Genomic DNA, 55,085 nt, shown 5'->3' on the forward strand with positions numbered 1-55,085 from the left:
CTGCTCGTCGACGGCGAGACACCGTCGAGCGCGGTGATGGACCGCGGCACGGACCGCACCGTCCTGCACGACGGAGTGGTCGTGGCCGACCAACTGGAGCTGGTACGGGGCTGATCCGAGACCCGCGGGCCCGCGGCCGGGCCCGAGCATCAGCCGTCCCCGCATACGGGGGTGTCCGGGCATACGGGGGTGTCCGGCCGGGACACGCCCGTCACCCTGCGGGTGCAACTGGCCGGACGAGCTGCGGTCAGCGCCGCTTGTCGGCGATGGCGCGGCGGCTGCTCTCCAGGTGCTGGACGACGAGTTCCTCGACGAGTGCTACATCGCGCTCCGCGACAGCGGCGTAGAGGGCCTCGTGTTCCAGAGCCATCGCCATGAGGTTGTCGTGTCGGCTGAGCAGCCAGCGCATCCTGCTGCGCAACGTGCCTTCGAGCTCGCTCAGCAACGCGTTGGCCGCCATCGACGTCACGGTCTCGTGGAAGTCGGCCGCCGCGCGCCGGGCGCGAACGGCGTCGCCTGCGCGCGCGGCCGTCAGCTCCTCGTCCACGTTCGCGCGCAGCTGCCCGAGGCCGGCGCGGTCACGTCGTTGAGCGGCGAGACGGAAGGTCATCACCTCGAGCGCCTCACGGACCTCGTTGAGATCCGCGATGTCCGTAGGCGTGAACTCCCTGACGACCGCCCATGTCCGCGGGCGCGGAGTGACAAGACCCTCGGCGACGAGCACGCGCAGAGCGTCGCGAACCGGCACGCGGCTCACCCCTATCTGCGCCGCCAGGTCGCGCTCGACGAGCTTGCTGCCGGGCTTGCGCACACCGTCGAGAATGTCGTCCCGGAGCTGCCGCGTAACCCGCTCCGACTCCGGCTCGAACTCCCCAGAACCTGCCATACCCCGAGTCTCGCACGGCTGCCGAAGCATGTGGTGTGACGCCGGGGCGAGGTGGCTCACGCCTCTGCCCCGCTCACGACCGGCGCCGCGCATGGGCGGCGATGGCGCCCAGTACCTCCGGCATGTCCTGCTCCGGTGCTCCTATGAGTACCTCTGAGCCGCGGCCCGGGCCGTCGAGGACCTCGCAGACGGCGACGAGGGGGTGGGTCGGTTGCATCTGCTGGGAGCGGGAGTTGTACCAGTGGGTATTCGCAGCTCTTCGCGCGCGTGTTTCTTCGTCGAGGTAGGGCTGGATCGAGTACCGGCGTACGGCGCGCGGGTCGCTGCGGTACGGCGGCCGTACGGTGATCACCCGCAGCGGGCCCGGCAGCGGCTTCAACGCCACCTTCGCCCCCGGGTCCGGTGTCGTGCCGATGACGTCGGGTCCTACGTACAGCGGGCCCCTGATGGCGAGCTTCCACGGCCCGGTGCCGCAGACGGCGCCGTCCACCGCGTGCACCTCGACCGGTTCCACGGGCTCCACGTCGCACTTGCGCGGCAGCCTGGTCCGCGTCCACCGACGCAGCCAGAGCAGAGCGGGTACGAGCAGGCCCACGGCCGCCACCGCGAAGCTCAGAACCACCGCTCGGGGCCGGGGTTCGACCAATGCCGCCAACGCCCCGATGCCGCCCGCGGTGGCGAGGGCGAGTACGGGGGCCAACCACTGCCACGCCATGGTCAGGGGGTTGCGCCGCCCGCGCAGCAGTAGCCACATCCCCGCCCACAGCGGCCCGAGCCCGAGCCCCCACAGGGCTGACGCCAGGGCCGCGGGCGCGGTGAAGAGCCGTCCCGGGTAGTGGCTGGTTCGCACGACGGACCTGTCGTCGCCGACGTCCTTCCCGGCCTGGATCATGCGTACCGATCCGCGCCACCAGAGCAGGGTCACCGGCTCGCCGGCCCGCGCCCGCCCGTACACCGAGTCCCGCTCCTCGTGGGAGCGGTACTCGCTGTAGGAAACTTCCAACGTGCGGTGGCCGGACCGGGTCAGCTCCAGGGTGTACTTGGTGCGGGAGCGTTTGATCGAGTAGTTGGCATCCCGCAGGGTGACGCGTTCCCGCTGCACGCAGTTCGGCTTGCGGTACACATCTCCGCACACCTTCAACTGGCCCGTGCGATGACCGTTCTCGACGATGGCCACCTTCGAGAAGTCGACGTCGTCCTGACGTGCCTGTTGCGCGAACTGCCACAGCGGCCAGGACGCCCCGAGCAGTATCACGGCCAGCAGCAGGCACACTCCCGCGCGGACGAAGTCCCCGATTCCGGATCTCATGTGCCCCTCACTGCCCGAATCCCCGCCCTGTGCCTCACCCTTCGGAGCGAGGTGCGGGGAATCCTACTCAGCCGGATCACTGAGCCGGCAGGTGGATGGCGCCGCCCTGCACGGGATCCTGCGGTTGCGTGAGTAGGAGGTGTCCGCTGTACTTTCGGCGGCATGGCTGATGAGAGCTTTGAGCATCCACGGCTCGCCGCCGTGTATGACGCGCTCGATCCTGATCGCAGCGATCTCGACGCGTATGTGGGTATGGCGGAGGAGTTCGGAGCACGTCGGGTGCTGGACATCGGATGCGGGACGGGAGTGTTCGCCCTGCTGCTGGCCGACCGCGGGATCGAGGTCGTAGGGGTCGACCCCGCGCGGGCGTCCGTCGATGTGGCACGGACCAAGCCCGGCAGCGAGCGGGTGCGCTGGATCTGCGGTGATGCGACAGGGCTCCCGCCCCTGCGGACAGATCTGGCGACCATGACGGCGAACGTCGCGCAAGCCGTCGTCGATCCGATCCTCTGGCAGGAGACACTGCGAGGGGCGTACGAGGCACTGCGGCCCGGGGGCCGTCTCGTGTTCGAGACCCGGGACCCGGCCAGGCGTGCCTGGGAGGAGTGGAACCGCGAGGAGTCGTACTCGGCGACGCGGATCCCGGGAGTCGGTGTGGTCGAGAGTTCGGTCGAGGTCACCGACGTCAGTGGGCCGTTGGTGACGTTCCGCTGGACCTACGTATTCGCTGAGGACGGTGAGGTGTTGACGTCCGATTCGACCTTGCGTTTCCGAGAACGGCCGGAGATCGAGGAGCAGTTGATCGCGCGGGGCTTCGTGGTCGACGAGGTTCGTGACGCTGCCGACCGACCCGGCCGGGAGTTCGTCTTCGTCGCACGGCGTCCCGAGGGCCGCGGCTGAACGCGTTGCCTCACGACCCCACGGCTCAGCCGCGCCTGACGCGGCCCCGAACCGGCACCGGCGCCGGGTTCACACCGAGTCGAGCCACTCCGCGGCGGCGTCGAGCAGATGCGTGACCCCGTTGCGCAACGCAGGCTCCGCCACCGGTGCGAAGAACGGCGAATGGTTGCCGTGCACGGTGGACGGCTGCTCGCCGGCCGGGTCGGATCCTTCCCAGCTGCTGGGCTCCGTACCGCCGAAGAACCAGAAGACGGACGGACATCCGGCCGCTGCGGCCAGCAGACCGAAATCCTCGCTGCCCGACAGCGGGGAGCGCAGGGTGTGCACCTGGGCGCCACCCGCTCCGAGCGCCTGCATGACGCGCTCCGTCGCCCCGTCCGAATTGACGGTCAAGGGAAAGGAGTTGAGCTCGCTGAACTCCGGGGGACGAGGCGCGCCGGAGGTCGCCGCCTCCCCTTCGACCGTACGGCGCACCGCGGCGAGCACCCGCTCACGCACGGCGGCGTCGAACGTCCTGATATTGATCTTGAGTTCGGCCTCGTCGGGGATGATGTTCTCCTTGGTGCCGGCCCGCAGCGAGCCAACCGTGACCACCGCCGACTCCGTCGGCGAGACCTCGCGGGCCACGATGCCCTGCAAGCGCATGACGGTCGCCGCCGCCATGACCACGGGGTCGACCGTGGTGTGCGGAGCCGAACCGTGCCCGCCGCGCCCGAGCAGACGCGCCCTGAGACTGTCCGCCGCGGCCATCACCACGCCGGGGCGCGTGGCCACCGACCCCAGGGGGAGCGGCCCCACATGCTGTCCGAGCACCACGTCGGGCCGCGGGAAGCGCTCCAGGAGACCGTCGGCCAGCATGGCCCTGGCCCCGGCGGCCGTTTCCTCCCCCGGCTGGAAGACCGCCAGCAGCGTGCCGCGCCAGAGTTCCCGGTGCGCCGCCAGCTGGCCGGTGACGCCGAGCAGGGCCGCCGTGTGCAGATCGTGGCCGCAGGCGTGCATGAGCGGCACCCGATCGCCGTCCGGCGACAGCGCCGTATCCGTGGACGCGTAGTCGAGCCCGGTCGCCTCGCGTACGGGGAGACCGTCCATGTCGGCCCGGAGCGCGACCACGGGCCCTTCGCCGTTGCGCAGCAGCCCTACCACCCCCGTCCCGCCGACGCCCTCCGTGACCTCCCAGCCCTGCCCGCGCAGCGCCGCGGCGACGATCCCTGCCGTGCGGTGCTCCTGCATGGACAGCTCGGGATGGGAGTGCAGATCGCGGTAGATCAGGCCGAGGCCGGGCAGCCGGGCGTCGAGGCCGTCCCGCAGGGCAACGCCCTCGCGCGGCGCGGCAGCGGTCAGGGATCCGTCGGTCTCCATGTCAGTCCTCCCAGGTCTCCGGCGAGGTCCGGGGGTCGGGGGTCGACACCGGGGCCGAAGTGTGTCCAGGATGGGGATCGTTGATCACTCAACCGTGGCAACGCAGGAATTCGACGGAGAAGTGTGTGTCATGCCCGATAGCAGCATTGATGCCCCGCCACTCCGCCGGGATACGGCGGCCGGTTCGCTTCAGGAGTCGGACCTGGCGTTGATCGAAGCCCTCCAGCACAGCCCGCGTGCCCCTTGGTCACAGATCGGGCCGGCACTCGGCGTGGATGCCACGTCCGCTGCCCGGCGCTGGCACCGACTGGCCGGCCAGGGGCTGGCCTGGCTGACGGTCTACCCGTCCGCGAGCACGACGAGCTTCGCCTACGTCGACGTGCGCTGCCGACCGAACACCGTCGACGAAGTGACGCGCCACCTGTGCGAGCTGCCGCAAGTCCTCAGCGTCGAGGAGGTGACGGGCGACTTCGATCTCTTCCTCACTGTGGCCGCCCCGACGCCGGCCGCCCTCGCGGCCCTCGTCCGCCGGGATCTGCCCACCGCGCCCGGCGTGGAGGCCACGGCCGTCCACCTCGGCCTGCGCCTCTTCCAGGAGGGGAGCGGCTGGCGCATGCGCGCCCTGGACCGGCAGCAGCGCTCACTCCTGGTGCCCCAGCAGCAACCTTCGCGTCGTTCCCGGACCGCGGCCACCGCCGACGCGGCACTCATCGCCGCGCTCGGCCAGGACGGGCGGCGAAGCCACCAGGATCTGGCCCGAGATCTCGACGTCAGCGAGGCGACGGTGCGCCGGGGACTCCAGCGGCTGATGGAGACGCGGTCCGTCCACTTCCGCTGCGACTTCGCCCAGAGCGCCGCCGGCTGGCCGCTCACCGCCACCTACCGCATCGACCTCCCCGCCCACCGACTGGCCGCGGCAGCACGCGCCCTCGGCCTCATGCCCGAGGTCCGGCTGTGCAGCGCCGTGAGCGGAAGCGCCAGCCTCCTGGTCATCGCCTGGCTGCGCACGACGGAGGATGTCACGGGGTTCGAGGCCCACATGTGTGAGCAGCTACCGGATCTGCGCGTGCTCGACCGCACGGTCACGCTGATCACCGCCAAGCGCATGGGCCGACTCCTCGACCCGCACGGCCGGGCGGTGGGCCATGTCCCGTGGGACGGCCCGCGCACCACTCTGTGAGGGGAGGCCGCGGTGTGCTTCCTGCATCAGCGGTCTTGCATCAGCCGTCCTGCATGAGCCGTCCTGCATCAGCCGTGGGCCGCGATCGTGACCGATCCAGCTACGGCAATGCCGGCCGCCGACCACACCACCATGTCCCCCATTTCGCGCCACAGGGCGTTGCCGCGCGTCGCGCCGCGCGCGGCCCCGAAATCCGTATCGTGAAACGCCGTCCCGTTCGTGCGGTGGCCGGTCGCCGCTCGGCGCAGAAAGGCGCCCCATGGAATTGAAGTTGCAGGGCAGAACCGCGGTGGTGACCGGTGCGAGCAAGGGCATCGGACTGGCGATCACCAAGGCCCTCGTGGCCGAGGGCGTCCGGGTGACGGCCGGGGCGCGCCACGTGGGCGGTGAGCTGGCGGACCTCGCCCAGGCAGGGTCCGTCCGGGCCGTCGAGGTGGACCTGGCGACTCCGGACGGGCCTGCCACGCTCGTCGAGGCGGCGGCCTCCGCCTTCGGACCACCCGACATCCTGGTCAACAACGTCGGAGCGGTCCGGCCACGCACCGGAGGGTTCTCGTCCGTCACCGACCAGGACTGGACGACCACCCTGAACATCAATTTCCTCGCCTCCGTACGCGCCACCCGCGAGGTCCTGCCACTGATGCTCCAGCACACCGCCGGGTCGATCATCACGGTCGCGTCCATCAACGCCCGCCTGCCCGACCCGCTCGTGATCGACTACTCCGCGGCGAAGGCGGCCCTGCTGAGCTTCAGCAAGTCGCTGTCCAAGGAGCTGGGACCGCGCGGTATCCGCGTCAACACGGTCAGTCCGGGTCCTGTCGCCACGGATATGTGGCTGGCGAAGGACGGCGTGGCGGCAACTGTCGGTCAGGCCGGTGGACTTGAGGCGGACGCGGTCGTCGAACATGTCGCGAGCGGCACCGCGACGGGCCGATTCACCCGCCCCGAGGAGGTCGCCGAACTCGTACTGCTCCTGGCCTCCGACCGTACCGCCAACGTCACCGGCTCCGACTTCGTCATCGACGGCGGCATGATCACCACGGTGTGATCACACCGGGAACGGGACGGGACCAGGCCCCGGTTGCGTCGACATCGGGACGAGTCCGACGTTGGCGATCTCAGGCGATCTCAGGCGATCTCAGGCGGTCTTGGACAGTCTCATGGGGCGATTCCCACGCCGTCGATCCGGCTCCAGGTCTTCTCCTGGGCGACGGTCATGGCGGGCCAACGCAGGCCGCCCGGCCGCGGGTTGACCCGTGACGCGTAGGAACGGGGAGTGAAGGCCGGATCGTAGAAGCAACCGGTGCCGTACCTGTGGTCGAACGCGGCGCACGAGGCCGCGATCGCACGTGGTGCCGGCTTCTTCCCGGTCCGCACCCAGGCGTCCAGCGCGGAGATCGAGTTGGCGTACTCGGAGTTGCTCAGCTCACTGTGTTCGCTCTCCCGCGTGAACGTCTGCACCAAGTGCCGTTCCCGGTGGGCGCCTTGGAGGCCGGCCCGGTAGGCCGCCTCGTGCTCGACGAACGCGGTGGGATCGTCGATCGCGTGCATGGTGAGAACGGGGATGGTCACCTTGCCGGTGAGGTCGCTGTCGTAGGACAGGTCGCGTACGGCGCTCGGGTCGGCCGAGAAACGCTCGACCCCGGCGTTGAGCGCCCGGTCGTCGTGGGAACCGGAATACCGTACGCCCTGATTGCTGAACGGATTGCGCCCGCCCAGGCGGTTGTGCACGATGTCGCGGAACGTGAACGTCGCGAACCGCAGGTGTGACTCGAGGGTGCGCTCGGGGATCTTCGTGACCGCGAGGATGTCATCGAGGTTGCGCTGCTGAGCCGCCGTCCGCTCCTTGGGGTCCGAGGCGTACCCGGTGCACTCCTGAAGGCGCGCCCGCAGCCCCGCCGCCGTCATGGCCGAGTCGACCCGCAGTCCTTCCCACAGCGGGTACTGAGGCTCGCTGGGCCGAGGATGGTTGCGGCAGTAATACTGGTAGACCACGCGCAGGTCGACCCGGTAGTCGTACCCGCGTGAGCCGCCCCCGAGAACGCCGCTGGTGAGCAGGGCTCCGTCGTACGGGCCGTGCTTGGCCGCGCCGTAGGTCTCGACGACCTTGGCGGCGACGTTGCCGCCCCAGGACTGGCCGTGAACGTAGGTGCGCCTCGGCTTTCCGAATTCGGTCACGAACAGACGACGCAGATTCTCGGTGTCGGCGGCGGCCATCCGCGTCCCGTAGCCACCGCGCCGATACGACGAACCGGCCCAGGCGTAGCCTTCGTCCACCATCACCGCCCAGCGGCTCAGGTCGTCGACGCTGCGGTCCGGATCGGAGCCCGCGCCGAGGTCGGGGCCGCCGTGGGCGTGCACCATGAGCGAGCCGTTCCACGCTTTGGGGACGGCGATCGCGTAGTAGGCGCCGTTCGAGTCCTGGCCGGTGTAACAGGTGGCCTTCCCGGCCAGATTCGCGGGGCAGGCTGCGGACGCAGGTCCGCTCGCAGCGGTGGCCGGTGAAGCGGAAGCCGAACCTGAAGCCGGTACGGGGAGTGCGCAGGCGACCAGACCCGCGATACCCGCAACCATCGCCGCGTGTCGGCTGCGCCGAAGGCCCCGACTCCCGGACCTCCTGCGGAAATTTGATGCGATGCGTGTGGCCATACCCATGTGGCTACTCCTCGTCCTGCGGTGCGCACCGTTGCGCGGCGGGGGAGATGCTAGGGACGGCGGAGCCGGAATCACATGACGTGATCAGTAGCGTTCATATTGTTCGCCGAGTAAGGCTGAACGACGCCCGCGTGGGCGGCAGAATTGTCCCATGACCGCATCGGACCCCAAAGCTGATCTTCACTTCTACCTCCAGTCCGCCCGCGATGCCCTGCTGTGGAAGCTCGAAGGGCTCTCCGAGTACGACATCCGCCGACCACTGACGCCCACCGGTACGAACCTGCTCGGCCTGCTGAAGCACGCGGCCTGTGTGGAACTCGGCTACCTCGGTGACACCTTCGGACGGCCGTCCGGTGAGCCGCTGCCCTGGGTCGAAGAGGGCGCCGAGCCCAACGCGGACATGTGGGTCACCGCGGACGAGTCGCGCGAGTTCATCGTGAAGCTCTACCGGCGGGCGTGGGCGCATGCCGACGCGACGATCGACGCGCTGCCGCTGGACACGATCGGCAAGGTGCCGTGGTGGCCCAGCGGCAAGGACGAGGTGACGTTGAACCATGCCGTCGTACGCGTCATTGCCGATACGCACCGCCACGCCGGGCACGCCGACATCATTCGCGAACTCGTCGACGGCGCCGTGGGGATGAACAAGGGCAACGACAACATGCCCTCGGACGACCCGGCGTGGTGGGAGGACCATCGCGACCGACTGGAGCGTGCGGCCCGGGCAGCCGACCGTGATGCGTAGGGGTGTTCAGCAGGCGTGATGTGTAAGGGAGTTGAGCCCTTCACGAGCCGCTGGGCCGCGCTGGGCGCCTAGTGAACCGAGAATCCGCCGTCGACGAAGATTGCCTGGCCGGTGACGTAGGCGGATGCAGGGCTTGCCAGGAACACTGCGGCTCCGGCGAAGTCCTCGGCCAGGCCGTTGCGACCGACCATCGTGCGGGCGGCCAGCGCGGCCACCTTTTCCGGATCCGACGACAAGCGTGCGTTGAGCGGGGTCATGACGAAGCCCGGCACGAGCGTGTTGCAGGTGACGCCGTGCGGCGACCAGGCCTCGGCCTGCGAGCGGGCCAGCGCCTCCAGGGCGCCCTTGGACACCCCGTACGCGCCGCTCTGGACGAACGCCCGGTGCGCCTGCTGAGACGTGATGTGGATGATCCGCCCGAAGCCGCGCTCGACCATGCCGGGGCCGAACCGTTGGCCGAGCAGGTGGGGCGCCTCCAGGTTCAGCGCCATCGTGGTGTCCCACACCTCGTCGCCGAGTTCGCTCATCGGGGGCCGCAGATTGATCCCGGCGCTGTTGACCAGGATGTCGGGTTCGCCGAACACCCCGGCCGCCTGCTCCGCCGCTGCCCGCACCCCGTCGCGGGTGCTCAGGTCCGCGCTCACCCAGGCCACCCGGCAACCCTGCGCCGTCAACTCGTCAGCGGTGGCGACGAGTTCGGCCTCCTTGCGTGCCAGGATCACCACACTCGCCCCGGCGCGGGCGAGCGCCCCGGCGATGGCCTTGCCGATGCCGGAACTGCCGCCGGTCACCACAGCGGTCCGGCCGTCGAGGGAGAACAGTTCGGAGAGGTAGTTCTGCGAGGTCATGACCGCACCCTAAACGGCGCCTGCATGGTGACCGCGTCCGGGCCGTCTCGCAGAGGTCACTTGACCTGGGCCGCGATGGTCCGCGCGCACTGCAAGGACTCGGTGTGCGTGGTGTCCACCTCCAGGTCGTAGACGACACCCCGGTGGACCGTCTCCGCCTGCGATGCGGCCATCCCCTGGGCCCGGTCCCCGCGGAGGATCTCGCGGCCCGCGGCGACCTCGCTGTCGCACCTGACTCCCACCCACAGCACGCTCAGTCCACCCAGAGCCTTCTGCCACCGCTGTTGGGACTCCGCCCCGCCGAGGAAGACGTCATCGATGACGATCCGGGCGCCTGCTCCGGCTGTCGCGGCGACCCCCTGCATCCACGCTGCTTCCAGCTCCCGGAACGCCGCCCCGACGGTCACCCCGCCGGCCGAGGCGATTTCGATTCCTTCGCCCGACGCCTGCATGGACGGGGGCATTGCCTCGATCAGCGAGTCGATCCCGAAGGCGAGCCACGGATCCGGGAGTACCGCCTGCAGACATCGGGCGATCCCGGACTTTCCCGAGCTGGACCCACCGTTCAACACGATCACCTGAGTCGTCACCGAGTCAGGTTAGCGGCACCCGCCAGGGGTGTTCCCGAGTGTTCTCGCCCCCGGCACAGAATGTGCCCGTTGACCTTCACCCTGGGGGAGGCCACAGCATCGGTGAGGCCGGGCGACGTGCTCGGCATGAAGAGGAGGGTGAGCATGGGGCTCCTGACCATCGGTGCGTTCGCGAAGGCGTCGCGGCTGTCGCCGAAGGCGCTCCGTCTCTACGACGAGCTCGGCCTGCTGAACCCGGCCCGCGTCGACCCGGTGACCGGCTACCGCCTCTATGCGCCGGAACAGCTCGACCAGGCCCGACTCGTCGCCTGGCTCCGGCGCCTGGGAATGCCCCTGGCCCGTATCCAGCACGTCAGCGCGCTGGACGCGGCCGAGGCGGCGCAGGAGATACGCGCGTTCTGGGCCGGGGTCGAAGCCGACACCGCCGCACGGCGAAACCTCGCCACCTTCCTCATCGATCACCTCTCCTGGAAGGACCCCGCCGTGTCCCCGACCGCAAAGCCCCTGGGAATCCGTTACGCCGCGCTGTCCGACACCGGACTCGTCCGCGAGAGCAACCAGGACACCGCGTATGCCGGGTCCCGACTGCTCGCTGTCGCTGATGGCTACGGCAGCGGAGGAGCCGACGCGAGCGCCGCTGCCGTCGACGTACTCAAGCGCCTCGAAACCGACACCATCTCCGCGGGCGATCTCCTCAACGTCCTTGAAGACGCCGTCGAACAGGCGAGGCAGGCCGTGCACGGCGTCCCGGCGGCCCGCTCCACACCTCACGACGCCGGCACGACACTCACCGCGATGCTCTGGACGGGCGCCCAGCTGGCCCTCGTCCACATCGGCGACACCCGCGTCCATCTCCTCCGTGCTGGAGAGCTGTTCCAGATCACGCACGATCACACCCTCGTACAGTCGATGGTCGACGAAGGGCGCATCAGCGCGGAAGAGGCTCTCTCGCACCCCCAGCGGTCGCTGCTGACGCGGGCCCTGGGGCAAGGAGCCGACGAGACCCCGGACATGCGGTTGCACGACGCGCAGCAGGGGGACCGGTATCTGCTCTGCTCCGATGGACTGTCGACCGTCGTGCCGAGCGAAGACATCCGGCGGGTGCTGGCCGAGACCGGGGAGCCGGATGACACGGTCCGCGCTCTCGTGGCCCTTGCCAACGGCGTCGGCGGTCCCGACAACATCGGGTGCGTGGTCGCCGACGTGATCGAGCTCGAGCAGTAGGGCCTCGCCGATCAGCCTCGTCGTCCCCCCCGGCAAGTGACCAGCGGGTGCGAGGGACCCGTCACGTCAACGCACATCCCCGCACCCGCCCACCGCCACAAGCCGGCTGCTGCCGAACGCGGCGGAGCCCCGGTCGGTCGTCAGCCCGGCCGGGGCCCCGCCTTCATGCGTTCTCCAGTCAGGTGGCGGCTTCGATGGTCACCTTGACGTGCTTCATGATCGGCTGGTCGCTCTGCGTGCTGTAGTCGACGAGGGCGCACAGCACGTTCATCTCGGGCATGTACCCGGCCGCGCAGCCGCGCGGGATGTCGTACGGGATGGCGAGGTAGCCGTTGAGATAGCGGTGGCTGCCGTCCCTGGCGGTGCTGGTGATGTCGACGGGTTCGAACTCGGAGATGCCGCGCTCGCGCATGTCGGCATTGTTCATGAAGACGAGTTCGCGCAGGTTCTTGATGCCGCGGTAGCGGTCGTTGTCCGAGTAGATCGTGGTGTTCCACTGGTCGTGGGAGCGCATGGTGCCCAGGGCCAGGGTGCCGGGCGCCGGGACGACGTCGGGCAGGGCGGCGTCGGAGAACTCCGCGCCGCCGGACGGCGTGAGGAAGACCAGTTCGCGGGCGGGCTGCTTCAGGCGGAAGCCCAGTGGCAGGCGCACGCGACGGTTGAAGTCCTCGAAGCCGTCGAGCGCATGCGACATGGTGTCGCGGATGCGGTCGTAGTCCTCGATGTACCACTCCCACGGGGTGGAGCTGGCGGGGAGGGCCGCGCGGGCCATGCCCGCGACGATCGCGGGCTCGGACAGCAGGTGCGGCGACGCGGGGCGCTTCATGCCGACGGACATGTGCACCATGCTCATCGAGTCCTCGACGGACGTGCTCTGGATGCCCTTGCGCTGGTGGTCCTTCTCGGTGCGGCCGAGGCACGGCAGGATGAGCGCCTTGCGGCCGTGGACGAGGTGGCTGCGGTTGAGCTTGGTGCTCACCTGGACCGTGAGGTCGCAGTTGCGCAGGGCCTCGTACGTGATCGGCGAGTCAGGCGCGGCGAGGGCGAAGTTGCCGCCCATGCCGATGAACACCTTCACGTCGCCCCGGCGCATGGCCTGGATGGTGCCGATGGTGTCCAGGCCGTGCTCACGCGGCGGGTCGATCTTGCAGCTCTCGGCGAGGCGGTCCAGGAACGCGTCGTCGGGGCGGTGATCGATGCCGCAGGTGCGGTTCCCCTGGACGTTGCTGTGACCGCGCACGGGGGAGGGGCCGGCTCCTTCACGGCCCAGATTGCCGCGCAGGAGGAGGAGGTTGATGATCTCGCGGACGGTGTCGACGCCGTGCTCGTGCTGGGTAAGGCCCAGGCACCAGCTGATGATGCTGCGGTCGGCGTCGCAGTACACACGCGCCGCTTTGAGGATGTCGTCGCGGCTGATACCGGACTGCCTCTCCAGCTCCTCCCAGGACGTGTTCTCGCACAGCTCCCGGTACGCGTCGAAGCCGGTGGTGTGGCGGTCGATGAACTCCTGGTCCAGTGCCTTGGGGTCCAGCTCGGATTCCTCAATGACCGCCTTGGCCATGCCGCGCAGGAGCGCCAGGTCGCCGCCGATCCGCACTTGGAGGTTCAGGGTGCTGGTCTTCGTCGTCTTGAACAGCGCCATGTCCATGAAGTCGTGCGGGACGATGGTGCGGGTGGCAGCCGCTTCGACGAGCGGGTTGATGTGCACGATCTGCGCGCCGCGGTGGTACGCCTCGGCGAGTGCGGTGAGCATCCTGGGCGCGTTGGAGGCGGCGTTGACCCCCATGATGAACAGCGCGTCCGCGCTCTCCCAGTCCTTCAGGTCGACGGTTCCCTTGCCTGTCCCCAGGGACGCCGTCATGGCGCGGCCGCTGGCCTCATGGCACATGTTCGAGCAGTCGGGCAGGTTGTTCGTGCCCAGCTCACGGGCCATCAACTGGTAGAGGAACGTGGCCTCGTTGCCGAGCCGGCCGGACGTGTAGAAGGAGGCCTGGTTCGGGTTCTCAAGGCCGCGCAGCGTGCTGCCGACGAGCTCGAACGCGTCCTTCCAGCTGATCGGGACGTAGTGGTCCGTATCGGGGTCGTAGACCATCGGCTCGGTCAGCCGGCCCTGGTCCTCCAGCTGGAAGTCGCTCCACTCGAAGAGCTCGGTCACCGAGTGGGCGGCGAAGAAGTCACGCTCGACGCGCTTGCGCGTCATCTCCCACGTGACGTGCTTGATGCCGTTCTCGCAGATGTCGAGCTTCAGGCCTTTGGTGTCGTCCGGCCACGCGCAGCCGGGACAGTCGAAGCCCGTGTTCTCGTGGTTCATCTTCATGATCGCCCGCGGGCCGTCGACCAGTTCGCGCTCCCGTACGAGGAACTGGGTCACGCTCTTCGCGGCACCCCACCCGGCGGCCGGGTGGTGGTAAGGGTGGTACTCCGGATCCTCCTTGGGGATCGGCCCGACCCTGGGTTCCAGTTCTTCCGGCGCCTCACTGTCGATGCTCAAGACACTCAACCCTTCGACCATGCAGTTAGGGGCATAAGCCGACAAAACTCCAGTTCCAGTCAGGCTATGCCGGTCGATCAATGGGCGCCACCTGCCCGGGATCACCGTCGCCCGCGGCAACCAGATCGTCCGCCTGCTGCCCACGTCGCCACAGGGCACGGAGCCGTCCGTCCTGCCGATCGGTCAAGGGTTCCGGCGAGAAATAAGCAGGTGGCGCGGGCGTACGCCGGCAGCCCGGGATCGACAGGCCGCCTGATCAGTGACCCGTCGGGATGTGCTGGACGCCGATCCGCCGGCGGAATACCCAGTACGTCCAGCTCTGGTAGATCAGCACGAGCGGCGTGAACACCGCCGCGACGATCGTCATGACCTTCAGCGTGTACGACGACGAAGCGGCGCTGGCGACCGTCAGGGACCAGTCGGGGTTGAGCGTCGACGGCATGACGTCCGGATACAGGGCGAGGAAGAGCATCGCGAACGCCGCCACGACGGTCAGCCCCGACAGCATGAACGCCCAGCCGTCACGCCCGAGCCGGGTGACGACGAGCGCCCCGGCCAGCGCCGCGAACGCCACGATCATCGCGCCGAGACTCCAGCCGTTGCCCGAGTCCACCTGCGTCCAGATCAGGAACGCCATCGCCAACATCCCTGCCAGCGCCCCGAGTTGAGTCACCCGCGTCCTGGCCCGGTCACGGATCTCGCCGAGCGTCTTCAGTGCAGTGAAGACCGCGCCGTGGGTGACGAACAGCACCAGTGTCATGAAGCCGCCGAGGATCGCGTATCCGTTGAACAGGTCCCCGAGGCCGCCCACGTACGACTTGTCCGCGTCGATGGCGAGGCCGCGGACCACGTTGGCGAAGATCAGGCCCCAGAGGAACGGGGGCACCAGCGAGGTCCAGAAGGTGGCCTCCTCCCAGTTGCGCTGCCAGCGCGCACCGGACTGCTTGGCCCGGTACTCGAAGGCCACGCCCCGCACGATCAGGCAGAACAGAATGATCAGCAGCGGGATGTAGAAGCCGCTGAACATCGTGGCGTACCAGTCCGGGAAGGCCGCGAAGGTCGCACCGGCGGCCGTGATCAGCCAGACCTCGTTGCCGTCCCACACGGGGCCGATGGTGTTGATCAGGACCCGGCGCTCGGTGCTGTCGCGGGCCAGCAGCTTGGTGAGGACACCGACGCCGAAGTCGAAGCCCTCGAGGAAGAAGTAGCCGATCCACAGGACGGCGATCAGGATGAACCAGAGATCGTGGAGGTGCATGACGATCCGTCCTCAGTACGCGTGGGCAAGGGGCTGGTCGGCATCCTGTGCGGAGGGCCCGCGCAGGGTCGGGTCCTTGGTCGGCGGCTGCTCGCCGGAGTCCGGGCCGGCCATGGCGTACTTGGCCATGAGCTTCACCCAGATCACCGCAAGTACCGCGTAGAGCACGGTGAACGCGATCATCGAGCCGATCACCGTGCCGGTCGTCACGTGGGGGGAGTCGGCTTCGGAGGTGCGCATCAGGTGGTAGACCACCCATGGCTGGCGGCCCATCTCGGTGAAGATCCAGCCGAAGCTGTTGGCGACCAGCGGGAACGCCATGGTGAGGATGCCGACCCGCCAGCTCCACTTGGTGAAGAAGGCGTTCATCTCGACCTTGTCGGTGAGCATCAGCATCGGCGGCTCGTCCTCGTCGGTCTTGCGCACCTGCGTCAGCCAGAACTTCCGCCGCGTGGTCCACAGACCGATCAGGCCGACCACGAAGCTGGTCATCCCGAAGAAGATCATCAGGCGGAAGCCCCAATACGTCATGAAGATGTTCGGGATGTAGTCCGCCGGCTCACCGCCGAACTCGGCCGCCTGGTCACGGGCCCTGTCGTTGATGCCAGGGACGGGGGAGTGGAAGTTGTCCTTGGCGAGAAAGGACAGGAGGCCCGGGATCTCCAGCGCGACGGTGTTGTGGCCCTCGGAGACGTTGCCGATCGAGAAGATCGAGAAGGGGGCCGGCCCCTGCGTGTCCCAGAGCGCCTCGGCGGCAGCCATCTTCATCGGCTGCTGCTCGAACATGACCTTGCCCAGACGGTCACCGCTGATCGCGGTGCCGAGCCCCGCCACCACTGCGATGATCAGGCCGACCCGCAGCGAGGTACGCATGGGCGCGATGTTCCGGCGGTTGGTCTCCTTGCCGCGCTTGGCACGCAGCAGGTGGTACGAGGAGATGCCGATCACCAGAGCCGAGCCGGTGAGGAACGCCGCGGTCAGGGTGTGGAACATCTGCACCTGCGTGGTGTTCTGGAACAACACCCGGCCGATATCGGTGAGTTGGGCCCGCCCCGACTCCTTGTCGATTCGGTAGCCCACCGGGTGCTGCATAAAGGAGTTGGCCGCGAGAATGAAGTATGCGGAGAGCATGGTGCCGATGGCGACCAGCCAGATGCACGCGCAGTGCAGTTTCCTGGGAAGCCTGTCCCAGCCGAAGATCCATAGACCGATGAACGTGGACTCGAAGAAGAAGGCGATCAGTGCCTCCATCGCCAGCGGCGCACCGAAAACATCCCCGACGAAGCGCGAGTAGTCGGACCAGTTCATGCCGAACTGGAACTCCTGGACGATGCCGGTGACGACCCCCATCGCGATGTTGATGAGAAAGAGCTTGCCCCAGAACTTCGTGGCGTGGAAATACTTCGGTTTGGCCGTCCGCACCCAGGCCGTCTCGAAGCCGGCCACGATGGAAGCCAGACTGATCGTCAGCGGGACGAAGAGGAAGTGGTAGACGATGGTGATGCCGAACTGCCATCGCGCCATGGTCTCTTGAGCGACTGCTAGTACCACTGCACCTTCTCTCGGCCGGATTTCCCCGCATTCGGGCAAAAGCTATCTTTAGCACAAAGCGGCATCGGGCTGGATGGAGCTGGGGCCGGGTGCGGGTGGGCAATTTCCGCTCCGCTTGCGGATCGACAACCAGCGGGATTGAGTGGAGAGGGTGCCCCCATCAGAGGCGTCGGAAGCTGTCAGCATTTGAGGCTGATCACATGGAAGCCAAGAAGGGCGATTATCTGACCCTGCACGGCCCCAGGGGCGACAGGACCGTGAGAGTCAACGAGATCATTCCTGGCGGGAGCCGGGTTCTCTATCAAGTGACCTTCGCGGACGGCCATACCGCTGTGGTCGCGCCGGGCCCGAGCGTGGAAAAGACACGTGGCAAGCGCCAGACACACGTGGTTGATGTATCCGGTTCGCCGTATCTCTAGTGATCGCGATCTCCGGATTGCGCTGAGACAGACGCGGCTGAGACAGACACGAGAGTCGGGAGCCCTTGATTATCAAGGGCTCCCGACTCTCGCGCCTCCCGCTCGTCGCTCGGGAATCAGTACCGCAGAAGCGCCGCCACGCCGCCGGCCTCCGGGAGTGTCCCGTCGGGCACGAACAGGACTCGGGCGTCGGCCGCGATCGCGTTGTCCACGAGCTGTTCGACGATGTCGGTGGCCACACCCCGTGCGTGCGCCGACGGCTCCATGTCCTTCTTCGGCTCCGGCAGCGTCACGGGCTTCGGCACGTCCACGAGCTCCAGGGCGCGGTCGTCCTCGGTAATGCGGCCCGCCAGCCTCAGCCCCTCTTCCACCACCAGCCGGCGCACCCGCTTGTCGGCGACCGCGGTCCACACATCCGGTGCGCCGCCCACGTACTTTTCCTGCCCGCGTGCCTCGCTCAGCTCGGAGACGGCTTCGCTGACCTGCTTCGCGTAGAAGTCGGCGAGTACCGGCTGAAGCCGCTTCTCCAGATCCTGGGCCGAGTCCTTGTCCATGCCCGTCAGCGGCAGCGTGCCGGCGATCAGATTCCCGTAGCGAGTGATGCTCTTGAACGTCGAGAGAATCTTGTCGCCGCCGATGACGAACAGCGGCAGTCCGTTGTGCTCCTCGAAGGACTGCCCCAGCCGCTTGTCCACGGTTCGCAGATACTGCTCGACCCGCTCCTCATGTCCCTCGTACGGCGCGGAGTGGGGGATGGACCCGGGAATTGCGTCTTCCGGCGACGGGATCCGCGGCTTGTCCGGCCACCCGTTCTCCTCCACTTCCCGCAGGCGTCGCACAGATCCGTGGTACAGCCTGCAGATCTCCTGGTCGAGGACCAGAACCAGGTAGGGGCGCGACCGCTGCTCGGCGGCCACCAGGTACCGCGTCAGGAATGCCGTGGCGAATTCGACGCGAGGTTCCACCGGCGCGAGCGACGTCATCCGCCATACCTGAACCGGCTCGTTCACGGCCAGATAGATGACCATGGCGTCGTCGGGGCGGAAGGGATCGGCCTCGCGCTCGATCGCCGCGGTATCCAGCACATTGTCCCGCAGTTCCAGCCTCGTCTCGCGCTCCACGTCCGGGTCGTCCGCCAGCCGCCTCTTGGCCTCGGTGACGAGGTCGCGGAGCAGGATCCGGTCCTTGTCGCTGAAGGGGAAATCCGGATCGGTCGGCATGACCAAAGTGATCGCGGGATACGGCCGCGGCTTGCTCAGAGCGGCACGGATTTCGGGAGTGAGTTCGGAGGTATGCACCGTTTCAGCGTGGCATTGATCTCCGGGACACGCAGGTGGAGACCGCCAACCGGAGAGTAACGTCGCCCGGCCCTGTGAGCGGGCACATCATGTGCGGGAGATCAGAGGGGAGATCAGCGGCGAGGTCAGCGGGGGTCCGCTCGACCCGCCGTAATCCTCAGGGGCGGCGTACCGTGAAATCTACGGAATGCGCGAGCGGGGTTTTCCGGGCGCGCGGAGCCGACGCGAGATGGCGAGGTGCCGAGACATGAGCAAGAACTCACCGGCGAAGGGGCACCACGGGATAGGTGCACGAGGGCAGGGCAAGCTGCTGTACTTCCACTCGCAGATCCCGCAGGCGGCCGTCAAGCAGTCGAAGGATCAGCTGCCCAACAAGTCTCAGCAGCCCCACGATCACCGCAAGGCCAACGGCCGCTGGGCCCCGTGACGAGGCTCCGGGAAACGACCTGGAGGAAACGATCTGGAGGGCCTCACACGGGCGTGTGGCCCTCCAAGTAGTCGCGCACTGCTCCGGGCGGCGTGGTGTCCACGGCCGCCGCGACCGGAACCCAGTGGATCTGTTCCGGCGCGAGCCGCGCTCCGTCCGACGGGTCCTCGGTCAGCAACTGGCACAGGACGGCCGCTCCCGACTCCGACCCGGTCCCTTCCTGAGCCGCCTCCGGTTCGAGCGTCGATGAACCGTCGACGAGATAGCCGGTGAGCTCGTACACGAGGCGCGCGGCGGTGGCCTGCGCCGATTCGGCGGGTTCGGGAACGCCGGACGGCAGCTCACTGCCGTCCGGCCGTTCCACCAGGAGCAGGCGTCCGTTGTGGATGACGACCGCCTTCACCACGCCTTGGGCCGCCTGCTCCAGCGTCATGATCCGACCGCCCTCTCCCTGTTCCGCGTGATCCGACCGTCCGGTGTGCGGGCCATGCCTTCCTACCCCATGAAGGTCAATTCACTCTGGCGGCACCGGATCAGGGGTCAGGGGCGGACCGGAGTCAGACGCGGTCGGCGGCGATCATCAGGTACTGGAAACTGCCGTTCTTGTACGCGGTGAGGAACGTGTCCTCGATGCCGGTGACCAGATGGTCGGCCTGCTTGCGCAGTTCCCAGTAGGGCAGCGCGGCCTCGGTGAGGTCCTCGACGTGCACGGGGACCAGGCGGTTGCGGGCCATGGCGCGGAAATACTCCGACCGCGGGTGGATGTCGCAGATGTAGTGGGCGTTGATCAGGGACACCTCGCGCGAGGCCTGACCGTAACTGTCGTTGTAGCAGCCGGTGATGACCACGTAGCGACCGCCGCGGCGCAGCAGCCGGGCGTGTTCGGCGAAGAGCAGTTCCAGCTCGACGTACATGGTCGACTCGTTGTTCCACGACGCGGCGAACTCGCCGGTCGGCAGGCCGGTGTCGAGCATGTTGCGGTGGTGGTAGCGGACCTGGTCGTCGATGCCGCGCTTGGCGGCCTGGACGTTGGCGAAGTCCGCCTGCTTGGCCGAGATGGTGACGCCGTCGGTCCGGCAGCCGTACCGCAGATGCGCCACGACACTGCCCCCGCCGCGTCCGCAGCCCGCGTCGAAGACCCGGTCGGTGGGGGCGAGCGGTCCGAGGCGGTCGGCGAGGATGTTGGCCTGGGCGTGTTCGAGCCGGTGCAGTTCGGCCGTGATCCGGTCGTTGCGCCGCGCGGGGTCGGGCTCGTCGAGCACCGAGTTGTCCGCGGGCCCGATCCCGTAGTGGTGGTGGTACAGATCGTCGATCTTGCCGAGTTCGAGGTTGACCGGGTTTTCCTCGGCGTTCCAGTATTCGGCGACACGGGACTGGTACGTGGACTGGGTCGGCACCGGTACGGCCGAGGTGAAGTGGGGAGCGGTGGTCAACAGGGACTCCTCGCAGTACATCTGACGGTTGATCAATTGGGCTGGTGGATCGGAGTGGTGTGCCGGCAGCTGGGCTACCAGTAGTTCGGCAGGTGGTAGCGGCGGCTGTTCGTGGCGTGCCACTCGTGGTTGCCGGCCACCCAGGTGCTGAGCCCCTGGACGTACCGCTCGACGAGGGGTGACATGGCGGACAGGAGCGCGGCCTCCTCCTCGAAGGCCGTCTGGATCTCGTTGTGGATGTCGACGGACTTGAGGTAGGCGGCCTTGAGGCCGCATCGTTCGTTGGCCGCGACGACCTGCGGCAGGTTGAGGTGGGTGGGGTCGTTGGCCAGCTCCTTGGTGAAGGAGTACAGGTCGTTGACGAGTGTCGTCGCGTTGCAGGCCAGCGCCGTGACCCGCTGGATCTCGGGACGGGCGTACACGGCCTCGGGCAGTTCGTAGCCGTCCACCGCGTCCACCAGGGACAGACAAGGGCGGAAGTTGTTGAACTGCCGCATGACCAGGTACTCCCACACGCGCGGCATGTTCCGCGTCTCCGCCCAGGCGGCCTCGGCGAGATAGCCGAGGTGCAGCCGCGCGATGTCGTGGACGAACCGGGTGGTCTGGCTGGGCGTGGCGAAGGCGGCGTAGTCCTGGAAGGCCGCGTGGTACGAGCGCAGCGGGCCGTCGGCCTGCATGCCGTGGCGCCACTGCACCTCCGCCTCGGGGGTCCCGTGGTACGGGTCGATCGCCGACTGGGCCATGATCAGCCGGCCGCCGAGCCCGCGCGGCGAACCGCCCTTGTCCTCGCAGTAGCAGTCGTCGACCATGTTCTCGGCGAGCAGCAGCTTGCCCGCGGCGGTGAGGCGGTCCAGATCGGCCGCCCCCGAATGCTGGAGCACCACGGCCCGCCCGACCTGGAAGCTCGCGAAGTCCTCGAACCACGCCTCGGGGAACAGTTCGAGCCCGCGCGCCCAGAGCTCCAGCCTGCGGTCGACCTCCTCGGCCTTCGCGGGATCGGCGGGCACCGCCGGCTGGTGACGCAGCCCGGGGACCGCCTCGCCGCGCCGTGTCTGCAGGGCGTGGGCCAGGTTGGGCGGCCCCGGTGGCGAGAACGGGGCGATGGTCTCCGGCGGGGCGCTCATCGCGTACCCCGTCCGTCGGCGTGGGTCATTCGGCGGTCCGTCCGATCTGGACGTTCTCGAGGATCCCTGCCGCGTCGGGGACGAGAATCGCCAGCGAGTAGTAGGCGGTGACGAGGTAGTTGATGATCGCGGTGGTGTTGATGCCCATGAACCTGACGTTCAGGCCGGGCTGGTACTCCTCGGGGATGCCGGTCTGGTAGAGGCCGACGGCACCTTGGTCGGACTCGCCGGTGCGCAGCGCGAGGATGCTGGTCGTGTGCTGCGGGGTGATCGGGATCTTGCCGCAGGGGAACAGCGGGACGCCTCGCCAGGCGGGCACTTCGAGTCCGTCGACGTTCGCGGTGCCCGGCACCAGGCCGCGCCGGTTGCACTGCCGGAAGAACGCGGCGATCGCCTTCGGGTGGGCGAGGAAGAGCCGTGTCTTACGGCGCATGGAGAGCAGTTCGTCGAGATCGTCGGGGGTCGGCGGGCCGGAGAAGGTGCTGATGCGCTGGCCGTAGTCGATGTTGTGCAGCAGCCCGAACTCGCGGTTGTTGAGGAGTTCCCACTCCTGGCGCTCGCGGATCTCCTCGATGGTGAGGCGCAGTTGCTCCTCGGTCTGGTCCATCGGGTCGTTGTAGAGGTCGGCGACGCGGGTGTGGACGCGCAGGACGGTCTGGGTGAGGGACAACTCGTATTCGCGCGGCGTGAGTTCGTAGTCGACGAAGCCGCCGGACAGTGTCGGCTCACCCGTGTGCCCCGACTGTACGGGGACGTCCGCCTCTCCCTTGCGGTTCCTCGGCAGGCGCTGCCGTTCGGCATACTCGCGCAGGTGCGCGGAGAGGCTCGGGGTCCGTTCGGCGAACTCCTCGACGACGTCCCAGGGCAGTACGAGAACCGTGCCCGCGGTCTCGGCCCGGACCGAACTCAGCCACAGTGGGTCCGGCTGGCCCACGGCCTCGTCGCCCATCTGGTCGCCGTCCGTGACGACGCCGATGACCTCCTCCTCGCCGTACTTGCCTTCGGTGAAGCGGGTGAACCGCCCGTGGGCGACCAGGTACGCCTCGGTCACCGGCTGCCCGGCCTCGAAGAGGACCTGCCCCGCCCGCACCTCCCGGGCCCGGAACCGGGTGGCGATTTCCTTGAGTACGTCGATGTCGTCGTACCCGCGCAGGACGGGGAGTTCGGTCAGGGTCTCGGGAATGACCTTGACGTCGTTCCCGCCGTTCTGGTCGAACTGCACCCTGCCGCGGCCGACGCTGAGCTGGAGACGCCGGTTGACCCGGTACGTACCGCCCTTGACGTCCACCCATGGTAAGGATTTGAGCAGCCATCGTGAGGTGATGGCCTGCATCTGCGGGGCGGACTTGGTGGTCGTGGCCAGCCGGCGTGCCGCATGGGTACCGAGACTGGTCAGCTGCTGGTCGGTGGGGACTTCGGGTGGGGATTCTTCGTCGCTCGCGGGACCGGTAGCGCTGTCCGATACGGACACATTCCCTCCCAGGACGTGAACGAGGGTGAGCGAAGCGACCGGTGGTGCGAAAGCTCCTCGTTGCACCCACAAGGCAAGCAGCCGGGAGGCGTGGCCAGTACGGCGCGAAGGGGGCGATTTCGCGTCCTGGAATTGCAAACCTGCCGAATGAGGCAGACGGGACAGCGGAACATGATCGCGCGCCGTCCCGCGCTACGGGAACGTGTGCGCGGGACGCGTACGAACGGTGGGGCGTGCAGTGAGGTGGCTACCGGGTTCGCTCTTCCGGGGCGCGCGGTGAGGTGGTTACCGGGTTCGCCATTCCGGAGCGAGGATCGCCCAGACCTGCGTGCCGTGGCGGGTGCCGTCGTAGGGCCAGGACTCGCGCTGTACGCCCTCCAGCGTCATCCCGAGCCGCTTGGCCACCGCGGCGCTGCGTTCGTTGTCGGCCCGGCAGTACCACTCGGCGCGGTGCAGACCCCGTGCGGTGAACGCCCAGTCCAGCAGGGTGCCGCACGCCGGTGTGATCAGACCGTGGCCCTCGGCGCCGGGCTCCAGCCAGCAGCCGATCTCGCAGGAACCGGAGGCGGCGTCGAAGGCCACGAACATCACGCCGCCGACGAGCGTGCCGTCGAGCCAGATGCCGTAGAGGCGGCCACCGTCCGCGGCCTGGCGCTCGGCGTACCGGCGCAGTGTGGCCCGCGCCCCGTCGACATCGGCAGTGACGAACGCCGCCCCGACCCACGGCCGGATGTGCTCGCGAGCCCGGTCCATGTGGGCGGCGAACTCCTCGGCGTGCCATATCTCAAGAGGCGCGAGACGGGCGTCGTCCCGCAGCGGGAGAGAGAACATGAGGACCTCATTCACACAACAAGCGTTTTGGCTATGTACCGTAGCAGCATGCCACGTACCAAGGGGGACCATGAGGCCCGTCGCCGTGACGTCTCCGAAGCGGTGTGGCGGGTGCTGGTCGCGCACGGATTCGGCGGCCTGACCATGCGCGCAGTCGCCGCCGAGCTCGACGCGTCCACGGGCCTGCTCACCCACTACTTCCCGGCCAAGCGCGACCTGGTCGCCTACGCCCTCGACCTGCTCGAACACCGGACGGTCTCGCGCCCCAGGCCTGCCGCGGGGGAGGGGCTGGCCGCGTTGAAGGCCGCCCTGCTGAGCATCCTGCCGCTGACGGCCGAGGCCACCGACAGCAACAGGATCTGGGTGTCCTCCTGGGACACCGCGCTCGCCGATCCCGGGCTGAGCGACGACTACGCCGGCAAGTACGCGCGCGGCCGTGACAGGCTGCGCGACCTCGTCGAGGCCGCGCAGGGGGCGGGTGAGCTGCCCGCAGGAGACCCGGCGCGCATGGCGGCCGGCGCACAGGCCTTCGTGCTCGGCCTGGTGGTGCAGGCCCTGTTCGACCCCGAGGCGTTCGCGCCCCATCGGCAGGCCGAGCTCCTTGACGACTACCTGGACGCGCTGACCCGCACTGGGTGAAGGGCCGTCGGGGCTACCGATGCGCGGACGACGCGGGTGGAGCCGTCGACGCGCGCAGGACCGGCCGGGACGGCAGGCGGGAGGTGACCGTGACGTGGTGGCCTGCGAGCAGGTCGATGAGGCGCGTGACGGCGAGTGCGCCCACTTCCTCCACCGGTACGTCGAGCGCGGTCACGGGAGGTGTCGTGTACCTGAGGCTGCTCAGGTCGTCGGCCGCGGCCAGGCTGACGTCCTCGGGCACCCGGCGATGCGCCGCGGCCAGTCCGTGCAGCAGGCCGAGGGTCAGATAACTGTTGTAGGCGAGAACGGCCGTGGCGCTGCGGGGGAGGGAGCGAGCGGCCTCGATCCCCGCGTCGAACGTGGGTGGCAGGGGTCCGAGGACGTGCAGTCGGGCCTTTGCGCTTTCCGCACGCTCCTTCAGGACGGCGGACCGCTGCCCGTCGGCCCAGGAACCCGCGGGACCGGAGACGTAGGCGATGTCCCGATGCCCCTGGTCGAGGAGGTGATCCATGAGCTGGGCCAGGCCCGTCACCGTGTCGGCCACGACTGCGGGCAGCCGGCCCACCTGGCGGTCGACCAGGATGAGGGGCAGGCGTCGCGCGTGCTCCCGCAGTACGGCGTCGGCGCCCACCGGCGTGACCATGATCAGTCCGTCGGCCTGTTCCGCGAGGCGGTCGGCGAGCTCCGCCTCACGCGCGGGGTCGTACTCCGAGACGGCGATCAGAAGGTGATGGCCGGTCTTCTCGGCGGCCTGCTGCGCGCCCATCACCAGTGGTGCGAAGAACGGGTTGGAGAGTGTCGGCACCACCAGGCCCACCAGTCCCGTCCGCCCGGTGGTCAGTGCGCGGGCGGCGGCGTTGGGGTGGAAGCCGAGGCGCTGGGCGGCTTCCAGCACGCGCAGGCGAGTGGGCTCGGCGACCAGCTCGGGGCGCTGCAGGGCCCTTGAGGCCGTGGCTTTGGACACCCCCGCCGCGCGCGCCACATCCATCAGCGTCGCCATCGCCGCCCCCTGCCTGACATGCCCGCCGAGCGTGCTCGGGCCCTTGTGTTCACTTTCGCTCCACGGCGTGCCATCATACCTGCAACCGGTCTCTGCAACCGGTTGCAGAGACCGGTTGCAGAGACCGGGCCAAGCCGGGTGCCCCCAACTCCCGCGAAGCCCTCCCGCGCCGACGCCGCCGCAGGCAGCCCTGCCCGACCCCTCATCCCCGCCGAGGTTTCGTATGCCACCCACCGCTCCGACCACCGGCGAGCAGACCGCCGTCACGACCGAGCCACCCGCCTCGCCGCCAGCCGCCTCGCCCGTCGAACGGCTCTTCGGCGTTCGCGGCCGCGGCAGCACCCACCGCACCGAACTCGTGGCAGGCGCCTCGATGTTCATGGCCGCCGCCTACGCCGTGGTCGTCGTGCCAGGTCAACTGGCCGCGGCCGGTGTGCCGCACGGCGCCGCCACCACGGCCGTCATCATCGCGATAGCCCTGGCGACCCTGGCGATGGGCCTGATAGCCAACCTGCCGTTCGTCGTCGCCCCCGGCCTCGGCGGAGTGGCGCTTGTCGCGTTCACCATCGTCGGCCAGGACCACGTCCCGTGGGACACGGCGCTCGGCATGGTGTTCTGGTCCGGCGTGGCCTTCCTGCTGCTGACGCTCCTCGGCATCCGCGACCTCGTCACGCGCTTGATGCCGATGCACCTCAAGTACGCCATCAGCGGCGGCCTCGGCCTCTACATCGCCCTGATCGGGTTCCGGGACGCGGACCTCGTGGTCGGCAACGCCGACAAGGCGGCGCTGGCCGTCGGCGACCTGTCCAGGCCCGCCGGACTGCTGGCCCTCGCCGGGCTGCTGCTGCTCACCGCGCTGGCGTCGCGCAAGGTGCCCGGCGCGTTCCTCATCACCATCGCGGCGGTGACGATCGCCGGCATCCCACTGGGCGTGACCGAGATCCCCGACAGCCTCTTCTCGGCCCCGGACTCGCCCGGCCCGCTCCTCTTCCACATCGACATACTCGGTGCCCTCAAGCCCGAGTATTTCCCGTACATCTTCGCGTTCTTCGTCTCGGAGTTCTTCTCCATGACGGGGACGCTGCTGGCCGTCGCCGGGCGGGCGGGGCTGCTCGACAAGGACGGCAACATCCCCGGCTCCCGCCGCCCGTTCCTCGTCGACTCCGTCTCCGTGATGGGCGGGGCCGCGGTCGGCGCGCCGTCGATGACGGCCTACCTGGAGTCGTCGGCCGGTCCCGACTCGGGAGGCAGGACCGGCCTCGCGAGCGTGTGGGCGGCCTGCGGCTTCGGCCTCCTGCTGCTGGTCACTCCGTTCGCGACACTGATCCCGTCCGCGGCGACCGCGCCCGTCCTCATGTACATCGGGCTGAACATGCTCGGCGCGCTCAAGAACGTCGACTTCAAGGACCCGACGCACGCCGTCCCCGCGGCACTGACCGTCGCGACCACCTTGTTCTTCGGCAACTTCGGCACCGGCATCGCGACGGGCCTGGCCGCACACGTCCTGGTCAAGACCGTCAGCGGGCGGATCCGCGAGGTGGCCTGGCCGCTGTGGATCGTGATGATCCCGCTCGGCTACTACTTCTACACCCTCGTCCCGTGACGACACCGTCCACGAAGGAGCACGACGACATGAGTGAACAGCACGACCTCCGGATCTTCGGCGGCAGCGTGGTGTCCACCTTCACCGGCGAGGAGTTCCCCGCGGACGTACTGGTCCGGGGCACCGAGATCAGCGCCGTACTGCCTCCGGGCACGCCCGCCGAGGCGCGTGAGGAGATCGACGCCACCGGCATGCGGATCGTCCCCGGTTTCGTGGACGCCCACATGCACATCGAGAGTGCCTTCCTGACGCCGCAGCAGTTCGCCGCGGTGACGCTGGCCCGCGGCACCACCACGGTCCTCGCCGACCCGCACGAGATCGTCAACGTGGCGGGCCGGGACGCCATGCGCTGGATGATCGCCGCCGGTGACGGGACGCCGCAGACGCAGCTGTGGGGCGTGCCGTCGTGCGTGCCCGCGCTGGAAGGTCTTGAGCACGCCGGTGCGGCGCTGTCCGCCGACGACATCGCGGAGATGCTGCGCTGGCCGGGCGTCGTGGCGCTGGGCGAGGTCATGGACTACCGGGCGGTCGTGGCCGGCGACCCGCGGATGGCAGCGGTCACCGCCGCCGCCCGGGAACAGGGCACGATCCTGGACGGACACTGCCCGAACCTCAGCGGCGCGGAACTCAGCGCCTACCTGGCCACCGGTGTGGACTCCGACCACACCAAGAACCGCACCGAAGTGGTCCTGGAGAAGGCCCGCCTGGGCATGACGATGATGCTCCAGGAGAAGTGCCTCGACGAGGACGTCGCCAAGGCGCTCCTCGGGCTGCCCCAGCTGCCGCCGCTGTGCCTCGTGACCGACGACCTGGCGGCCGACCACATCGTCACCAAGGGACACCTGGACCACATCGCCCGGGTGGCGGTGGCCGCAGGCTTCCCGCCGCACGTCGTCCTGCGCGCGCTGACCTGGACACCGGCACAGCGGCTGCGGCTGTACGACCGTGGCGTCGTCTCACCGGGCAAGCGAGCCGACCTGGTCCTCCTGCGCGGCGAACTCGCCGCGTTCGACCCCGCTGTCGTGCTGGCCGGCGGTCAGGTCGTGGGCAGGGACGGCGCGGCCGTCTATGAGACGCGGTCCGGGGAGGCCGGTGCACTGGAGAGCCGGGTCGACGTGGAGGCGCAGGACGCGGACGGGTTCCGCTGGCGCGTGGACCTGCCCGACGGGACGCACCGGTTCCGGGCCATGCGCGTGAACCCGCGCGACACGTACACCGAGGCCGCCGAGGTCGAACTCCCCGTGTCCGGCGGCGAAGTGGCGTGGGAGGGCAGGACCGTACTGGTCCGCGTCCGCAATCGCCACGGGCGCGACGGCGTCGTGTTCGCGCCGCTGCTCGGCCGGGACCTGGCCGAGGGCGCGGTGGCCACCACGTACGCCCACGACAGCCACAATCTGCTGACGATCGGTACGTCCCGTGCGGCGATGGCCGCCGCGTCGGCGACGGTGGTTGCCGACGGGGGCGGCGTGGCCGTCGTCCGCGGCAGCGCCGGAGAGAGCGTGGCGGCGCGGATGCCGCTGCCCGTGGGCGGCGTGCTGTCCGCCCGGCCGGCCGCGCGGGTCGCCGAGGAGGCGGGCGCCGTGCGAGCGGCGCTGGAGGCGTGGGGATGGGAGCACCTCAACCCGTTCATGAGCGTGTCCACCCTCACGCTCGCGGTGTCCCCCGCTCTGAAGATCACTGACCGGTCGCTGGTGGACGTCGTACGGCGCGCGCCGGTGGGGGCGACGGTCGGTTCCTGACCGGGGCCGGGGAGTGGCGGCGCTGTCGCCACTCCTCCGCCCCGCCGCCCCCGTCGAGAAGGTGGGGTAAGACCGAATGACCTGCGACGCGGTGCGAGAATAGTGGTCATGACAGGGGATGACACTTTTGAACCCGAGTCGGAGCGGGTCACGCGCACGCTGCGCGATCAGATTCTCGACGGGGTGCGGGCGCCGGGCAGCAAGCTCGTGGAGCGGGAACTGGCGGCGGAGCTGGGGGTGAGCCGCCTGCCCGTCCGGGACGCCCTCAAGGACCTGGTGAACGAGGGTCTTGTCACTCCGCGCCCGCGGAGCTGGGCGGTGGTCCGTGAGTTCACCTCGTCCGACGTCGAGGACCTCGACGAGGTCAAGGCGGCCCTGGAGATGCTGGCGTTCCGTCTCGCCGCCCAGCGGCGCACCCGCGCGGGGCTCGCGCGGCTGAGGGCGGACCTGGACGCCGAGCTGCGGGCGGCGGCCAAGGGGGATGCCGTACCGGCGCGGCGGGCCGCGGCCGACTTCCACGAGACCGTGACGGCCCTGGCGGACAACGAGTTGCTCAACGAGCTCGGCCGCACCCTGAGCAGCCGGATGCGCTGGCTGCTCGGCCAGCACGACGACATCACCGGCGTCGCCAAGGAGCACGAGGAGCTGTACGAGGCGATCGAGGCCCGGGACGTGCCCCGCGTAGAGGAACTGGCGCTCAAGCACCTGGCGACCGGCCGCAGCGAGGCCGCCGCGCACCGCAAGCGCACTCCGGAGCAGTAGACGCACACCCACGTCCGCCCTCACGCACCCCGGCTTCGTACCGTCATCCGCTCCAGCGCGACATACGCGATCAGAGCGACGATTAGGCCGGTGACCGCGTCGGAGAACTGGGGCGCGTACCAGTGCACGAGCCCTCCGGCGGCCGCTCCGGCAGCCCACGCGGCGAACGCCGTGAGACGTACCGCCGCCTCGGCGCGCCCGTCGAGGCGGCGGCGCAGGAGCACCTGGTCGGCGATCAGTACGCCGCCGAGCGGTGGGACGAACACGCTGAGGACGACCAGCCAGTCGAGGAAGTGGTCCCACACGCCGGCCAGGGCGGCGACCGTGCCGACGGCCCCCAGGACGAGCGTCATCACCCGCATCCTCGTACGGGTCAGATGCGACCAGCTGAGAGCCCCGTTGTAGAGGCAGTGGCTGCACACGGAGCCGAGGTTGACGAAGACGAACACCGCGGCCAGTACGTCGAGGGCGATGCCGTGACCGCCGGTGAGGATCGGGAGGAAGTTGCCGCCGACCGTGCCGGCCGAGGCGACGGCGCCGGCCGCGACGACGATGCCTCCGGTGATCTGGGCCACCAGACTCGCCACGGGGAACGCGGTGGCCGTCGCGATGACGGCCTGTCTGCCGTTCCTGGACCAGCGGGTGAAGTCGGCCGTCATCGTTCCGGAGTCCGCGAAGGTCGCCATGATGAGGGAGACGGCGGCACCGAAGGTGAGGGCGCTGTTCCCGCCCACGCCCCGGTAGTCGAGGACGGTCGCGAGGTCATGGTCCCGGGAGACGATCACCAGGGCTATCAGGCCGACGAGGATGAACAGCGGGGCGGCGACCGCGCCCAGCCACGACAGGGCGCGGATGCCGAGGAACGTGATCGCGACGAAGGCGATCCCGGCGACGGCGGCGACGAGTTGTTCGTGCCAGCCGAACGCCTGGTGCAGGGTGGCGCCCGTGGCGCCGGTGTTGAAGGCGAACCACCCGACGACGACCGTCGCGAGGAATCCTGAGGCGACGACGTAGCCGACCCTCCCGAAGGTCTTGGTCGCCTGGAGGGAGAAGCTCTCGCCGGTGCTGCCCGCCCGGTGACTGAGCAGACCGACGTAGACCAGCATCACCAGGTTCGCGGCGACGATGGCGGCGAGACCGCGCCAGAAGCCCATGAGCGCGACGACGATCCCGCCGGGGACGGCGTTGGTGAGGATCATGGGGAATCCGAACCACACGGCCGACACGGTGAGAAGGGACTTGCGACTCTCCGTCGGAACGGGAGTGTGCTCGTACTCCGGGTCCAGCTCGAGCCCCGCGTGGGCGGTGTCCGCAGTGACGGGATCGCGTCTGTTCATCGTGGCCTCCGTGGGTGGGCCGGCGCGCCGTCAGGCGACCGTGCGGACCAGGGCGATGGCGGCCTGCTCGAAGACCGCGGCGGGTGGGTGGGTGATCCCGGCGCCGATCATCCCGATGCCCGCCTCCTTGTGGGCGATGGCCGTGTTGATGACCGGCAGGATCCCCGTGGCGAGGACCTTGCGGACGTCGATGCCGGTGGGGATGCCCTGGAAACCCAGGGCGGGGATGGTGACGTTCGGGTTCTGCGCCGTCGTGATCTCGCCCATGTCCCGGGTGAAGGCGACGGCCTCCTGCACCGTTCCGCCGACGAGCGCGACGATGGCGGGTGCGGTCGCCATCGCGAAACCGCCGAAGCCGTACGTCTCACTGATCGCGCTGTCACCGATGTCCAGACCGGCGTCCTCGGGCTTGAAGCCGGCGAACATCGGCCCGACGACGGGCTGGGCCGGGCCCGTGAGCCACTGGTTACCGGGCAGGCCGCTGACACGGAGGCCGAACTCGACGCCGTTGCGGGCCATCGTGGTCACGATCGTCGAGCCCGCGATGCCGTGTGCGGCGTCCATGGCCGCCTTGGCCATCGCAAGCCAGGTGGGACCGGAGAAGTAGTCCGAGCTTGCGATGAAGTCGAAGACTTCCTTCTTCTGCTCGGTGGTGAAGCCCGTCTGCAGCAGGGCGGGAGTCAGGGCCTGCGCGAGGAGCAGGGTGCCCGCGATGTTGCGGTTGTGGCACTCGTCGCCCATGTGCAGTGCCTGGGAGAGCAGGAGGCGCAGGTCGACGGGGCCGCCGATCTCCATGGCCTCCTTGAGCATCGGGCCGAGGACGTCCCGCATCCAGATCAGGCGCTCGATGACGCTCTCGTCGTTCGCCCCCATGCGCAGGATCTTCGCCATCTGCTCGGAGAGGTTGGTGAAGGCGGTGTTGCCATGGGTCTCGTTGCGGACGACGTGCATGTACATCGACGCGGAGGTGACACCGGCCATCGAACCGACGCAGTCGTGTTCGTGGCACGGCGAGAAGGTGATCTCGCCGGAGGCCGCGAGGCGTTCGGCCTCGTCGAGGTCGCGCGCCAGGCCCTCGAACACGAGGGCTCCGGTGACGGCTCCCTTCATGGCGCCCGCCATCCGGTCCCAGGTGATCGGCGGCCCGGCGTGCAGGATCGTCGTCGGCGTCATCCCGGGCACCACGTCGAGGGCACGGCCGAAGCCGACCAGCATCGGCCGGGCGCCGACGATGCGGTCGACGGCCTCGGCATTGGCCGCCTCGGTCCGCTCGGCGACGCGCGGGTCCTCCAGCGCGTCGAGAGCCGCGAGGACCGCGGGGCTGCCGCCGCCGGGCGGAGCCCAGCCGAGGGTCGTGACCTGTGCGCCCTGGGCGGTGATGTCCCGCTCGAACATGGCCGGTCCGACGTTGATGACGCTGAGGTCGCTGGTGAAGAGGCTGGTGGCCTGAGTGCTCATGCGCGGTGTGCCTTCCGGGCGGTCTCACGGGCGAAGTGGCCGGTCTCGGTGCTGCTGCGGGTGACGGTGACCCCGGCGGCCTCCAGGGCCGCGATCTGCTCGGCGAGGCCCGGGGTGTCGAGGTCGGTGCCCAGGACGTAGCCCACGATCTCCAGGTGACGGCCCGCGTCGGAGGCGATCTTCCGGGCCTGCGCGATGGCGGGGAGCGTGACCCCGACCGGGTCCTCGTGAGCTCCGAATCCGAGGACGAAGTCCATGACGACGAGGGCGACTTGGGGGTCCTCGGCCTCCTGGAGCAGGCGTGCGAGACGCAGCGACGGGTCGATCATCGGGTGCGGGCGGCCGTTGGTGAAGTCGTCGTCGCCGAAGTCGAGGAAGGTGTGCCCGACGCTGGGACTGCCGGCCGTCAGGCGGCGATCGGGGTCCTTCTGGATGTTGCTCCACACGTTGTCGCTGACTTCGAGCAGCGCGTACATCGACTCGTCGCACAGGGTCCCGCCGCAGAACAGGCCGCGCACGTAGCGCTGTTCAGGCGCGAGTCGGGCACATGCCTCGTCCACCTGCTTGGCAGCCGGCTCCTCGACGGCCGCGTGAGCGTCGACCCCGAGACGGACCGCCTGGAGCGCCGCGTCCTGGGTGCTCGCGGCGAAGTGTCCGCCGGCCGCGGTCACTGCCTCCTCGGACCCGCCGACGAAGTACACGACCACGGGCTTGCCCGCTTCCGCGATCTCGGCCAGCACCTTGTCCCGCACCGCAGAGGCGGGCGGCTTGGACACGAGCACGATCACACCGGTCCCGGGATCGGCGGCAAGTGCCCGGATCCCGTCGATCATCATGATGCCGCCGACCTGCTCACTCAGATCGCGGCCGCCCGTGCCGATGAGCTGCGAGATGCCCGCGCCCAGCGCGTGGATACGGACACTGACCTCCTGCGCGCCCGTGCCGGATGCCGCGACGACACCGACGGTGCCGGGCCGCACGGCGTTCCCGAAGCACAGCGCGACGTTGTTGATGATGGCGGTTCCGCAGTCGGGCCCCATCATGAACAGGCCCTTGCTGTGGGCGAGTTGCTTGAGGCGGACCTCTTCCTCGATGGGGACGTTGTCGCTGAAGACCATCACGTGCAGGCCGTTCTCCAGCGCCTTGCGTGCCTCTCGGGCCGCGTACGCGCCGTTGACCGCGACAATCGCGAGGTTCGCCCCGGGTATGCCGCGCGCGGCGCTGTCCACCGTCCGGTACGTGACCGTGTCCGCACTGCTCGCACCGGGTGCCTTCTGTACGAGGAGTGCCTCGACCTCGGCGAGCAGCGCTGCCTGATCGGCTCCCTCGCCCGCCTCCACGACAATCATGAGATCCCCGGTACCCGCGGTACCGAGATCCGCCGTGAGCAGGCCGAGGCTGCTCAGCACGCCCTTGTTCATCTCGGTGCCCATGGCGATGAACGCCTGCTCCACGCCGGGCAGTTGATTCGCCCGGGTCGAGAGGGACATCAGCGACACCGAGTCGAAGTAGGTGTTCTTCTTGACGACTGCTGTGATGCTCACAGCGAACCTCGCAGTTCTTTCTCCAGGCGAAGCCCGGTCGCGAGACCGGACAAGATGTCGGTGCCGGACGTGTGGCCGATGGCCAGTACGTGTCGGACCGGCGTGCGGATGGTCTGTGCCAGGTGCGCCTCGCTTCCCCCGCAGGGGCGGGCCAGCGCGTGCAGGACGTCGAGCAGTGAGGCGCGGGCTCGTCCCGCCAGGGCCTCGTCGAGCGTGGCGACGCTCAACCGCGTGGTACGTCCGGGGTGTTCACGCAGGACGTCCTCAAGGGCGCGCGCGAACGGGCCGAGCCCGCTGCCGGGGAGCGCGGACAACAGGGCGGGCGCGGTCAGGAAGTCGTCGCCCGCGGGTGTCAGTCCCGGACCGAGTCCGAGGAGTGACAGGATGCCGCGGCGCATGCCGGCGTCGTCCCCGGACTTGATCGCGCACACGAGGAGGTCCTGCCCGTCGGCGAGTGCCCGGGTGACGGCCACCTCCATCGAGGACGCGGTGGCAGTCGGGCCGAGCATGCCGCCGCGTGAGCCGTGTGCCCGTACCAGCCGGTCGAGCGCCGAGGCTGCGGCCGCGAGGCCGACCGGGCCGAGCTCCGCGAGCGACGGAAGAATGGGATGCCATTCATCCGCACCTTCCATGCGCACGCGCAGGTGTCCGCCCGCCGCGCGGACAGTGATGACCCCCGGAGCGAACTCCACGGTCCGACCCGCCGAGACACCTCTGTCCGACCAGCTGTCCGCATCGGTGACGAGGGTCCGCGGAGCATCACCGCCGCCACGTGCCGCGAGGGCGATGAGCCTGTCATCAGGCGTCAGCACATTGACAGTCCGGTGGAAGACGCCTTCGACGACACCCTGACCGCGCAGCGCGCGCAGGTGCGTGAGCACCGCTGCGTCGCCGGAGACGGCGCGCACCTCAGTGGCCGTACGCAGAGAAGTCACTGCACCCTCCTCGCCCCCACCGTGCCCATGAGGCGTGATGGGTTCCCCTCAACGTTCACTCACTGGTATACCATTTGACAATGGGGAAGCGAACACGTCTGTGGAGGGAATCCATGCGCATCGTCGTGGCTCTCGGAGGCAACGCGCTGGCCCGTCGGGGAGAACCGATGACGGCCGACCATCTACGCGCGAACGTGAAGTCAACGTGCGAGGCGCTCGCCGGCCTCGCCCGTCAGCACGAGCTCGTCATCACGCACGGGAACGGACCCCAGGTGGGGCTCCTGGCTCTGCAGAACCTCGCCTACCAGGACGTGGCCGCGTACCCGCTGGACATCCTCGGCGCGGAGACGCAGGGCATGATCGGTTATGTCATCCAGCAGGAGCTCTCCAACGCTCTCGCGGGAGAGCGCGAGGTGGCGGCGGTCGTCACGACCACCGAGGTCGACGAGGCGGACCCGGCGTTCGAGCGTCCGACGAAGCTGATCGGTCCCCAATACTCCGCGCAGGACGCCGCTGAGGCCGCGGCCGAGTACCGGTGGACGATCGCGCGCGACGGTGCCGCGTTCCGGCGCGTGGTGCCGTCCCCCGCCCCTCGGCGCATCGTCCAGGCGCCGCTCGTGCGCATGCTCCTGGAGAACGGCCGACTCGTCGTCTGCGTCGGTGGTGGAGGTGTGCCCGTGAAGATCGACGGCAACGGCCGCCAGACAGGCATGCAGGCCGTCGTGGACAAGGACCTCGCCAGCGCGGCCCTCGCTGCCGAACTCAAGGCGGACATGCTGGTCATGCTCACGGACGGCGACTACGTCAGCGAGAACTGGGGAACCCCCGAGCAGCGGGACATCCTGACGGCATCGCCGGAGGCGCTCTCCGAGCTGGCCTTCGCCGAGGGGTCCATGAAGCCGAAGGTCGATGCCGCGGTGCGGGTCGCGAAGGCCGGTGGACGCGCGCTCATCGGCCCGCTCGAAAGGATCGACGACCTGCTGGAGCGTCGTGTGGGCACCGAGATCCGAGCCGATGTCGCGGAGGGGATCGTCTTCGCCTGAACCGACGAAGCATTTCTCTTCTATTTCTCCTTTACTTCTCCTCTTCAAGCGCCGCGACTTCTGCTTCCCTGCCCATTTTCGACCTCTCGGGAATTACGGAGAGAAGTATTTGCGCGCGCATATACACGGGTAGAACGGCGACCTGTCAGCGTGGCCGTCGCGACCGCTGCCAGCAGGAGCAGGACGAGGGGGATCCAGATGGCCGAGGCGAAGCCGTGCAGAGTGGCGGCTCGCCGGCTCCCGTGGAAGGCCGCCGCCGCGCTCGCCGCCACAGTGTTGAAGACGGCTGACCCGATGGAACCGCCCATCTGCTGTGCGGAGTTGACCGTCGCCGAGGCGATGCCGGAGTCCTGCGCGGGCACGTCGGAGGTGGCGCCGGTCATGATGGCCAGGAAGCTGCCGCCCATGCCTACGCTGAAGGTGATCAGTGCGGGGAGGACGTTCGCGGCATACGTGGAATCCGGGTCCAGGAGCGTGAGCTGGAACAGTCCGCATGCGGAGATGCACAGGCCGGCCGTCATCATCACGCGCGGCCCGAACCTGGGCAGCAGGCGGGTGCCGAGCTGGGTCGCCGTCGCGGTGGTGACGAGGCTGATGGGCAGGAAGCCCAGGCCGCTGGCCAGCGCGGACCAGTCCAGGACGGTCTGCAGGTAGTACGTGAGATAGAGCGAGACGGACAGCTGGCCTGCCATCAGCGTGCCACCGGCCAGCAGCGAGGCGACCCGGCGCCGGTCGCGCATCAGCCGTGGAGGCAGCAGCGGGGCGGCGGCCCGGGTCTGCCACCAGGCGAACGCCGTCAGCAGGACGGCTCCGGCGAGCAGCACGCCGAGTACAGCAGGAGACGTCCACCCCTGAGCCTCCGCCTGGCTGCACGCGTACACCACCGCCGTCAGACCGCCGCACCCGAGCACCGCACCCGCGATGTCGATACGGCCGGTGAGGCGCTGGGCGTGGTCACGCGGAGTCCACAGCGTGCCGAGCAGTGCGAGGAGGGCGATGGGTACGTTGACCAGCAGGCACCAGCGCCAGCCGAGCCACTGCGTGAGCAGCCCGCCCAGGACGACGCCGAGGGAGGCGCCGGCCCCGCCGAGAGCACCGAAGACGGCGATGGCCTTCCGGCGTTCGCGCAGGTCGGTGAAAGCCGTGGTCACCAGGGCGAGGGCCGAGGCCGCCAGAAGCGCGGCGAAGGCGCCCTGCACGGCACGGGCGGCGAACAGGGCTTGTGCCGTGGGGGCGGCCCCCGCCGCCGCCGAGGCGACCGCGAAACCGAGCAGGCCCGAGGCGAAGACGCGCCCCCGCCCCGCATGGTCGGCGATGCGACCGGCGAGCAGGAGCAGCCCGCCGAAGGCGACCGTGTAAGAGGTGACGACCCACGGGCGGTCGCCGTCCGCCATGCCCAACTCGGTCTGTATGGACGGCAAGGCCACGTTCACGATGGTGCTGTCCAGCAGGATCATCAGCTGGGCCAGGCCGAGGACGCACAGCGCCCACCAGCGCCGGGGATCCGGTAGCTGCTCCTGAGGGGTGCGCGGTGGCGGCGGAGAGACGGGCATGCAGATTTTGTATACCAAAACACGGTCGAACGTAAAGGTCACAGCCTTGGATCGGCCATGACCGCCGCGTTGGTATGCAGGATGACCGCCTTCGGGCGTGCGACGGGGCGAGGGTGGGCCGAGGGGGCGACGTCACGCGGAAACAATTTGCTCACGCAATCTTCACCGCGTGAGAGATGTCACGGTGGGGTGCGGAGTGGTGTCGCATAAATTCTGAGCAGTCACCTATTGACCGCCGCTACCGCCGGCCGTAATCTCCCGTTCCGAAACAAGGAAGAATTATTCCGCGATACGGAAAAGCCGGGAGTATGTCATGGCCGCCGTACACGAAAAGCCACCCACCGCTGCGGTCGACGGGGAACCCCGGACGAGCCCCGGGCTGTACAGCCCCGACCTCGCCCCCACGAAGAAGGAAGGGCGCCGCTGGGGCGCCTACAACGTCTTCACCCTCTGGGGCAACGACGTGCACAGCCTCGGCAACTACGCCTTCGCGATAGGCCTGTTCGCCCTGGGGATGAGCGTCTGGAACATCCTGGTCGCCTTCGCGATCGCGTCAGCGCTGCTGTTCCTGCTCCTGACCCTCTCGGGGTACATGGGCAACAAGACGGGTGTCCCGTTCCCCGTCATGAGCCGCATCGCGTTCGGCGTCAAGGGAGCGCAGATCCCGGCCATCGTCCGTGGTGTCGTGGCCATCGCCTGGTTCGGCATCCAGACGTACCTGGCGGCGTCAGTGCTGGGCGCGCTCGTCAAGGTGCTCTTCCCCGGGCTGAGTTCACTCGACGAGAACTCGATCCTCGGGCTCTCGACCCTGGGCTGGGCGACGTTCCTGACCCTGTGGGTCGTTCAGGTCGTCATCGTCAGCTACGGCATGGAACTCATCCGCAAGTACATGGCGTTCGCGGCACCGACGATCCTGATCACGATGTCCGCGCTGGCGATCTGGATGTTCATCCGCGCCGACGGCTCCATCGCCCTGTCGACCGGTCCCGCGCCGAGCGGCGTGGACATGTGGCGCCAGATCTTCGAGAGCGCCGCCCTCTGGGTCGTCATCTACGGCACGTTCGTGCTCAACTTCTGCGACTTCACGCGCTCCGCCAAGAGCCGCCGGGCGATCGTGCGAGGCAACCTCGTCGGCATCCCGGTGAACATGCTCTTCTTCGCCGGCATCGTGGTCGTGCTCAGCGGGGCCCAGTTCAAGCTGAACGGCGAGGTCATCACCGGGCCCGAGGACATCGTGCGCTCGATCCCCAACACGTTCCTGATGGCGGCGGCCTCACTCGCGTTCATCACCCTCACGATCGCGGTGAACCTCATGGCGAACTTCGTGGCGCCCATCTACGCCCTCGTCAACCTCTTCCCGCGCACGCTCAACTTCCGTCGCAGCGGCGTGGTGAGCGCCGTCATCGGCCTGGTCATCCTGCCGTGGAACCTCTACGACAACCCGACCGTGGTGAACTACTTCCTCGGCGGCCTCGGAGCGCTGCTCGGCCCCATCTTCGGTGTCGTCATGGCGGACTACTGGCTGGTCCGCAAGACCCGTGTGAACGTCCCCGACCTCTACACCGACGACCAGCAGGGCGACTACTTCTACCAGCGCGGGTTCCACATGAAGGCCATCGCCGCCTTCGTCCCCGCCGCGGCCGTCGCCGTCGTCATCGCGCTGGTCCCCACCTTCAAGTCCGTCTCCGGGTTCTCCTGGTTCATCGGCGCGGCCCTCTCCACCGTCGTCTACCTGGTCCTCGCCGACCGGAAGAAGCCGACCAGCGACGTCGATGGTGAGGCCATCGCGGTCGACGCCGGCTGACGACCCCGCGCCCTCCACGCTCCCCGCACCACCTGCGCACCACCCGCGTACCACCCTCGGCCCAGGCCGACCCCAGCAAGAAAGCCCAGAAATGCGCATCCTCGTAGTCAACGTCAACACCACCGCCTCGATGACCGAGAGCATCGGCGCACAGGCCGCCGCCGTCGCCTCACCGGGGACGGAGATCGTGCCCCTCACGCCACCGTTCGGGGCGGAGTCCGTGGAGGGCAACTACGAGAGCTACCTCGCGGCCGTCGCCGTGATGGAGGCGGTCCGCTCCTACCCGCACCCCTTCGACGCAGTCATCCAGGCCGGGTACGGCGAGCACGGACGGGAGGGGCTCCAGGAACTCCTTGACGTCCCGGTCGTCGACATCACGGAAGCCGCCGCGAGCACGGCGCAGTTCCTCGGGCACCGCTACTCCGTGGTCACCACGCTCGACCGGACCGTGCCGCTCATCGAGGACCGGCTCAAGCTCGCGGGTCTCGCGGACCGCTGTGCTTCGGTGCGGGCCAGTGGAATGGCCGTACTGGACCTGGAGAGCGACGAGGAAGCCGCCGTCGAGGCCATCGTGGAACAGGCGGCCCAGGCCGTCGAACGAGACAAGGCCGAGGTGATCTGCCTCGGCTGCGGCGGCATGGCCGGCCTCACGGAGCGAGTGGTCCAGCGCACAGGCGTCCCCGTGGTGGACGGCGTCGCGGCGGCCGTGACCATCGCCGAGTCCCTCGTCCGCCTCGGCCTGTCCACCTCGAAGGTACGCACGTACGCGGCGCCGCGCCCCAAGGCCGTCAAGAACTGGCCGCCGCGGGCCGCATGAGTCCCGTACCGGGTCGCTTCGCGGGGTGGCGACCGTCACCCGGATGCTGAACTACCGCTCCCGACGGGCGCTGTCGTGGTCCAGTTCCGTGCGCGCGTCGGGCAAGCGGTGTGTCATGAAGGGGCTGTGGACGTGACTCAGGGGGCAGCGGATCTCGACGCGTTCGGCGCCCGGGGCCGTGCCCCGGAGCGGCCCCTGCGCGCCACCGCCCGGATCGCGGAGCTGGAACGCCACCCGGTCCTGACCACCTCCGCCGGATCCGCCCCGCCAACCCCGGACGAAGTCGACGCGGCTCAGCCCGCTTGAACCGTCCCCCTGTGCTGTCAGCGGACGACGTCGAAGACCTGCTTCTGTAGACCGTTCGCGTACGCCTCGGACTCGACGAGCCTGAGCTTCTGGGTGTCCTTGTCCGTGTCGCTGAACAGCCGCTTGCCCGCGCCGAGCAGGAGCGGGAAGACGAGCAGGTGGTAGCGGTCGATGAGGCCGGCGTCGGAGAGGCTGCGGTTGAGGGCGGCGCTGCCGTGGATGATGATCGGGCCGCCCTCGGTCTCCTTGAGCGCGGCGACATCGTCGAGGGAGCGCAGGATCGTGGTCTCGCCCCAGTCCGCGACGAGGTCGTCCTCGGTGATGGTGGTGGAGACGACGTACTTCGGCATGGCCTTGTACTGGGCGAACTCCTCCATGCCGGGCCAGACGGGGCTGAACGCCTCGTAGCTGACGCGGCCCATCATCATGGCGGCGGCTTCCTGCTGCTCGCGCCCCTTGATCTCGAACGCCGCCGGGAGGAAGTCGACGTCCTTGAAGGTCCACCCGGAGTTCCGGTAGCCCGGCTCCCCACCTGGGGCCTCGACGACGCCGTCGAGCGAGACGAAGCTGGTGCTGATCAGAGTGCGCATCTCAAGGGCTCCTGGTGTTCTTCGTCCGGGTGGCAGGTGGCAGGTGGCAGGTGGCAGGTGGCCGTCATTCGGGCGGTGGTCGCTACGGCTACGCGCCCGCGGGTCACCCGCTATTACTGACTGGATGACTGCGGAGCTCGCCGAAAATCATCGGCGCGCACCGGGCCACTCTCCTTGCCCAGCCCAGCCCCCTGTCGCTTCAGGCGGGCGTGCTGGACATGCTCCACGGTGCCTGCGGGAGGACGTCGCCGGTCTCGAGCAGCGACTTGAGGTTCGCCAGGACGGCCGGCCATCCCTGCGAAATGCCGTTCAGCATCTCCGAGTTGGCGAGTTTCTCGTGTGTCACGGTGAGCCGGACGATGTCCTCGTGCGGCTCGACAAGGAAGGTGACGACGGAGGGCTCGCGCGGCGGCTGGGCGTCCGGGGTGTCCTCGAACGTGATGACCAGACGCGTAGGCGGCTCGGCCTCGAGTACCTGACCGACGACGTCCACGGCCCCCGATCCGTCGACGCGGCGGTGTTCCCAGGCCGAGCCCGGCTGCCAGTCGGAGACATTGGAGTGTCCCCAGTAGCGCGCAGTCAGGTCTGCGTCCGTCAGGGCCTGCCACACCTGCTCGGCGCCGGCCCGGATGTAGGTGACGTAGACGTAGGACGGTACGGATGCTGATTCGTTTTCGTTGGTCATGGCGTACTCCTCTGCCTGGTGCTTGATGGCACTGATCGCTTGCAGGCGGGGCTTGTCGAACTCGGAGATCCAGCGTTCCTCGATCTCGTGGATCGGAGCCGGATTCAGGTAGTGAAGCCGTTCGCGTCCGCGGCGGACGACGGTCACGAGGCCGGCCCTCTCCAGGATGTCGAGATGCTGGGTGGCCGACTGGCGTGCCATGTCCAGGCGCTCGCACAGCTCGCGCAAGGTCTGGCCGTTGTGCTCGCGCAGCCGGTCGAGCAGCCGCCGCCGGGTGGGGTCGGCCAGCGCTTTGAAGACCGGGTCCATCGCTGTCGCTTCGAGGCTCACCCTCCAATTATGCAGGCAATCGCCTGCATAATGCCAGCGGTCGCGAGGAGAGGGTTCGTGCATGCCTAGTGCGCCCTGGTCGTCGCCCGCGTCAGAGGTCGGCGGGTGAGGGGGCTTCGGTGGGTGTGGCGGCGGGCTCGGGGGCGGCGTGCGGACGTGCGGGAACGCCGCGCCGTCCCGCCATCCGGCACCCGAGGCAGTCCGCATGTCCATCGCGGGCGGCGCGGTCCCGGCCCCTGAGCTCAGGAGACCGCGGGCCTGGCGGCTTGCCCCGGCCCGTCAGGTGCAGGCCCCATGTGGCCAGCGCCGCCGCGGCCAGTACGCAGATCCCGAGCCAGATCCCCGGGCGCCAGCCGCAGATGCCGAGGCCGGTGATGACGGCCCCGGCTGTGGCGATGGTGAAGCCCGCCCACCCGGCGACGGTGTGCCCTTCGTCGTGCCGGTGTGAGTGGAGAGGTCCGTCCAGATGCCGCCTCTCCGGTCGCCCGCCCAGACGCCCGTCGAGCTGCCCATCCTGCTGTCCGCCCATTGGTTGAGGGCCTCCTTGGCTTTGGCTTGCTCTATTTGTTGATCGATCACTCAAGAATCGAACCTAGCATGAGTTCTTGAGCGAGCGCTCTAGAATGGCGAGCATGAGCAAGGCACGCGGGCGTCCGCGCACGTTCGACCGGGACGCGGCGCTGGAGGCGGCCATCCGGCTGTTCTGGGAGCGCGGCTTCGAGGCGACTTCTCTGGGTGAGCTGACGGTGGCGATGGGCATCCGTCCGGGCAGCCTCTACGCGGCATTCGGCGACAAAAAGGCGCTCTTCAGGGAGGCCGTCGAGGTGTACGGGCGGTCGCCGGTCGGCTCCTTCCCGGCGCGTGCGCTGGCCGAGGAGCCGACGGCTCGCCGGGCCGTGTCCCGGATCCTGCATGAGGCGGCGGCGGTCTACGCGGATCCATCGCACCCGGCGGGTTGCCTGGCCATCAGTGCGGCCACCAACGTCACCGTGCAGGACGAGGAGATCGCGAAGTTCCTGCGCGACGTGCGCAACGCGGGCCTGGCCGCCATCGAGGAACGGCTGTGCCGGGCCAAGGCGGAAGGGGAGCTGCCGGCCCGGACCGATGCGTCGGCTCTGGCGTCCTACTTCGCCACGATCGTGCAGGGGCTTTCGCAGCGCGCACGGGACGGGGCCGACGCGGACGCGCTGTCCCGGGTGGCTGAGCTGGCGATGGCCGCGTGGCCGAGCGGGGATTGACGGTCGTGCCGCTGAGGCAACGGGACATTTTCAGTGGAGAGTGCCGAATGCCCCACACTCAAGGCTGTCGAGGCCAAGACATAGATATAGGTCAGTTGCCACCCAGCTGCTCGCGCAACACCGTGCTCAGGGTGGCGGGTTCTCGCCCGATCAGGTCGGCGAGTGTCCGGTCGACCGTCGCGAATTCGCCGGCGCGGCTGGCGGTGAAGACGCCGAGCAGCTGACCGGCCGTCTCGGCGGCACGCCATGACCCACGAGCTGCTCGCGGAACGTGTCATCAGGCGTCGTGATCCTCTTGACGCTACGGCCGCCGACTTCGGTCGCGATGCCGGCGATGTCGTCGAAGGTGAGCGCCTGCGCGGCGGTGAGCGGCGGCGTCGGGCCTTCGAAGCGTCCCTCGTCGGCCAGGACGGCGGCGGCCGCGTCAGCGAGATCGGCGTGCGCGGTCCAGCTCACCGGTCCGTCCGCAGGGAGTTCGACTTCTCCCGACTCCAGCCCACGCCCCAGGAACTGCAGCGCGCTCGTGGCGTAGAAGCCATTGCGCAGCGAGGTGTACGGCACACCGCAGGTCCGCAGGAACTCCTCGGTGGCGGCGTGGTCACGGCACGGCTCGAAACGAGACGTGGGGCTCGCGCCCATGTGGCTGGTGTAGAGGATGCGTCGGGCGCCCGCCGCGACGGCGCCCTCGATGGCCGCGCGGTGTTGTCGGACCGCTTCCTCGCCCATCTTGTCGACGGACATGATGAGCACTTGAGAGGCGCCCTCGAAGGCGTGCGCGAGGCCGGCGGCGTCGTTGAAACTGCCTTGCCGAACGCGCACCCCTCGGTTCGCGAGGTCCTGCGCCTTCTGCGGGGCGCGGACGCTGACGCCGATTTGGTCCGCGGGTATGCGTGTCAGCAGGCGCTCGACGATCTGGCGCCCGAGCCGGCCGGTGGCTCCGGTCACGATGATCATGGTTCACTCCAAGGTTTGGTTCCAGTGGAATCGCATTCAGCGTATCACCGATATTATCGACGGTATCGGGCGTGCTGTATCGTTGATATATGTCACGACGTTCACGAGGTGGCCGTGACGCGGCCACTGTCGAATCCGGCGAATCCGGGACCGCACCCACGGAGCGCGAAGAGCCCCGGCAGCGGGTGATCGAGGCCGCCGCCGACCTGCTGGGGCGCGAGGGTCGTGACGCGGTCACGACGCGCGCCGTCGCCGTTGCGGCGGGTCTGCAACCCCCCGCCATCTACCGGCTGTTCGGCGACAAGGACGGACTGCTCGAAGCGGTGGCCGAGCACGGCTTCGCCAAGTTCCTCGCGAGCAAGACCGTGGTTCCTCATCCCGAGGACCCCATCGAGGACCTGCGGGCCGGCTGGGATCTGGCCGTCGAGTTCGGGCTGGACAATCCGGCGTTGTACACGCTGATGTACAGCGAGCCCGCCGCCAACTCGTCGGCCGCGTTCGAAGCGGGCATGAAGATCCTCATGGGGCGGATCCGGCGGCTGGCCGCTGCCGGATGGCTCCGGGTCGACGAGGAGCTCGCCGCCATGATCATCCATGCCACGGCGCGCGGCGCGGTCCTCACCTGGCTCTCGCTGCCCGACGACCGGCGCAATCCGGCCCTGTTGACGACGCTTCGAGAGTCCATGGTCGCCACCGTGACCAACCAGGAACCGGCCGTGCAGGCCGCGGGCCCCGCCGGTGCCGCACGCGCCCTGCGTGCAGCCCTGCCCGAACAGACGACCCTCAGCGGGGCGGAACAGCAGCTGCTGGCCGAGTGGCTGGGGCGTCTGGCCGCCGACGGCTGAGCTTCTCAATAGGCCGTGGGTGGCAATGTGCCCCGCCCCCGCTTGTGCCTGTCGCCAGGTCACCCGCACCGGACTGCACAATCGCCCCTGTCAGGACGCATGGGCGTGTGTGCGCGGCACGCGGCACCGAGGGGAACGACCGATGGACGCAGCAGAATCTCCGCACCGCAGAGTTCTCCTGGCCGGCGCACTTGCGAGCGCCACGGTCGCGCTCACGGGGTGCACACGGACCAGCGCCGTCACAGCGCCGTCAAGCACGGCGCCGTCAAGCACGGCATCGACAAGCGCAACGCCGATGCCGCCGCCGTCCACGCCCGCGGCGGCATTCACGAGACTGATGGAAGGCAACAAGCGCTGGGTGAGCGGAGACCTCCAGCACCCCGACCGGGATCCGGACCGGCGTGAGCTCGTGGCTCAACAGCAGGAACCGTACGGAGCGGTCCTTTCGTGCATCGACTCCCGCGTACCGCCTGAACTCCTCTTCGACACGGGGCTCGGCGACCTTTACGTGATGCGTACCGGCGGGGAGGCGATCGAACCGGTGGTCACCGGTTCCGTCGAGTACGGGCCCATGACGAGCGGCACCCCGCTCATCGTGGTGCTCGGCCATCAGCGCTGCGGAGCCGTCAAGGCGGCGTACGAGTCCCTGCGTGACAGCAAACCGCTGCCGGGCAACTTGCAGGCGATCGTCGAGGCTCTGAAACCGGCCTACCGGCAGGCAGTCCGCCAGGGCGGCGCCGACCCCGTCGAGACCATGGCCCGCGCCCAGGTCACCCTGACCGCGACCGATCTGCGCACCAACAACGACCTCGCCCCACTCGTGAAAAAGGGAGAGCTCGCCGTGGTCGGCGCCTACTACTCACTCGACACCGGCAAGGTGGAAGTCCTGTCCGGCGCCCCTTCCTGAACCGACGCGTGCCCCCAGGCCATCACCGACCCGCAGTCCTCGGCCACCGGACTGGAGCCGTCGGCGCTCATGGGTCCCGCTACTCCCTGGCGTCGAGGTCCGTCGCCACGAGCGCGGCCAGTTCGTCGATGGCGGCGTCCGCGCCGTCGCCTTCGGCGGTGAGCACCACGGAGTCGCCGTGCTTGACCGCGAGCGCGAGCACGGACAGCAGGCTCCGTGCGTCGACCGGGCTCTGCCCCTCACGCCCCACCGTCACCTTGACCGGCTGCTTCGCGGCGGCCTGGACGAAGACTGAGGCCGGGCGGGCGTGCAGCCCGGTGCGCGAACCGATGACGACTGTGCGCTGCGGCATGAGTTGACTCTCTTTCTGGAGGCGAAGGGCGGGAGGCCCTCCATGAATGTGGATTTGCATCTGTTTGATGTCTGAGATTCTTTGTTTTCCGGGATGCTACGGGGATGGCGCGGCGAAGTAAACAGATACGGGCATGAAGTGTGGGCTCGGGCCGCCCTCGGTCTCGTCTCGCAAGACCCGGGCGGTCTACTCCACCGGGAGGTGCCGGACGGATCGGGGAAGGGACTGAAGATGCGTCTGGTACCCGAACGGCTTCTGAAGCCGCTGAGCCGTGTCCCGAGTGGCCGTCGGCTCGTGAAACGGATGCGGCACCCGGTCGCTGTGCAGACGCTGAGGGCCACCGCCGCAGCGACGATCGCCTACGTCATCGCCTTGCACCTCAGCCGCGAACCGGTCCCTCTGACCGCACCCCTGACTGCTCTCCTGGTCGTGCAGGTGACCCTCTACGCGACCGTGAAGATGAGCATCCGCCGCATCAACGCCGTGGTCGTCGGAGTGTTCATCGCCATCGGGTTCAGCGCTTTGGTGGGGCTCACGTGGTGGAGCCTGGCGCTGATCATCCTGTCCTCCCTCACCATCGGACCCTTCGTAAGGGCGAACGAGTTCGTACCCGAGGTGGCGATCAGCGCCATGCTCGTGCTCGGCGTCACCCAAGTGGCATCGAGTGCCTGGGACCGCGTACTGGAAACCCTGATCGGAGCCCTGACCGGACTCGCCTTCAACCTCTTCTTCGCCCCGCCCCTATGGGTGGACACGGCGGGCGACGCCCTGGAGGACCTCGCCCGGCGCATGCGCCGACTGCTCCTCGATCTGAGCGACCAGCTCGACGAGGAAACCCCCTGGCCCCTGGCTGCGGAACGACTCCACGAGGCACGCCGCCTGGATCAGGACATCGCAGACGTGGACGCCTCCCTGCGGCAGGCCGAGGACAGCCTCCGGCTCAATCCGCGCGTACGGGAAGGACGGCTGCATCGCGTGGTCCTGCGGACCGGTCTCGACACACTCGAAATCTGCACCGTCGTGCTGCGCGTCATCGCCCGGACCCTCACGGACCTGGCCAAGCAGCGTGAGGCGGAGTCGCTGCTGGAGCCCGAGGTGTCGAACGCGATGCGGGATCTGCTCGGCCACGTCGCGGACGCGGTGGTCAGCTTCGCCGTGCTCGTCTCCACCGGAACCAGTTCGGAATCGGAGACGGCCGAGGGTCGCCTGGTCAGCCATCTCGCCGCCGCCGGTGCCCAGCGCGAACACGTCGCGCGGCTGCTTCTGGACACCGTCAAGGACAACCCGAGCCAGTGGCAACTGCAGGGTGCCCTGCTCACCGAGATTGACCGCATCCTCGCCGAACTCGACACGGACCACCGCACGCAGCGGCTGATGGAGGAACTGGACCGCAACGCTCAACAACTGCACGAACGCTTCCCGGCACTCGCCGACGTGCAGAAATGGGCGCGCAGGCGCCGGCCTCGCGTACGCAGAAACCGCGCATGACGGAAGGGTGTGACGGGCGTGCGTGACGGACGCGCGTGACAGGGAGGAGATGCGGGCTAGTTGCCCGTGAGTGCGGTCCTGAGTTCGTCCAGCGATTCCCTGAGGAACTGCGACATCTCGCGTTCCTCGGCCGTGCCGATCCACCGCTCGAAGCCCACCTTGAAGACGGCGACCCCCGCCTCGGCGGTCAGGCTCGCGGCCGGCTCCGCCACGCCGCGTCGGCGCAGGGTGTCGGCGAGCGCCGCCGACATCGAGGCGAGCTTGATGAGCTCGCGCTCCCGGAGTTCCGCGTTCGCCATGATCACGGCCTGTCGCTGCCGCGCGAAGTCGCGGCGGTCGGCGAAGAACCCGGCGACGGTGTCGAGGCCCACGGCCACCGCGTCGATCGGCGCCGCGGACTTCGGAACGTCGGCGACCGCTTGCACGAGCGCCTCCTCCAGCTGGCTGGAGCCGGCGAACAGGACCTCGCGCTTGTCCGCGTAGTGCCGGAAGAAGGTGCGCTCCGTGAGTCCGGCCCGTTTGGCGATCTCCGCCACGGTCGTCTGCTCGAACCCGCGCTCGCTGTAGAGCGCCAACGCCGCGTTCGCCAGACGTCCACGCGCGTTCGGCTCCCATCTACCCATGCGCAGATCCTACGTGATGACAGTGAATGACATCAGGTGTAGCGTTGATGACAGGCACTGACATCACCAGGGCCGCACTTGCCATCGACTCTTTGGGGTTTCTTCATGCGCATCTTCATGACCGGCGCTTCCGGCTGGATCGGCTCCGCCGTCGTTCCCGAGCTCATCGACGCGGGGCACGAGGTCGTAGGGCTGGCCCGCTCCGACGCCTCCGCGGCCGCGCTCACTGCCGCAGGGGCGGAGGTCGTCCGCGGCACGGTCGACGACCTGGACGTGCTCCGTGACGCGGCCGCCGCGTCGGACGGGGTGATTCACCTCGCCTTCAAGCACGACATCGCGTTCAGCGGCGACTTCCAGGGGGCCGCCGAGGCGGATCGCCGCGCCGTCGACACCATCGGCTCCGCGCTCGCCGGCACCGACCGGCCCTTCGTCATCGCCTCCGGCGTGGCCGGCCTCGCACCCGGGCGGGTGTCGACCGAGCGGGACATGGCCGCGGTCGACGGTTCGCCGATCTCCATCCGCGTGGCCACGGCCGATGCGGTGCTCGCACTCGCCTCACAGGGCGTGCGCTCGTGCGTGGTGCGGCTCTCTCCCACCTGCCACGGCGATGGGGACAACGGCTTCATGGCGTCGCTGGTCGCCACTGCCCGCGCCAAGGGCGTCTCCGGCTACATCGGCGACGGCGCCAACCGCTGGCCGGCCGTCCACCGCCTCGACGCCGCCCATCTGTTCCGCCTCGCGGTCGAAAAGGCACCTGCCGGATCGGTGCTGCACGGCGTCGCGGAGGAGGGGGTCGCGATCCGTGACGTCGCCGAAGTGATCGGCCGTCACCTCGACGTGCCGGTGGCCTCCGTGGCTCCCGAGGACGCCCCCGAGCACTTCACCTGGCTCAGCGCCTTCGTCGGGATCGACGCCCCGGCGTCGAACACGCTGACCCGCGAAATGCTGGCCTGGGAGCCGACCCGCCCCGGTCTCCTCGACGACCTCGACAAGGGGCATTACTTCCAGGCGCCGACGACGACCGCCTGACCTGGGCACGCATCCCGAGGCCCTTATGCCCCTCATGTGCCTTGCGGAGTAGGTCAGTTGGCCAGCAAGCGGATTTCGTCGTGGATTCGTTCGGCGAGCGGTTGTGCCAGCTGGCGATGGTTGCCGTCGGTGATGGTGGTGACGACCGACGTGCTGCCGTGATGGGTGACGGTGACTGCGAGCGGGTGGCCGGGGCCGAGTGGCGGGATGGCTGCCATCGCGGTGAGTCTCGCCGGCCCCAGGGTCAGTTCGCCGGCGTGTGTGGACACGCTGCTGCAGAGGAGAGAGAAGTAGCGAGGTGAGTCGACGTAGCGGCTCGCCGCGTTGCTCAGAGGGGTGATTTTGTGCGGTCGCGATGAGACCACCGCGGCCTGGGCGCGAGCCCTGGCTCCGATCGCGCCGCGCCGGATGAAGGAGTCGACGGCGGCGAGCCTCAGTCGCGCGTCCCGCTGCAGGGGGAGTGGCACCCGGACGGTGGCGTAATGGTTGCCGAGGAGAGCTGATTCCTCGTGGGTGCGTACGTCGACGGGGACCAGGGCGCAGATGCCGGGGAAGGTCGGCAGGAGGTGCCCGGTGAGGCCCGTCGTTCGGAGGGCTCCGGCGGTGGCGGTGAGGAAGACCGCGTTGGTGGAGGCCCGTTCGGCGGACGCGGCGGGGCTCAATGCGGCGCGGGCGGCGTCGAATTCCTTGCGCGGTACCTGGCGGAAGGACAAGACACGGTGAGAGTCCACGGGGCCGTGAAAGGGCAGTGGGCGGGCCTTGGGGAGCAAGTCGCCCAGAATCCAGCCGAGTTGACGGGCTCGGGAGGGTGCGTCCGCTGTCGCAGTGCCACCGGCTCGCGGAGGGTGCAGTGTGGCGGCTTCGTCGAACAGGGCGCGGAGCACTGTGGCGATCGACCCGCCGTCAAGCAGCGCGTGGTGGGCGCGGAACAGGAGAACGAAGCCTCCTGCGGTGGGGATGAGGTGCAGCTGCCAGGGAGGGCGGCGCTGATCGAGTGGCGCGGTGAACAGTGCTGCGAGGTGTGCGTCGGGTCCGGTCGTGGCGACGTCGGGGCTTTCGACGATGTGGTGATCGGCCTCGAAGTGTGGGCCGGTCGACCACAGCGGCCAGCTGTCGGCGGTGGGATGGACCGGGCTCGGCAGCTGTCGTAGCCGCCGGTAGTGCGCGAGACGGTCACCGGCCAGGCGGCGAAGGGCTGTCAACGTGGGTGGGGGGCCCTCGACCCAGGCGAGCAGCGCGGCGGTCATGTTGGAGCCGCCCGTGCTCTGTTGGCGGTGCAACCAGGCGTCCAGCGGTGGCATGGCGATGGTGGGGCTCGCGTTGTTGTGTTCTGATGCGGCCGACGAGGTGGCGAGATGTGATGGCGGGGCGGGCTGCGTCATAGAGGGTCCTCAAGCCAATGATGGTGGGTGTCCTGCTCCGTTCGGTGCGTTCCGCGAGCGACAGGGCGGAGCACGCGCCGGACGGCAGGGATCAGCCGAGCGCGGCGACCGCGCGTGCCACGGCCCCCGCCCCGTCCTCCTGCGCCAGCCGTACGGCCGCTGCCGCGGCGTTCCGCGACAGCGCGCGGTCCTGGGTCGCCCGGGTGAGCGCGTCGGTCAGCCGTGCGGCGGTCAGTTCGGTGCACGGCAGTGCTTCCGCGCTCACCCCGAGCTGGACGAGGCGGGCGGCCCACCAAGGCTGGTCGGTCATGACCGGGACAGGTACCGCCGGAACACCCGCCCGAAGACCGGCCGCGGTGGTGCCGGCGCCCGCGTGGTGGACCACCGCCGCCGTCTGCGGCATCAGCCAGCTGTGCGGGATCTCGCCGACGGTGATGACGTCGTCGTCGACCACCGACAGACCGGCCCAGCCCGACTGGACGACCCCACGCAGTCCCGCGCGCCGCAGAGCCTGCGCTGCGATCCCGCCGAGCTCCTCCGGGTCGCCGGGCATCATGCTTCCGAATCCGATGAGTACCGGGGGTGGTCCGGCGGCCAGGAAGTCCCTGACGAGGGTGGGTGGTTGCCAGTGCGGACACTCGTGCGGCCACCAGTAGCCGGACACGTGCAGCCCTGGCCGCCAGTCCGTCGGACGGGGTACGACCCAAGGGCTGTAGCCGTGCCAGACCGGCCACTGGTTGCGCTCGCGGATGCCGCGCAGGCGATGGGCGCTGCGGTGGTCGACACCGAGGCGGGTGTGGACGGCGCGCATGGCCGTGCGGTACAGAGTGTCGAAGACAGTGTTCGCGGCGTGGCCCCGCAGGCGGTTGGTGCGGCCCGGGCCGTGCCAGGCCATCGTGCACGGGGCGAACTCGGCTGTGGGCACGTCGGGTTGAAGGAAGACACCCATGGTGGGAATGCGGTGGTAGCGCGCGACGGCCGCGCCGATCGGGGCCGCGATGGTCGACAGCAGGATGAGGTCGGCCTTCGGATCCACTGCGGTGAGGATGGCGTCCACCAACGAGAGCATGGCCTGTTCGGTCGTCCGGACCAGTGACCGTAGGGACTTGAGGCCCTGGAACTGGAGCGAACGAGGGGCCCTTGATGGAAGCGCCGCACCGGTGGCACGGCTGTGGGCACCGATCAGCGCCTCAAAGGGGTCGGCTTCGAGCGGTGCCATGCGAAGTCCACAACAAGCCACCATCGGGGCGAACTTGGCGTGGGTGACGATCTCGACGGCGTGCCCCTCGGACAACAGCCGGTGTGCGAGGCCGGTGTACGGGGCGACTGAGCCGGTCGAACCCACCGTGATGACCTGGATGCGCATCGAGTGCGGGTCCCCTTTCAACCGGAGTCGAGCGGCCCGCAGTTCCGGACAAGCCGTTGGACTGCCGCGACTCACGCTTTCCCATACGCCACCAACGAGCACGCGGACCGAGAGTCACATGATCAAGGACTGCCCGGGTCTCAGCGTGCTGGGCACGCCTGGGACGTCCGCTCGACTCCGCGGCAGTACGCGAGCTCTTCCAACGGCTCGCCCGCCAGGAAGTGTGTGATCAGATCGGCCAGTTCGACCGGCCGCTCCAGCGGAAGCATGTGGTCGGCGTCCGCCACCTGCGTGAACCAGCTGTCGGTGCACGTGGCGGCGAGGTCCCGGCACAGGTCCGGAGTGGTGAACGTGTCGTGCTCCCCGGTGGCGACCAGCACCGGCATCGCGGGCGGCCGGTTCGTGTCGAGCATCTCGTGCCTGAGCAGACGCATCGTGTTGGCGAGGTGCTTCGCGACATCCTCCTCGCTCAGGTTGAGCATCCGGCGCATCAGGAAGCGGCGAACCCGCGACCCTGCGGTGACGGAGTCGATCCGGTCGGCGTTGACCATGAACGCGACCGTCTCCTCGGCGAACTCCTCCATGCGCCGGTCCACCAGCAGGTCAAGGGTCCGGCGCATGGCGACCCGTGCGTGCCCGGGAATGGACGTCATGGTGCCCACCATGACCATTCTCTGGACCAGTTCGGGCCGCCGCTGCGCGAGGCGGTAGACGATCGCCGTGCCGTACGAGCCGCCCACGAGATTGACGCAGGTCAGCCCCGACTCGTCGAGCATGTGGCCCAGTGCGTCCGCGAGGAAGTCCGCACCATGCCGGTCGGGCAGGACGTTCCCCGCGCCCCATCCCGGCAGGTCTACGGTGAACACGTCCACGTGCGCGAGCAGTTCACGTTCCAGGCGCCCCCAACTCTCCTTGGTCTGGAACGCACCGCCGACCAGCACCAAGGGCGCGATACGCGGGGCGGCCGCCCGCACCATCCGCGACTCGCAGCGGTATCCCTCCCACTCGTGGCGGGATACGAGAGCGGATCGGGTGCGGGTGCTGGGGACGGCGAGCGCCGGCGGCATCAGAGACACGGGATCTCAACCCCCGTTCCGTGCACCAGATCCCGCGGCGGGCCGCCTGGGTACTGCCGCCACGTGGTCGATCCGGCCCAGGTCCCGATAAATCCGCACATTGACATGCCATCAAGATATCGTTCCGAATGGAATGTCCAGTTCCATTCGCTGGATAGTGGTCGAGCCGAGGCACACCAACTCTGCAAGCTCGCAGACTTGTTCCCACGACGCTCGCGTTCTGTGCCAACGCAGGGGACTTGCACACGGTTACGGCGGCCGCGGAGCAGGAGTGGGAGCCGAGTTGGTGCCTTTGTTCATCCCTAGGAGTGAATTAGGGGCGCCCGTGACCTGACCGTTCCGGGGTCTCCCTCCCTCAGGTGCGCTCGCGCACCGCGTCCAGGCGCTCGCGCACCCAGGCGTCCACGTCGTTGACGTGCCGGTTGGCCGCGGTGAAGGCGGCGAGGCTGTCGTGGGCGCGCAGGGCGCGGTAGATGTCCATGTGCTGCTCGTGGGTCCAGGCGTGCACGTCGGATTTGACCAGGGCCCGCCAGATGCGGGCCCTCGCCGTCTGCTGGGTGACCGAGGAGAGCAGCGACTCGAGCGTGCGGTTCCCGGTCGCGGCGACGATGTCGGCGTGGAACGCGAGGTCTTCGCGGACCAGTTCCTCCGGGTCGGTCAGCGTGCGCATGTGCTCGATGCGCTGCTGGAGACCATCGAGGGTGGCCGCGTCGATCCGGGTCGCCGCGAGCGCGGTGGCGCCCGGCTCGATGACCTTGCGGCACTCCAGCATCTCGTCGAGGCCGGTGTCGTTGGCGAGATCGAGGAAGCTGCCGATGGCGCGCAGCAGCCGGTCCGGCCGCAGATCCGTGACGAACGTGCCGTCACCCCTCCGTACGTCCAGGACCCCGGCCATCGCGAGGGCGCGTACGGCCTCGCGGAGAGAGGGGCGGGACAGCTCCAGTTCGTTCGCGAGCGCGGTCTCCGGGGGAAGTCGCTGACCCGGCGCGAACTCGCCCGATTCGATGCGCTTCTTGAGGCGGCTGATCGCTACGTCGACGACACTGTGCGCGCCCCCGCCGGAACTGTCCGCATCTCTCTTGGCTGTCATGGGGTCAGGATCCCATCCGGTCGGCCTCGGCCCAGACCGGACCGGTGGGGTAGCGGTAGGTCTCCAGCGTCTCGCGGCGGATCTGCGCGCTGTAGCCGGGAGCCTCGGGCACCAGGTAGCGCGAGCCACGGATGCGGACGGGGTCGTGGAAGTGCTCGTGGAGGTGGTCCACGTACTCCACGACGCGGTCTTCCATCGAGCCGCTGACGGCCACGTAGTCGAAGATCGACAGGTGCTGCACCAGCTCGCACAGGCCGACTCCGCCCGCGTGCGGGCAGACCGGCACCTCGTGCGCGGCGGCGAGCAGCAGCGCGGCGACCGCCTCGTTCACGCCGCCGAGCCGGCAGGCGTCGATCTGGCAGATGCCGATCGCCTTGCTCTGGAGGAACTGTTTGAACATCACGGCGTTGTGGGCGTGTTCGCCGGTGGCCACGTGGATCGGCGCGATGCGCTGCGCGATGGCTGCGTGGCCCAGGATGTCGTCCGGGCTGGTCGGCTCCTCGAACCACCAGATGTTGAACTCCGCGAGCGCGTCCGCCCAGGCGATCGCCTCCTCGACGCCGAGGGTCTGGTTGGCGTCGATCATCAGCC

Annotated in this window: 52 protein-coding genes and 1 pseudogene (2 of these 53 cut by a window edge); 21 read left to right on the forward strand and 32 right to left on the reverse strand. The window is 69.1% G+C overall.

Features of this window, described 5'->3' with window-relative positions:
• Positions 1–114 carry the 3' end of an amidohydrolase gene (locus AC07EJ_RS02795; RefSeq protein WP_389481921.1) on the forward strand. 1,098 nt of this gene lie to the left of the window's left edge, so the window shows 114 of its 1,212 coding nt (coding positions 1,099–1,212); its start codon lies off the left edge, out of view; it ends in the stop codon at positions 112–114.
• A gap of 133 nt (positions 115–247) precedes the next feature.
• On the opposite strand, the gene AC07EJ_RS02800 is transcribed toward AC07EJ_RS02795, so the two are convergent.
• Both AC07EJ_RS02800 and AC07EJ_RS02805 read right to left on the reverse strand, forming a co-directional pair.
• Positions 248–886 carry a GntR family transcriptional regulator gene (locus tag AC07EJ_RS02800; protein ID WP_389481776.1) on the reverse strand — a complete coding sequence of 213 codons (639 nt, stop codon included), beginning with the start codon at positions 884–886 and terminating at the stop codon, positions 248–250.
• A 73-nt stretch (positions 887–959) separates the two neighbouring features.
• The gene (locus AC07EJ_RS02805) at positions 960–2,195 is read right to left on the reverse strand and encodes a hypothetical protein (RefSeq protein ID WP_478883601.1); all 1,236 of its coding nucleotides are present in this window, start codon (positions 2,193–2,195) and stop codon (positions 960–962) included.
• Positions 2,196–2,357: 162 nt separating this feature from the next.
• On the opposite strand from AC07EJ_RS02805, the gene AC07EJ_RS02810 reads away from it, so the two are divergent.
• Complete coding sequence (locus AC07EJ_RS02810; protein WP_393585199.1) at positions 2,358–3,095, forward strand: class I SAM-dependent methyltransferase; 738 nt, start codon at positions 2,358–2,360, stop codon at positions 3,093–3,095.
• Positions 3,096–3,164: 69 nt separating this feature from the next.
• Here the strand turns inward: AC07EJ_RS02810 and AC07EJ_RS02815 are convergent, their stop codons facing one another.
• Positions 3,165–4,454 carry an amidohydrolase gene (locus AC07EJ_RS02815; protein ID WP_478883602.1) on the reverse strand — a complete coding sequence of 430 codons (1,290 nt, stop codon included), beginning with the start codon at positions 4,452–4,454 and terminating at the stop codon, positions 3,165–3,167.
• 130 nt (positions 4,455–4,584) lie between these two features.
• Here AC07EJ_RS02815 and AC07EJ_RS02820 point away from each other — a divergent pair, with 130 nt between their 5' ends.
• Together AC07EJ_RS02820 and AC07EJ_RS02825 are read left to right on the forward strand one after the other, a co-directional pair.
• Positions 4,585–5,634, forward strand: a complete 1,050-nt coding sequence (locus AC07EJ_RS02820) for an Lrp/AsnC family transcriptional regulator (protein WP_478883603.1) — start codon at positions 4,585–4,587, stop codon at positions 5,632–5,634.
• A gap of 259 nt (positions 5,635–5,893) precedes the next feature.
• Entirely contained in the window at positions 5,894–6,682 is a 789-nt protein-coding gene (locus AC07EJ_RS02825; protein WP_389481790.1) for an SDR family NAD(P)-dependent oxidoreductase, read from the forward strand.
• Between the two features lie 110 nt (positions 6,683–6,792).
• On the opposite strand, the gene AC07EJ_RS02830 is transcribed toward AC07EJ_RS02825, so the two are convergent.
• Complete coding sequence (locus AC07EJ_RS02830) at positions 6,793–8,208, reverse strand: hypothetical protein (RefSeq protein ID WP_478883665.1); 1,416 nt, start codon at positions 8,206–8,208, stop codon at positions 6,793–6,795.
• A gap of 232 nt (positions 8,209–8,440) precedes the next feature.
• Between AC07EJ_RS02830 and AC07EJ_RS02835 the strand changes: the two genes are divergently transcribed.
• Positions 8,441–9,034, forward strand: a complete 594-nt coding sequence (locus AC07EJ_RS02835) for a DinB family protein (protein WP_478883604.1) — start codon at positions 8,441–8,443, stop codon at positions 9,032–9,034.
• A gap of 68 nt (positions 9,035–9,102) precedes the next feature.
• Here the strand turns inward: AC07EJ_RS02835 and AC07EJ_RS02840 are convergent, their stop codons facing one another.
• Positions 9,103–9,882 carry an SDR family NAD(P)-dependent oxidoreductase gene (locus AC07EJ_RS02840; protein WP_393585203.1) on the reverse strand — a complete coding sequence of 260 codons (780 nt, stop codon included), beginning with the start codon at positions 9,880–9,882 and terminating at the stop codon, positions 9,103–9,105.
• 56 nt (positions 9,883–9,938) lie between these two features.
• Positions 9,939–10,472, reverse strand: a complete 534-nt coding sequence (cpt, locus tag AC07EJ_RS02845; RefSeq protein WP_393585205.1) for a chloramphenicol phosphotransferase CPT — start codon at positions 10,470–10,472, stop codon at positions 9,939–9,941.
• A 144-nt stretch (positions 10,473–10,616) separates the two neighbouring features.
• Here cpt and AC07EJ_RS02850 point away from each other — a divergent pair, with 144 nt between their 5' ends.
• Positions 10,617–11,696, forward strand: a complete 1,080-nt coding sequence (locus AC07EJ_RS02850) for a MerR family transcriptional regulator (RefSeq protein WP_389481799.1) — start codon at positions 10,617–10,619, stop codon at positions 11,694–11,696.
• A 178-nt stretch (positions 11,697–11,874) separates the two neighbouring features.
• On the opposite strand, the gene AC07EJ_RS02855 is transcribed toward AC07EJ_RS02850, so the two are convergent.
• The 3 genes from AC07EJ_RS02855 to AC07EJ_RS02865 all read right to left on the reverse strand — a co-directional run bounded on the left by AC07EJ_RS02855 (position 11,875) and on the right by AC07EJ_RS02865 (position 16,996).
• On the reverse strand, positions 11,875–14,187 hold the full coding sequence (locus tag AC07EJ_RS02855; protein WP_478883605.1) for an FdhF/YdeP family oxidoreductase: 2,313 nt from the start codon (positions 14,185–14,187) through the stop codon (positions 11,875–11,877).
• Positions 14,188–14,443: 256 nt separating this feature from the next.
• On the reverse strand, positions 14,444–15,445 hold the full coding sequence (cydB, locus tag AC07EJ_RS02860) for a cytochrome d ubiquinol oxidase subunit II (RefSeq protein ID WP_478883606.1): 1,002 nt from the start codon (positions 15,443–15,445) through the stop codon (positions 14,444–14,446).
• Positions 15,446–15,457: 12 nt separating this feature from the next.
• A complete protein-coding gene (locus AC07EJ_RS02865) occupies positions 15,458–16,996 on the reverse strand; it encodes a cytochrome ubiquinol oxidase subunit I (RefSeq protein WP_389481806.1) in 1,539 nt (512 codons plus the stop codon).
• 200 nt (positions 16,997–17,196) lie between these two features.
• On the opposite strand from AC07EJ_RS02865, the gene AC07EJ_RS02870 reads away from it, so the two are divergent.
• Positions 17,197–17,415, forward strand: a complete 219-nt coding sequence (locus AC07EJ_RS02870) for a DUF1918 domain-containing protein (RefSeq protein ID WP_389481808.1) — start codon at positions 17,197–17,199, stop codon at positions 17,413–17,415.
• Between the two features lie 116 nt (positions 17,416–17,531).
• On the opposite strand, the gene AC07EJ_RS02875 is transcribed toward AC07EJ_RS02870, so the two are convergent.
• On the reverse strand, positions 17,532–18,635 hold the full coding sequence (locus tag AC07EJ_RS02875; RefSeq protein WP_478883607.1) for a baeRF3 domain-containing protein: 1,104 nt from the start codon (positions 18,633–18,635) through the stop codon (positions 17,532–17,534).
• A 325-nt stretch (positions 18,636–18,960) separates the two neighbouring features.
• Between AC07EJ_RS02875 and AC07EJ_RS02880 the strand changes: the two genes are divergently transcribed.
• Positions 18,961–19,140 carry a hypothetical protein gene (locus tag AC07EJ_RS02880; RefSeq protein ID WP_389481813.1) on the forward strand — a complete coding sequence of 60 codons (180 nt, stop codon included), beginning with the start codon at positions 18,961–18,963 and terminating at the stop codon, positions 19,138–19,140.
• Between the two features lie 43 nt (positions 19,141–19,183).
• Here the strand turns inward: AC07EJ_RS02880 and AC07EJ_RS02885 are convergent, their stop codons facing one another.
• The 5 genes from AC07EJ_RS02885 to AC07EJ_RS02905 form a co-directional block, all read right to left on the reverse strand.
• Positions 19,184–19,573, reverse strand: a complete 390-nt coding sequence (locus tag AC07EJ_RS02885) for an NUDIX hydrolase (protein ID WP_478883608.1) — start codon at positions 19,571–19,573, stop codon at positions 19,184–19,186.
• A 124-nt stretch (positions 19,574–19,697) separates the two neighbouring features.
• Positions 19,698–20,573 (reverse strand): geranyl diphosphate 2-C-methyltransferase, encoded by an 876-nt coding sequence (locus AC07EJ_RS02890; protein ID WP_389481817.1) that lies wholly within the window; start codon positions 20,571–20,573, stop codon positions 19,698–19,700.
• A gap of 74 nt (positions 20,574–20,647) precedes the next feature.
• Positions 20,648–21,697, reverse strand: a complete 1,050-nt coding sequence (locus tag AC07EJ_RS02895) for a family 2 encapsulin nanocompartment cargo protein terpene cyclase (protein ID WP_478883609.1) — start codon at positions 21,695–21,697, stop codon at positions 20,648–20,650.
• Between the two features lie 25 nt (positions 21,698–21,722).
• Complete coding sequence (locus AC07EJ_RS02900; RefSeq protein WP_478883610.1) at positions 21,723–23,168, reverse strand: family 2B encapsulin nanocompartment shell protein; 1,446 nt, start codon at positions 23,166–23,168, stop codon at positions 21,723–21,725.
• A 285-nt stretch (positions 23,169–23,453) separates the two neighbouring features.
• Positions 23,454–23,999, reverse strand: coding sequence for a GNAT family N-acetyltransferase (locus AC07EJ_RS02905; protein WP_393584060.1), 546 nt, complete (start codon positions 23,997–23,999; stop codon positions 23,454–23,456).
• Between the two features lie 48 nt (positions 24,000–24,047).
• On the opposite strand from AC07EJ_RS02905, the gene AC07EJ_RS02910 reads away from it, so the two are divergent.
• Positions 24,048–24,638, forward strand: a complete 591-nt coding sequence (locus AC07EJ_RS02910) for a TetR/AcrR family transcriptional regulator (protein ID WP_389481827.1) — start codon at positions 24,048–24,050, stop codon at positions 24,636–24,638.
• A gap of 13 nt (positions 24,639–24,651) precedes the next feature.
• Here AC07EJ_RS02910 and AC07EJ_RS02915 read toward each other — a convergent pair whose 3' ends face one another.
• Complete coding sequence (locus AC07EJ_RS02915) at positions 24,652–25,638, reverse strand: LacI family DNA-binding transcriptional regulator (RefSeq protein ID WP_393584056.1); 987 nt, start codon at positions 25,636–25,638, stop codon at positions 24,652–24,654.
• Positions 25,639–25,861: 223 nt separating this feature from the next.
• On the opposite strand from AC07EJ_RS02915, the gene AC07EJ_RS02920 reads away from it, so the two are divergent.
• The 3 genes from AC07EJ_RS02920 (at position 25,862) to AC07EJ_RS02930 (ending at position 29,742) form a co-directional block, all read left to right on the forward strand.
• Entirely contained in the window at positions 25,862–27,241 is a 1,380-nt protein-coding gene (locus AC07EJ_RS02920; protein WP_478883611.1) for an NCS2 family permease, read from the forward strand.
• A 29-nt stretch (positions 27,242–27,270) separates the two neighbouring features.
• Positions 27,271–28,980, forward strand: a complete 1,710-nt coding sequence (locus AC07EJ_RS02925) for an adenine deaminase C-terminal domain-containing protein (RefSeq protein ID WP_389481834.1) — start codon at positions 27,271–27,273, stop codon at positions 28,978–28,980.
• A 108-nt stretch (positions 28,981–29,088) separates the two neighbouring features.
• Positions 29,089–29,742, forward strand: a complete 654-nt coding sequence (locus AC07EJ_RS02930) for a GntR family transcriptional regulator (RefSeq protein WP_389481836.1) — start codon at positions 29,089–29,091, stop codon at positions 29,740–29,742.
• A gap of 20 nt (positions 29,743–29,762) precedes the next feature.
• Here AC07EJ_RS02930 and AC07EJ_RS02935 read toward each other — a convergent pair whose 3' ends face one another.
• The 4 genes from AC07EJ_RS02935 to AC07EJ_RS02950 are packed head-to-tail and all read right to left on the reverse strand — an operon-like array spanning position 29,763 to position 35,016.
• On the reverse strand, positions 29,763–31,079 hold the full coding sequence (locus AC07EJ_RS02935) for a cytosine permease (protein ID WP_389481839.1): 1,317 nt from the start codon (positions 31,077–31,079) through the stop codon (positions 29,763–29,765).
• Between the two features lie 30 nt (positions 31,080–31,109).
• On the reverse strand, positions 31,110–32,537 hold the full coding sequence (locus AC07EJ_RS02940) for a YlbE family protein (RefSeq protein WP_389481842.1): 1,428 nt from the start codon (positions 32,535–32,537) through the stop codon (positions 31,110–31,112).
• On the reverse strand, positions 32,534–34,081 hold the full coding sequence (gene fdrA / locus AC07EJ_RS02945; protein ID WP_478883612.1) for an acyl-CoA synthetase FdrA: 1,548 nt from the start codon (positions 34,079–34,081) through the stop codon (positions 32,534–32,536). Before fdrA ends, AC07EJ_RS02940 begins: the two co-directional genes overlap by 4 nt.
• On the reverse strand, positions 34,078–35,016 hold the full coding sequence (locus tag AC07EJ_RS02950) for an oxamate carbamoyltransferase subunit AllH family protein (protein WP_393584051.1): 939 nt from the start codon (positions 35,014–35,016) through the stop codon (positions 34,078–34,080). The genes fdrA and AC07EJ_RS02950 overlap by 4 nt, the downstream gene beginning before the upstream one ends.
• A gap of 113 nt (positions 35,017–35,129) precedes the next feature.
• Here AC07EJ_RS02950 and arcC point away from each other — a divergent pair, with 113 nt between their 5' ends.
• Positions 35,130–36,059, forward strand: a complete 930-nt coding sequence (gene arcC, locus AC07EJ_RS02955; protein ID WP_478883613.1) for a carbamate kinase — start codon at positions 35,130–35,132, stop codon at positions 36,057–36,059.
• Between the two features lie 44 nt (positions 36,060–36,103).
• Here arcC and AC07EJ_RS02960 read toward each other — a convergent pair whose 3' ends face one another.
• Positions 36,104–37,612, reverse strand: coding sequence for an MFS transporter (locus tag AC07EJ_RS02960; RefSeq protein ID WP_478883614.1), 1,509 nt, complete (start codon positions 37,610–37,612; stop codon positions 36,104–36,106).
• Between the two features lie 313 nt (positions 37,613–37,925).
• Between AC07EJ_RS02960 and AC07EJ_RS02965 the strand changes: the two genes are divergently transcribed.
• From AC07EJ_RS02965 to AC07EJ_RS02975, 3 genes are all read left to right on the forward strand, one after another.
• Positions 37,926–39,416: an NCS1 family nucleobase:cation symporter-1 gene (locus tag AC07EJ_RS02965; RefSeq protein WP_478883615.1), complete on the forward strand. Its 1,491-nt coding sequence runs from the start codon at positions 37,926–37,928 to the stop codon at positions 39,414–39,416.
• Between the two features lie 91 nt (positions 39,417–39,507).
• Positions 39,508–40,233 (forward strand): aspartate/glutamate racemase family protein, encoded by a 726-nt coding sequence (locus tag AC07EJ_RS02970; RefSeq protein ID WP_389481855.1) that lies wholly within the window; start codon positions 39,508–39,510, stop codon positions 40,231–40,233.
• Positions 40,234–40,365: 132 nt separating this feature from the next.
• Positions 40,366–40,539: a hypothetical protein gene (locus AC07EJ_RS02975; RefSeq protein WP_389481856.1), complete on the forward strand. Its 174-nt coding sequence runs from the start codon at positions 40,366–40,368 to the stop codon at positions 40,537–40,539.
• A 17-nt stretch (positions 40,540–40,556) separates the two neighbouring features.
• On the opposite strand, the gene AC07EJ_RS02980 is transcribed toward AC07EJ_RS02975, so the two are convergent.
• The 3 genes from AC07EJ_RS02980 to AC07EJ_RS02990 all read right to left on the reverse strand — a co-directional run bounded on the left by AC07EJ_RS02980 (position 40,557) and on the right by AC07EJ_RS02990 (position 42,673).
• The gene (locus AC07EJ_RS02980) at positions 40,557–41,129 is read right to left on the reverse strand and encodes a dihydrofolate reductase family protein (protein ID WP_478883616.1); all 573 of its coding nucleotides are present in this window, start codon (positions 41,127–41,129) and stop codon (positions 40,557–40,559) included.
• Positions 41,130–41,328: 199 nt separating this feature from the next.
• A complete protein-coding gene (locus AC07EJ_RS02985) occupies positions 41,329–42,123 on the reverse strand; it encodes an ArsR/SmtB family transcription factor (RefSeq protein ID WP_389481926.1) in 795 nt (264 codons plus the stop codon).
• A 112-nt stretch (positions 42,124–42,235) separates the two neighbouring features.
• A complete protein-coding gene (locus AC07EJ_RS02990) occupies positions 42,236–42,673 on the reverse strand; it encodes an HGxxPAAW family protein (RefSeq protein WP_478883617.1) in 438 nt (145 codons plus the stop codon).
• A gap of 103 nt (positions 42,674–42,776) precedes the next feature.
• Between AC07EJ_RS02990 and AC07EJ_RS02995 the strand changes: the two genes are divergently transcribed.
• Positions 42,777–43,382, forward strand: coding sequence for a TetR/AcrR family transcriptional regulator (locus tag AC07EJ_RS02995; protein WP_389481861.1), 606 nt, complete (start codon positions 42,777–42,779; stop codon positions 43,380–43,382).
• Positions 43,383–43,473: 91 nt separating this feature from the next.
• Here the strand turns inward: AC07EJ_RS02995 and AC07EJ_RS03000 are convergent.
• Positions 43,474–44,336, reverse strand: a pseudogene (locus tag AC07EJ_RS03000) (NmrA family NAD(P)-binding protein).
• Between the two features lie 89 nt (positions 44,337–44,425).
• Here AC07EJ_RS03000 and AC07EJ_RS03005 point away from each other — a divergent pair.
• A complete protein-coding gene (locus tag AC07EJ_RS03005) occupies positions 44,426–45,181 on the forward strand; it encodes a TetR/AcrR family transcriptional regulator (RefSeq protein WP_389481866.1) in 756 nt (251 codons plus the stop codon).
• A gap of 337 nt (positions 45,182–45,518) precedes the next feature.
• Positions 45,519–46,088 (forward strand): carbonic anhydrase, encoded by a 570-nt coding sequence (locus tag AC07EJ_RS03010; RefSeq protein WP_389481869.1) that lies wholly within the window; start codon positions 45,519–45,521, stop codon positions 46,086–46,088.
• A 79-nt stretch (positions 46,089–46,167) separates the two neighbouring features.
• Here the strand turns inward: AC07EJ_RS03010 and AC07EJ_RS03015 are convergent, their stop codons facing one another.
• The gene (locus AC07EJ_RS03015; RefSeq protein WP_362909423.1) at positions 46,168–46,440 is read right to left on the reverse strand and encodes an HPr family phosphocarrier protein; all 273 of its coding nucleotides are present in this window, start codon (positions 46,438–46,440) and stop codon (positions 46,168–46,170) included.
• Between the two features lie 231 nt (positions 46,441–46,671).
• Between AC07EJ_RS03015 and AC07EJ_RS03020 the strand changes: the two genes are divergently transcribed.
• On the forward strand, positions 46,672–47,928 hold the full coding sequence (locus tag AC07EJ_RS03020) for an FUSC family protein (RefSeq protein WP_389481872.1): 1,257 nt from the start codon (positions 46,672–46,674) through the stop codon (positions 47,926–47,928).
• Between the two features lie 56 nt (positions 47,929–47,984).
• Here the strand turns inward: AC07EJ_RS03020 and AC07EJ_RS03025 are convergent, their stop codons facing one another.
• Positions 47,985–48,551 carry a TetR family transcriptional regulator gene (locus AC07EJ_RS03025; RefSeq protein ID WP_389481874.1) on the reverse strand — a complete coding sequence of 189 codons (567 nt, stop codon included), beginning with the start codon at positions 48,549–48,551 and terminating at the stop codon, positions 47,985–47,987.
• A gap of 105 nt (positions 48,552–48,656) precedes the next feature.
• On the opposite strand from AC07EJ_RS03025, the gene AC07EJ_RS03030 reads away from it, so the two are divergent.
• Positions 48,657–49,580, forward strand: a complete 924-nt coding sequence (locus AC07EJ_RS03030) for an SDR family oxidoreductase (RefSeq protein ID WP_389481876.1) — start codon at positions 48,657–48,659, stop codon at positions 49,578–49,580.
• 53 nt (positions 49,581–49,633) lie between these two features.
• On the opposite strand, the gene AC07EJ_RS03035 is transcribed toward AC07EJ_RS03030, so the two are convergent.
• From AC07EJ_RS03035 to AC07EJ_RS03055, 5 genes are all read right to left on the reverse strand, one after another.
• Positions 49,634–50,962: a wax ester/triacylglycerol synthase domain-containing protein gene (locus AC07EJ_RS03035; protein WP_478883618.1), complete on the reverse strand. Its 1,329-nt coding sequence runs from the start codon at positions 50,960–50,962 to the stop codon at positions 49,634–49,636.
• A 91-nt stretch (positions 50,963–51,053) separates the two neighbouring features.
• Entirely contained in the window at positions 51,054–52,328 is a 1,275-nt protein-coding gene (locus AC07EJ_RS03040; RefSeq protein ID WP_478883619.1) for a glycosyltransferase, read from the reverse strand.
• Between the two features lie 140 nt (positions 52,329–52,468).
• On the reverse strand, positions 52,469–53,395 hold the full coding sequence (locus AC07EJ_RS03045) for an alpha/beta fold hydrolase (RefSeq protein WP_389481928.1): 927 nt from the start codon (positions 53,393–53,395) through the stop codon (positions 52,469–52,471).
• Positions 53,396–53,759: 364 nt separating this feature from the next.
• Positions 53,760–54,494, reverse strand: a complete 735-nt coding sequence (locus tag AC07EJ_RS03050) for a FadR/GntR family transcriptional regulator (protein WP_389481882.1) — start codon at positions 54,492–54,494, stop codon at positions 53,760–53,762.
• 4 nt (positions 54,495–54,498) lie between these two features.
• On the reverse strand, positions 54,499–55,085 hold the final stretch of the coding sequence (locus AC07EJ_RS03055; RefSeq protein ID WP_389481884.1) for an enolase C-terminal domain-like protein. Its footprint extends 745 nt past the window's final position; the window shows 587 of its 1,332 coding nt (coding positions 746–1,332); the start codon falls outside the window, past its right edge; the stop codon is at positions 54,499–54,501.

Source organism: Streptomyces sp. NPDC045026, assembly GCF_056432625.1.

What these genes read in the sequence shown, in the direction of transcription:
- AC07EJ_RS02905 (WP_393584060.1), bottom strand. Translation starts at nt 23,999, where the DNA reads ATGTTCTCTCTCCCGCTGCGGGACGACGCCCGTCTCGCGCCTCTTGAG.
- AC07EJ_RS02965 (WP_478883615.1), top strand. Translation starts at nt 37,926, where the DNA reads ATGGCCGCCGTACACGAAAAGCCACCCACCGCTGCGGTCGACGGGGAA.
- AC07EJ_RS02925 (WP_389481834.1), top strand. Translation starts at nt 27,271, where the DNA reads ATGAGTGAACAGCACGACCTCCGGATCTTCGGCGGCAGCGTGGTGTCC.
- AC07EJ_RS03030 (WP_389481876.1), top strand. Translation starts at nt 48,657, where the DNA reads ATGCGCATCTTCATGACCGGCGCTTCCGGCTGGATCGGCTCCGCCGTC.
- AC07EJ_RS02825 (WP_389481790.1), top strand. Translation starts at nt 5,894, where the DNA reads ATGGAATTGAAGTTGCAGGGCAGAACCGCGGTGGTGACCGGTGCGAGC.
- arcC (WP_478883613.1), top strand. Translation starts at nt 35,130, where the DNA reads ATGCGCATCGTCGTGGCTCTCGGAGGCAACGCGCTGGCCCGTCGGGGA.
- AC07EJ_RS03040 (WP_478883619.1), bottom strand. Translation starts at nt 52,328, where the DNA reads ATGCGCATCCAGGTCATCACGGTGGGTTCGACCGGCTCAGTCGCCCCG.
- AC07EJ_RS03050 (WP_389481882.1), bottom strand. Translation starts at nt 54,494, where the DNA reads ATGACAGCCAAGAGAGATGCGGACAGTTCCGGCGGGGGCGCGCACAGT.
- AC07EJ_RS02920 (WP_478883611.1), top strand. Translation starts at nt 25,862, where the DNA reads ATGCCACCCACCGCTCCGACCACCGGCGAGCAGACCGCCGTCACGACC.
- AC07EJ_RS02820 (WP_478883603.1), top strand. Translation starts at nt 4,585, where the DNA reads ATGCCCGATAGCAGCATTGATGCCCCGCCACTCCGCCGGGATACGGCG.
- AC07EJ_RS02840 (WP_393585203.1), bottom strand. Translation starts at nt 9,882, where the DNA reads ATGACCTCGCAGAACTACCTCTCCGAACTGTTCTCCCTCGACGGCCGG.
- AC07EJ_RS02990 (WP_478883617.1), bottom strand. Translation starts at nt 42,673, where the DNA reads ATGGGCGGACAGCAGGATGGGCAGCTCGACGGGCGTCTGGGCGGGCGA.
- AC07EJ_RS02940 (WP_389481842.1), bottom strand. Translation starts at nt 32,537, where the DNA reads ATGAGCACTCAGGCCACCAGCCTCTTCACCAGCGACCTCAGCGTCATC.
- AC07EJ_RS02835 (WP_478883604.1), top strand. Translation starts at nt 8,441, where the DNA reads ATGACCGCATCGGACCCCAAAGCTGATCTTCACTTCTACCTCCAGTCC.
- AC07EJ_RS03025 (WP_389481874.1), bottom strand. Translation starts at nt 48,551, where the DNA reads ATGGGTAGATGGGAGCCGAACGCGCGTGGACGTCTGGCGAACGCGGCG.
- AC07EJ_RS03015 (WP_362909423.1), bottom strand. Translation starts at nt 46,440, where the DNA reads ATGCCGCAGCGCACAGTCGTCATCGGTTCGCGCACCGGGCTGCACGCC.
- AC07EJ_RS02885 (WP_478883608.1), bottom strand. Translation starts at nt 19,573, where the DNA reads ATGACGCTGGAGCAGGCGGCCCAAGGCGTGGTGAAGGCGGTCGTCATC.
- AC07EJ_RS02985 (WP_389481926.1), bottom strand. Translation starts at nt 42,123, where the DNA reads ATGGACCCGGTCTTCAAAGCGCTGGCCGACCCCACCCGGCGGCGGCTG.
- AC07EJ_RS02910 (WP_389481827.1), top strand. Translation starts at nt 24,048, where the DNA reads ATGCCACGTACCAAGGGGGACCATGAGGCCCGTCGCCGTGACGTCTCC.
- AC07EJ_RS03005 (WP_389481866.1), top strand. Translation starts at nt 44,426, where the DNA reads ATGTCACGACGTTCACGAGGTGGCCGTGACGCGGCCACTGTCGAATCC.
- AC07EJ_RS02960 (WP_478883614.1), bottom strand. Translation starts at nt 37,612, where the DNA reads ATGCCCGTCTCTCCGCCGCCACCGCGCACCCCTCAGGAGCAGCTACCG.
- AC07EJ_RS02800 (WP_389481776.1), bottom strand. Translation starts at nt 886, where the DNA reads ATGGCAGGTTCTGGGGAGTTCGAGCCGGAGTCGGAGCGGGTTACGCGG.
- AC07EJ_RS02915 (WP_393584056.1), bottom strand. Translation starts at nt 25,638, where the DNA reads ATGGCGACGCTGATGGATGTGGCGCGCGCGGCGGGGGTGTCCAAAGCC.
- AC07EJ_RS02995 (WP_389481861.1), top strand. Translation starts at nt 42,777, where the DNA reads ATGAGCAAGGCACGCGGGCGTCCGCGCACGTTCGACCGGGACGCGGCG.
- cydB (WP_478883606.1), bottom strand. Translation starts at nt 15,445, where the DNA reads ATGCACCTCCACGATCTCTGGTTCATCCTGATCGCCGTCCTGTGGATC.
- AC07EJ_RS02935 (WP_389481839.1), bottom strand. Translation starts at nt 31,079, where the DNA reads ATGAACAGACGCGATCCCGTCACTGCGGACACCGCCCACGCGGGGCTC.
- AC07EJ_RS03020 (WP_389481872.1), top strand. Translation starts at nt 46,672, where the DNA reads ATGCGTCTGGTACCCGAACGGCTTCTGAAGCCGCTGAGCCGTGTCCCG.
- AC07EJ_RS02930 (WP_389481836.1), top strand. Translation starts at nt 29,089, where the DNA reads ATGACAGGGGATGACACTTTTGAACCCGAGTCGGAGCGGGTCACGCGC.
- AC07EJ_RS02830 (WP_478883665.1), bottom strand. Translation starts at nt 8,208, where the DNA reads ATGGTTGCGGGTATCGCGGGTCTGGTCGCCTGCGCACTCCCCGTACCG.
- AC07EJ_RS03010 (WP_389481869.1), top strand. Translation starts at nt 45,519, where the DNA reads ATGGAAGGCAACAAGCGCTGGGTGAGCGGAGACCTCCAGCACCCCGAC.
- AC07EJ_RS02880 (WP_389481813.1), top strand. Translation starts at nt 18,961, where the DNA reads ATGAGCAAGAACTCACCGGCGAAGGGGCACCACGGGATAGGTGCACGA.
- AC07EJ_RS02895 (WP_478883609.1), bottom strand. Translation starts at nt 21,697, where the DNA reads ATGAGCGCCCCGCCGGAGACCATCGCCCCGTTCTCGCCACCGGGGCCG.
- AC07EJ_RS02980 (WP_478883616.1), bottom strand. Translation starts at nt 41,129, where the DNA reads ATGCGCACTCTGATCAGCACCAGCTTCGTCTCGCTCGACGGCGTCGTC.
- AC07EJ_RS02810 (WP_393585199.1), top strand. Translation starts at nt 2,358, where the DNA reads ATGGCTGATGAGAGCTTTGAGCATCCACGGCTCGCCGCCGTGTATGAC.
- AC07EJ_RS02970 (WP_389481855.1), top strand. Translation starts at nt 39,508, where the DNA reads ATGCGCATCCTCGTAGTCAACGTCAACACCACCGCCTCGATGACCGAG.
- AC07EJ_RS02815 (WP_478883602.1), bottom strand. Translation starts at nt 4,454, where the DNA reads ATGGAGACCGACGGATCCCTGACCGCTGCCGCGCCGCGCGAGGGCGTT.
- AC07EJ_RS03045 (WP_389481928.1), bottom strand. Translation starts at nt 53,395, where the DNA reads ATGCCGCCGGCGCTCGCCGTCCCCAGCACCCGCACCCGATCCGCTCTC.
- AC07EJ_RS02850 (WP_389481799.1), top strand. Translation starts at nt 10,617, where the DNA reads ATGGGGCTCCTGACCATCGGTGCGTTCGCGAAGGCGTCGCGGCTGTCG.
- AC07EJ_RS03035 (WP_478883618.1), bottom strand. Translation starts at nt 50,962, where the DNA reads ATGACGCAGCCCGCCCCGCCATCACATCTCGCCACCTCGTCGGCCGCA.
- AC07EJ_RS02870 (WP_389481808.1), top strand. Translation starts at nt 17,197, where the DNA reads ATGGAAGCCAAGAAGGGCGATTATCTGACCCTGCACGGCCCCAGGGGC.
- AC07EJ_RS02805 (WP_478883601.1), bottom strand. Translation starts at nt 2,195, where the DNA reads ATGAGATCCGGAATCGGGGACTTCGTCCGCGCGGGAGTGTGCCTGCTG.
- AC07EJ_RS02875 (WP_478883607.1), bottom strand. Translation starts at nt 18,635, where the DNA reads ATGCCGACCGATCCGGATTTCCCCTTCAGCGACAAGGACCGGATCCTG.